The sequence below is a fragment of the Shewanella gaetbuli genome, assembly GCF_023284065.1.
Lineage (GTDB): Bacteria > Pseudomonadota > Gammaproteobacteria > Enterobacterales > Shewanellaceae > Shewanella > Shewanella gaetbuli.
This window is the reverse complement of sequence record NZ_JAKIKP010000008.1, coordinates 1-57,671: the sequence shown is the minus strand read 5'-3', so window position 1 is coordinate 57,671 and position 57,671 is coordinate 1. Positions and strand designations below refer to the sequence as shown.

Annotated in this window: 45 protein-coding genes and 1 tRNA gene (1 of these 46 running past the window's edge); 21 read left to right on the top strand and 25 right to left on the bottom strand. The window is 41.2% G+C overall.

Annotation, left to right across the window (positions count from 1 at the left end):
* Positions 1 to 658: the 5' portion of a 30S ribosomal protein S2 gene (gene rpsB, locus L2672_RS11575; protein ID WP_248996011.1), read on the bottom strand. 71 nt of this gene lie to the left of the window's left edge; 658 of the gene's 729 nt are visible here — the first part of the coding sequence; the start codon lies at positions 656 to 658; its stop codon lies beyond the left edge, outside the window.
* A 350-nt stretch (positions 659 to 1,008) separates the two neighbouring features.
* Here rpsB and map point away from each other — a divergent pair, with 350 nt between their 5' ends.
* From map to dapD, 3 genes are read left to right on the top strand one after another with little or no spacing between them, the layout of a single operon-like run.
* Positions 1,009 to 1,806: a type I methionyl aminopeptidase gene (map, locus tag L2672_RS11570; RefSeq protein ID WP_248996010.1), complete on the top strand. Its 798-nt coding sequence runs from the start codon at positions 1,009 to 1,011 to the stop codon at positions 1,804 to 1,806.
* A gap of 24 nt (positions 1,807 to 1,830) precedes the next feature.
* Entirely contained in the window at positions 1,831 to 4,404 is a 2,574-nt protein-coding gene (gene glnD, locus L2672_RS11565; RefSeq protein WP_248996009.1) for a bifunctional uridylyltransferase/uridylyl-removing protein GlnD, read from the top strand.
* Positions 4,405 to 4,433: 29 nt separating this feature from the next.
* Positions 4,434 to 5,258 (top strand): 2,3,4,5-tetrahydropyridine-2,6-dicarboxylate N-succinyltransferase, encoded by an 825-nt coding sequence (dapD, locus tag L2672_RS11560; RefSeq protein WP_248996008.1) that lies wholly within the window; start codon positions 4,434 to 4,436, stop codon positions 5,256 to 5,258.
* A gap of 82 nt (positions 5,259 to 5,340) precedes the next feature.
* Here the strand turns inward: dapD and L2672_RS11555 are convergent, their stop codons facing one another.
* The 6 genes from L2672_RS11555 to L2672_RS11530 form a co-directional block, all read right to left on the bottom strand.
* Positions 5,341 to 5,619 (bottom strand): CBS domain-containing protein, encoded by a 279-nt coding sequence (locus L2672_RS11555; RefSeq protein ID WP_248996007.1) that lies wholly within the window; start codon positions 5,617 to 5,619, stop codon positions 5,341 to 5,343.
* Positions 5,620 to 5,809: 190 nt separating this feature from the next.
* Positions 5,810 to 6,685, bottom strand: coding sequence for a formyltetrahydrofolate deformylase (gene purU, locus L2672_RS11550; RefSeq protein ID WP_248996006.1), 876 nt, complete (start codon positions 6,683 to 6,685; stop codon positions 5,810 to 5,812).
* Positions 6,686 to 6,833: 148 nt separating this feature from the next.
* Positions 6,834 to 8,282 (bottom strand): PTS transporter subunit EIIC, encoded by a 1,449-nt coding sequence (locus tag L2672_RS11545; RefSeq protein WP_248996005.1) that lies wholly within the window; start codon positions 8,280 to 8,282, stop codon positions 6,834 to 6,836.
* A 31-nt stretch (positions 8,283 to 8,313) separates the two neighbouring features.
* Positions 8,314 to 8,769: a flavodoxin gene (locus L2672_RS11540; RefSeq protein WP_248996004.1), complete on the bottom strand. Its 456-nt coding sequence runs from the start codon at positions 8,767 to 8,769 to the stop codon at positions 8,314 to 8,316.
* A 106-nt stretch (positions 8,770 to 8,875) separates the two neighbouring features.
* Entirely contained in the window at positions 8,876 to 9,703 is an 828-nt protein-coding gene (gene truC / locus L2672_RS11535; protein ID WP_248996110.1) for a tRNA pseudouridine(65) synthase TruC, read from the bottom strand.
* Positions 9,704 to 9,711: 8 nt separating this feature from the next.
* A complete protein-coding gene (locus tag L2672_RS11530) occupies positions 9,712 to 10,035 on the bottom strand; it encodes a YqcC family protein (RefSeq protein WP_248996003.1) in 324 nt (107 codons plus the stop codon).
* A gap of 157 nt (positions 10,036 to 10,192) precedes the next feature.
* On the opposite strand from L2672_RS11530, the gene L2672_RS11525 reads away from it, so the two are divergent.
* Together L2672_RS11525 and L2672_RS11520 are read left to right on the top strand one after the other, a co-directional pair.
* Positions 10,193 to 11,206, top strand: coding sequence for a DUF3549 family protein (locus L2672_RS11525; RefSeq protein WP_248996002.1), 1,014 nt, complete (start codon positions 10,193 to 10,195; stop codon positions 11,204 to 11,206).
* Positions 11,203 to 11,589: a DUF3301 domain-containing protein gene (locus tag L2672_RS11520; protein ID WP_248996001.1), complete on the top strand. Its 387-nt coding sequence runs from the start codon at positions 11,203 to 11,205 to the stop codon at positions 11,587 to 11,589. Before L2672_RS11525 ends, L2672_RS11520 begins: the two co-directional genes overlap by 4 nt.
* 1,399 nt (positions 11,590 to 12,988) lie before the next feature.
* Here the strand turns inward: L2672_RS11520 and hrpA are convergent.
* The 3 genes from hrpA to L2672_RS11505 all read right to left on the bottom strand — a co-directional run bounded on the left by hrpA (position 12,989) and on the right by L2672_RS11505 (position 18,995).
* Positions 12,989 to 16,888 carry an ATP-dependent RNA helicase HrpA gene (hrpA, locus tag L2672_RS11515; protein WP_248996000.1) on the bottom strand — a complete coding sequence of 1,300 codons (3,900 nt, stop codon included), beginning with the start codon at positions 16,886 to 16,888 and terminating at the stop codon, positions 12,989 to 12,991.
* A gap of 152 nt (positions 16,889 to 17,040) precedes the next feature.
* A complete protein-coding gene (locus tag L2672_RS11510; RefSeq protein WP_248995999.1) occupies positions 17,041 to 17,457 on the bottom strand; it encodes a CBS domain-containing protein in 417 nt (138 codons plus the stop codon).
* Positions 17,458 to 17,951: 494 nt separating this feature from the next.
* Entirely contained in the window at positions 17,952 to 18,995 is a 1,044-nt protein-coding gene (locus L2672_RS11505; RefSeq protein WP_248995998.1) for an isoaspartyl peptidase/L-asparaginase family protein, read from the bottom strand.
* Positions 18,996 to 19,172: 177 nt separating this feature from the next.
* Between L2672_RS11505 and L2672_RS11500 the strand changes: the two genes are divergently transcribed.
* Both L2672_RS11500 and tamB read left to right on the top strand, forming a co-directional pair.
* Positions 19,173 to 20,951 carry an autotransporter assembly complex protein TamA gene (locus L2672_RS11500; protein WP_248995997.1) on the top strand — a complete coding sequence of 593 codons (1,779 nt, stop codon included), beginning with the start codon at positions 19,173 to 19,175 and terminating at the stop codon, positions 20,949 to 20,951.
* The gene (gene tamB, locus L2672_RS11495; RefSeq protein ID WP_248995996.1) at positions 20,951 to 24,883 is read left to right on the top strand and encodes an autotransporter assembly complex protein TamB; all 3,933 of its coding nucleotides are present in this window, start codon (positions 20,951 to 20,953) and stop codon (positions 24,881 to 24,883) included. The genes L2672_RS11500 and tamB overlap by 1 nt, the downstream gene beginning before the upstream one ends.
* A 75-nt stretch (positions 24,884 to 24,958) precedes the next feature.
* Here the strand turns inward: tamB and rplY are convergent, their stop codons facing one another.
* From rplY to L2672_RS11480, 3 genes are all read right to left on the bottom strand, one after another.
* Positions 24,959 to 25,243: a 50S ribosomal protein L25 gene (gene rplY / locus L2672_RS11490; protein ID WP_248995995.1), complete on the bottom strand. Its 285-nt coding sequence runs from the start codon at positions 25,241 to 25,243 to the stop codon at positions 24,959 to 24,961.
* A gap of 177 nt (positions 25,244 to 25,420) precedes the next feature.
* Positions 25,421 to 25,972, bottom strand: coding sequence for a peptidoglycan L,D-endopeptidase MepK (gene mepK, locus L2672_RS11485; RefSeq protein ID WP_248995994.1), 552 nt, complete (start codon positions 25,970 to 25,972; stop codon positions 25,421 to 25,423).
* A gap of 294 nt (positions 25,973 to 26,266) precedes the next feature.
* Positions 26,267 to 27,892 (bottom strand): L,D-transpeptidase family protein, encoded by a 1,626-nt coding sequence (locus L2672_RS11480; protein ID WP_248995993.1) that lies wholly within the window; start codon positions 27,890 to 27,892, stop codon positions 26,267 to 26,269.
* 357 nt (positions 27,893 to 28,249) lie between these two features.
* On the opposite strand from L2672_RS11480, the gene L2672_RS11475 reads away from it, so the two are divergent.
* A complete protein-coding gene (locus tag L2672_RS11475; protein ID WP_248995992.1) occupies positions 28,250 to 28,525 on the top strand; it encodes an HU family DNA-binding protein in 276 nt (91 codons plus the stop codon).
* Positions 28,526 to 29,004: 479 nt separating this feature from the next.
* Here L2672_RS11475 and L2672_RS11470 read toward each other — a convergent pair.
* From L2672_RS11470 to rnm, 7 genes are all read right to left on the bottom strand, one after another.
* A tRNA-Leu gene (locus L2672_RS11470) sits at positions 29,005 to 29,090 on the bottom strand.
* A 418-nt stretch (positions 29,091 to 29,508) separates the two neighbouring features.
* On the bottom strand, positions 29,509 to 29,838 hold the full coding sequence (locus L2672_RS11465; protein ID WP_248995991.1) for a hypothetical protein: 330 nt from the start codon (positions 29,836 to 29,838) through the stop codon (positions 29,509 to 29,511).
* A 159-nt stretch (positions 29,839 to 29,997) separates the two neighbouring features.
* Entirely contained in the window at positions 29,998 to 30,870 is an 873-nt protein-coding gene (rluB, locus tag L2672_RS11460; RefSeq protein ID WP_248995990.1) for a 23S rRNA pseudouridine(2605) synthase RluB, read from the bottom strand.
* A 5-nt stretch (positions 30,871 to 30,875) separates the two neighbouring features.
* Positions 30,876 to 31,481 (bottom strand): SMC-Scp complex subunit ScpB, encoded by a 606-nt coding sequence (scpB, locus tag L2672_RS11455; RefSeq protein ID WP_248995989.1) that lies wholly within the window; start codon positions 31,479 to 31,481, stop codon positions 30,876 to 30,878.
* Positions 31,482 to 31,542: 61 nt separating this feature from the next.
* Positions 31,543 to 32,331, bottom strand: coding sequence for a segregation and condensation protein A (locus tag L2672_RS11450; RefSeq protein ID WP_248995988.1), 789 nt, complete (start codon positions 32,329 to 32,331; stop codon positions 31,543 to 31,545).
* Between the two features lie 180 nt (positions 32,332 to 32,511).
* Positions 32,512 to 33,132, bottom strand: coding sequence for an L-threonylcarbamoyladenylate synthase (locus L2672_RS11445; RefSeq protein WP_248995987.1), 621 nt, complete (start codon positions 33,130 to 33,132; stop codon positions 32,512 to 32,514).
* The gene (rnm, locus tag L2672_RS11440; RefSeq protein WP_248996109.1) at positions 33,129 to 33,989 is read right to left on the bottom strand and encodes an RNase RNM; all 861 of its coding nucleotides are present in this window, start codon (positions 33,987 to 33,989) and stop codon (positions 33,129 to 33,131) included. Before rnm ends, L2672_RS11445 begins: the two co-directional genes overlap by 4 nt.
* Before the next feature lie 578 nt (positions 33,990 to 34,567).
* On the opposite strand from rnm, the gene L2672_RS11435 reads away from it, so the two are divergent.
* The 10 genes from L2672_RS11435 (at position 34,568) to xthA (ending at position 44,225) form a co-directional block, all read left to right on the top strand.
* A complete protein-coding gene (locus tag L2672_RS11435) occupies positions 34,568 to 36,130 on the top strand; it encodes an anthranilate synthase component 1 (protein WP_248995986.1) in 1,563 nt (520 codons plus the stop codon).
* A 35-nt stretch (positions 36,131 to 36,165) separates the two neighbouring features.
* Positions 36,166 to 36,768, top strand: coding sequence for an aminodeoxychorismate/anthranilate synthase component II (locus L2672_RS11430; RefSeq protein WP_248996108.1), 603 nt, complete (start codon positions 36,166 to 36,168; stop codon positions 36,766 to 36,768).
* Entirely contained in the window at positions 36,768 to 37,808 is a 1,041-nt protein-coding gene (gene trpD / locus L2672_RS11425) for an anthranilate phosphoribosyltransferase (protein ID WP_248995985.1), read from the top strand. Before L2672_RS11430 ends, trpD begins: the two co-directional genes overlap by 1 nt.
* A gap of 12 nt (positions 37,809 to 37,820) precedes the next feature.
* The gene (gene trpCF / locus L2672_RS11420) at positions 37,821 to 39,236 is read left to right on the top strand and encodes a bifunctional indole-3-glycerol-phosphate synthase TrpC/phosphoribosylanthranilate isomerase TrpF (RefSeq protein WP_248995984.1); all 1,416 of its coding nucleotides are present in this window, start codon (positions 37,821 to 37,823) and stop codon (positions 39,234 to 39,236) included.
* Between the two features lie 111 nt (positions 39,237 to 39,347).
* Complete coding sequence (trpB, locus tag L2672_RS11415) at positions 39,348 to 40,553, top strand: tryptophan synthase subunit beta (RefSeq protein WP_248995983.1); 1,206 nt, start codon at positions 39,348 to 39,350, stop codon at positions 40,551 to 40,553.
* Positions 40,546 to 41,355 carry a tryptophan synthase subunit alpha gene (gene trpA, locus L2672_RS11410; protein ID WP_248995982.1) on the top strand — a complete coding sequence of 270 codons (810 nt, stop codon included), beginning with the start codon at positions 40,546 to 40,548 and terminating at the stop codon, positions 41,353 to 41,355. The genes trpB and trpA overlap by 8 nt, the downstream gene beginning before the upstream one ends.
* Before the next feature lie 122 nt (positions 41,356 to 41,477).
* Positions 41,478 to 42,380, top strand: a complete 903-nt coding sequence (locus tag L2672_RS11405; RefSeq protein ID WP_248995981.1) for a hypothetical protein — start codon at positions 41,478 to 41,480, stop codon at positions 42,378 to 42,380.
* 156 nt (positions 42,381 to 42,536) lie between these two features.
* A complete protein-coding gene (locus tag L2672_RS11400; protein WP_248995980.1) occupies positions 42,537 to 43,079 on the top strand; it encodes a septation protein A in 543 nt (180 codons plus the stop codon).
* Between the two features lie 43 nt (positions 43,080 to 43,122).
* Complete coding sequence (locus tag L2672_RS11395; protein ID WP_248995979.1) at positions 43,123 to 43,419, top strand: YciI family protein; 297 nt, start codon at positions 43,123 to 43,125, stop codon at positions 43,417 to 43,419.
* Positions 43,419 to 44,225, top strand: a complete 807-nt coding sequence (gene xthA / locus L2672_RS11390; protein WP_248995978.1) for an exodeoxyribonuclease III — start codon at positions 43,419 to 43,421, stop codon at positions 44,223 to 44,225. Before L2672_RS11395 ends, xthA begins: the two co-directional genes overlap by 1 nt.
* A gap of 540 nt (positions 44,226 to 44,765) precedes the next feature.
* Here the strand turns inward: xthA and bioD are convergent.
* The 4 genes from bioD to bioB are packed head-to-tail and all read right to left on the bottom strand — an operon-like array spanning position 44,766 to position 48,428.
* Positions 44,766 to 45,446, bottom strand: coding sequence for a dethiobiotin synthase (gene bioD, locus L2672_RS11385; RefSeq protein ID WP_248996107.1), 681 nt, complete (start codon positions 45,444 to 45,446; stop codon positions 44,766 to 44,768).
* 16 nt (positions 45,447 to 45,462) lie between these two features.
* Positions 45,463 to 46,227, bottom strand: coding sequence for a methyltransferase domain-containing protein (locus L2672_RS11380; protein ID WP_248995977.1), 765 nt, complete (start codon positions 46,225 to 46,227; stop codon positions 45,463 to 45,465).
* Positions 46,228 to 47,364 carry an aminotransferase class I/II-fold pyridoxal phosphate-dependent enzyme gene (locus tag L2672_RS11375; protein ID WP_420833156.1) on the bottom strand — a complete coding sequence of 379 codons (1,137 nt, stop codon included), beginning with the start codon at positions 47,362 to 47,364 and terminating at the stop codon, positions 46,228 to 46,230.
* Positions 47,365 to 47,375: 11 nt separating this feature from the next.
* Positions 47,376 to 48,428 (bottom strand): biotin synthase BioB, encoded by a 1,053-nt coding sequence (gene bioB, locus L2672_RS11370; RefSeq protein WP_248995975.1) that lies wholly within the window; start codon positions 48,426 to 48,428, stop codon positions 47,376 to 47,378.
* A gap of 98 nt (positions 48,429 to 48,526) precedes the next feature.
* Between bioB and bioA the strand changes: the two genes are divergently transcribed.
* Positions 48,527 to 49,951 carry an adenosylmethionine--8-amino-7-oxononanoate transaminase gene (gene bioA, locus L2672_RS11365; RefSeq protein ID WP_248995974.1) on the top strand — a complete coding sequence of 475 codons (1,425 nt, stop codon included), beginning with the start codon at positions 48,527 to 48,529 and terminating at the stop codon, positions 49,949 to 49,951.
* A gap of 1,267 nt (positions 49,952 to 51,218) precedes the next feature.
* Here bioA and L2672_RS11360 read toward each other — a convergent pair.
* Positions 51,219 to 51,593, bottom strand: a complete 375-nt coding sequence (locus tag L2672_RS11360) for a VOC family protein (RefSeq protein ID WP_248995973.1) — start codon at positions 51,591 to 51,593, stop codon at positions 51,219 to 51,221.
* Positions 51,594 to 51,966: 373 nt separating this feature from the next.
* On the opposite strand from L2672_RS11360, the gene L2672_RS11355 reads away from it, so the two are divergent.
* Together L2672_RS11355 and L2672_RS11350 are read left to right on the top strand one after the other, a co-directional pair.
* Positions 51,967 to 52,830: a transcriptional regulator gene (locus L2672_RS11355; protein WP_248995972.1), complete on the top strand. Its 864-nt coding sequence runs from the start codon at positions 51,967 to 51,969 to the stop codon at positions 52,828 to 52,830.
* Positions 52,827 to 57,671: type I polyketide synthase (locus tag L2672_RS11350; protein ID WP_248995971.1), on the top strand; the 4,845-nt coding region annotated here is incomplete at its 3' end. The genes L2672_RS11355 and L2672_RS11350, both read left to right, overlap by 4 nt.

Genomic DNA, 57,671 nt, shown 5'->3' with positions numbered 1-57,671 from the left:
CAGCAGCAACAGATGAAGTGTACAAACGGATAGCACGCATTGCATCATCGTTACCAGGAACGATATAGTTAACACCGTCTGGAGCAGAGTTGGTATCAACAACAGCAACAACTGGAATACCTAGGTTGTTTGCTTCTTTAATAGCAATATGCTCATGGTCAGCACCGATAACGAATAATACGTCTGGTAAACCGCCCATGTTTTTAATTCCGCCTAAAGACTTTTCTAACTTGTCTAATTCGCGTGAACGCATTAAAGCTTCTTTCTTAGTAAGCTTGTCGAAAGTACCGTCAACAGACTGACTTTCTAGCTCTTTAAGACGCTTGATTGACTGACGAACAGTTTTCCAGTTAGTTAACATGCCACCTAACCAACGGTGATCAACGTAGTACTGGTCACAAGAAATTGCAGCTTCTTTGATAGCTTCGCCAGCAGCGCGCTTAGTACCTACGAATAAGATTTTACCTTTCTTAGAAGCAACGTTGCTAATGAAAGCTAAAGCTTCGTTGAACATTGGTACAGTGTGCTCAAGGTTGATGATGTGTACACCATTACGAGCACCGAAGATGAAAGGCTTCATCTTAGGATTCCAGTAACGAGTTTGGTGACCGAAGTGAACACCAGCTTGAAGCATGTCGCGCATTGAAACAGTAGTCATTATTTATACCTTAATTGAGTAAAGGGGTTAGACCTCCACGCATCCCATGTTTTCGACCCTTTCACCATATTGGCTACAGAGCACCCCGAAAAATGTGTCGATACGTGTGTGATTTAGTATTTAAGTTAATTGCCATGTATAATAGCCGCAAATTTTGACACTTGATGTAAACTCAGGATAATTCAGCCACTAAAAGCGCTATTTCATACTGAAGATTTACCGTGTCGCAAAACACGAACTTATACATAACGGCGCGCTTTATACCATAAATAGCTATCAAACACAAATTTTTGCTTGTAATTGCCACGCTATTTCGCGCCCTTTTTGAACGCCTAAACAAGAGAAGTTACATGAGTATTGTTATTAAAAATGCCGATGAAATTGAAAAAATGCGTGCTGCAGGTAAATTAGCTGCGCAAGTCTTAGAAATGATTGCTCCTCATGTGGTCGCAGGTAAAACCACTGATGAGTTAAACAATATTTGTGCTCAGTACACTGAAGAACAAGGCGCTATTTCTGCTCCACTTAATTACCATGGTTTCCCTAAGTCAATCTGTACTTCGGTTAACAATGTTATTTGCCACGGCATCCCATCGGACTACGTATTAAAAGATGGTGACATTTTAAATATTGATATCACCGTTATTAAAGATGGTTATCACGGTGATACCTCAAAAATGTTTTTAATTGGTGATGTTAGCCCAAAAGACAAACGTCTATGTCGTATAGCCCAAGAAAGTTTGTATCTTGCCATTAAAAAAGTCCGTCCTGGTGCAAAATTAGGCGAAATTGGCACAAGTATCGAAAAATTCATCAAAGCAAGTAAATCAGGGCTTGATAAGTATTCAATCGTGCAGGATTATTGTGGCCATGGTATTGGCGCGGGTTTCCATGAAGAACCGCAAATTGTACACTACAAAAACAATGATAAAACAGTCATTAAACCTGGAATGTGTTTTACTATTGAGCCGATGATTAACGCAGGTCGTCATACCACAGTGTTAGACAAAAATGACAACTGGACGGTAACGACATCAGATGGTAAAAACTCTGCTCAGTGGGAACATACCCTACTCGTCACTGAAACCGGTGTTGAAATTTTGACATTACGTGAAGAAGAAGACTTTCCAAGAGTCATTAATTTTTAAATAAACAGCCTTATAAGGACATCGATGAATACCGCGCTGGCAGCAAAAACGACTTTACTTGAACTTAACCAGCGCTTAGTTGAGCAATATGAAGCGAAACATCCCATCGCTGATATTGTTAAGCAACGCAGTGCATTTATCGATGATCTGCTTCAACAAGCCTGGAAAAGATTCCAACTTTGTGAACACCCTATGGCACTGGTTGCCGTAGGGGGATATGGTCGCGGCGAATTACTGCCCTTTTCTGATATTGACCTGCTTATACTGACTCAGCAAAACGAGGTTTGCGATACCACAAAGGCTCGATTAAGTGATTTAATCACCTATTTATGGGATTCAGGACTAGAAATAGGCCATAGTGTTCGCACGGTTTCTGAAACGCTTATACAAGGCCAAGCAGATATCACCATTGCCACTAATCTAATTGAAGCACGCTTCTTGTGTGGCCAAAATGCGCTATTTGACGATTTATATCAACAAATTCGCCAAGAAGATTTTTGGCCTTCAGCTGAATTTTATAACGCTAAAAAAGATGAGCAAACTCAACGACACTCAAAAGCCAGTGCATTTGACTTAGAACCCAACATAAAAACCTGCCCGGGTGGTTTGCGTGATATACAAACTATCGCATGGGTTGCTATGCGTCATTTCAACGCCGCTAATTTAACCGAATTAGTTGAACATGAATTTTTAGAGCCATCAGAACTTGAAGAGTTGATCGAGTGCCAAAATTATCTTTGGGAAATTCGTTTTGCACTTCACACCATCGCGAATCGAAATGAAAACCGCTTACTATTTGACTTACAAAGACAAGTTGCCAGTCTGTTAGGTTATGAAGACGCTACCCAACTCGCTGTTGAGCAAATGATGAAACGCTATTATCGCACCGTGAGGCGAGTAATGGAGTTGAATCAAATGCTATTACAACTATTTAAACGGGCAACACTTGGCCATATTAAAGCCTTAGCGATACAACCAATCAATGAGCATTATCAACGCCGTGGTCATTATATTGAAGTATTAGACGACAATTTATTTTCTTCGCAACCAGAAGAAATATTACGACTGTTTTTACACGCAATAAAAAATTCAAATATTCAGAATATTTATGCACCCACTCTCAGGTTGCTGCGTAAAGCACGTCGGAGTTTAAAAGGCCCGTTACAAGACAACCCAGCTTGTAGAAAAGTCTTTTTAGAAATACTAAAACATCCTAGAGGCATTGTGGCTTTTTCGATGATGCACAAACACGGCATTCTATCGTCTTACCTGCCCGCTTGGCGGAAAATTGAAGGCCAAATGCAGTTTGACCTTTTCCATGCTTATACCGTTGATGAACACACCCATAGGTTATTGTTAAATATCGAGCGCTTTTCTCAAGCAGAACAGAAAGATGAATTCCCATTAGGTGCAGTATTAATAAACCAATTACCTAAAAAAGGCTTATTAGTATTGGGAGCCATTTTCCATGACATTGCTAAAGGTCGCGGCGGTGACCACAGTAAATTAGGGGCAACCGATGCTATCGAATTTTGTAAATTGCACGGCTTAAATGACCATGACGGCAGATTGGTGGCTTGGTTAGTAGAAAACCATTTAGTCATGTCTGTCACCGCTCAACGCCGCGATATTTCGGATCCTGAAGTGGTCGCCACCTTTGCCGATAAAGTTCATGACACAGTACATTTAAGCTATTTATACTGTTTAACCGTGGCTGATATATGTGCCACTAATGAGAAAACCTGGAATAACTGGAAAGGCTCATTACTACGCGACCTGTACTTTTCAACTCAAAGAGTGCTGGCTAGAGGCAAGGAAAAGCCCGTTGATGAGCAAGCCCGCGTTGAAGAAATACAAGCAAAAGCGCAAAAAGAATTAATTCGTCGCGGCATTAAGCCCAAAGATATGCAGGCATTATGGGCGCGCTTCAAACCTGAGTATTTTTTACGCCATCAACCCAATCAAGTGGCTTGGCATAGCGAAGCGATTATCAAACATAACAGCAATGAGCCACTAGTATTAATATCAAAACACACCACTCGTGGCGGCACCGAGTTATTTATTTATAGCCAAGATAGACCAAAATTGTTTGCAACTGTTATGACGGTGTTAGACAACAAGAATATCAATGTACATGATGCTAATATCATGACCTCTATTGATAATTATGCACTAGACACTTTCGTAATTTTAGAACAAGATGGCGAACCAATCGTACAATTATCTCGAATTCAGAGTGTACGAAAGGCCATAGAAAAAGCATTAGCGACAGAAAACCCTAAGTTGCCTAAATTTAGAAAACTTGCCCGAATTATGAAGCCATTTAATGTGCCGACTCAGGTAAGCTTTTTGCCAAGTATTAGGCAAGGGACAAGTATGATGGAGTTAATCGCACTGGACACGCCTGGCCTTTTGGCTAAAGTAGGCGATATTTTCTATCGGTGCGAAATAACCCTGCTAGCAGCAAAAATCACCACTATTGGTGAACGTGCGGAAGATTTTTTTATATTACAAACGCACGATGGTTTAGCGCTAAATGAAGCTCAAAAGCAGCATTTAGCCAATGCATTAAATATTGCATTAACACAATCAAGTTAAATTTTTATCTATTACATTGGGAGAGTTCCATGGAGGCATTACGCCAACGAATCGAGGCGGCATTTGAAGCACGTCAAACAATCACCCCTAGCACAGTAGAGCCAAGTATTCGTGCTGACGTAGAAACAGTGATTAGCATGCTTGATAAAGGTCAAGCACGTGTAGCTGAAAAAATCGATGGCGAGTGGCATGTTCACCAATGGCTGAAAAAGGCCGTACTGTTGTCATTCCGTATTTTCGATAATGGCGTAATCGACGGTGGTGATACTAAGTACTTTGACAAAGTGCCACAAAAGTTTGCGGATTACGATGAAGCACGCTTTAAAGAAGAAGCCATTCGTGTGGTACCACCAGCAACGGTTCGTAAAGGCTCTTTTATTGGTAAAAATACCGTATTAATGCCTTCTTACGTTAACTTAGGTGCCTATGTTGACGAAGGCTCAATGGTTGACACATGGGCGACTGTTGGCTCTTGTGCTCAAATTGGTAAAAATGTTCATTTATCAGGTGGTGTTGGTATTGGTGGCGTACTTGAGCCATTACAAGCTGGCCCAACCATTATTGAAGATAACTGTTTTATTGGCGCCCGCAGTGAAATTGTTGAAGGTGTTGTTGTTGAAGAAGGCAGCGTCATTTCAATGGGCGTTTATATTGGTCAAAGTACCCGTATTTTTGATCGTGAAACCGGTGAAGTTCATTACGGCCGTGTTCCAGCCGGCTCTGTCGTCGTTTCAGGTAATTTGCCATCTAAATGCGGAACTTACAGCCTTTATGCTGCAATTATTGTCAAAAAAGTAGACGCTAAAACCCGTGGAAAAGTGGGTATCAACGAGTTATTACGCATCGTAGATTAATCTACAGCTAAACACCTCTGATGCAGCGTTTGTGAATGAAAAAGGCTCAATTGAGCCTTTTTATTTAACTGTCTCTTAATGGTTAGCTATGCATCGAACGCTCGTCATCTAGCTCATTCATGAGTGCATTAGCTAATATTTTCCATGTCAACACACCCACAATATGATTATCAATATTCTCCACTAACAAGTAATCGGTTTTTAACTTCTCCATCATCTTTTTAGCATCTTTTAGAATGGTGTTTTCCATGATGAGCCTGAGGTTATGATCCATAATTTGATGCGCTCGTTTATTTAACAAACTCCTATCAGCAGCTCGTTCAGCTGCAGTATCAAGAAATGGGTTGCGCCAAAATGCCAATGTTTTTCTCCATGCTTTAAAAAAACGTTTGTTTCTGATGCATTGTTCATCATCCCCTGAAATTACACTATGTAATTGAATATTAGTTTATCTATAGAATTTTAATTAATATTGAGACAAATATTTTTTGAAATGAGCAAAAAGCCAGTCAAAAGACTGGCTTGTGGTATGACTTTAAAAAGGGCAGGTATTAAAATACGACGGTTTTATTTCCATAAACCACAACTTGTTCGTTGAGCACAAGTTGTAACGCTTTACTTAAGACACTTTTTTCAACATCACGTCCTTGATGTGCCAGATCCTCAGCACTATAACTATGATCAACTGAAATCACATCTTGTTTAATAATCGGGCCCTCATCTAAACAGTTATTTACAAAATGCGCAGTTGCCCCAATAATTTTAACCCCTCTGTCCCAAGCTTGCTTGTAGGGAGACGCGCCAATAAATGCCGGTAAAAATGAATGATGAATATTGATTATTCGGTTTGGAAATTGTGCGACAAATTCAGGAGTAAGTACCCGCATGTATTTTGCTAAAACGACATAATCAGCATCATAGGGTTTTATCACCTCTAGCATGGCTTTTTCATGATCTTCACGATTAAGCCCTTCATGACTGACAAAATGAAATGGAATATCAAACTTTTCGACCAAAGAGCGCAGAATATCGTAATTACCCACCACTGCGGCAATTTCAACATCTAAGCCACCGTAATAAGACTTCATTAACAAATCTCCTAAACAGTGGGCTTCTTTGGTCACCATAACAACGACACGTTTTGTGCCAGCATCGACCAGTTTTAAATGATTTTGTTCAGGTAACACTTCAGCCATCGCTTTTAAAAACTCAGCTTCATTAATGTCTCCCTCGAGAACCGTTCGCATAAAAAAGCGACCCTGTGCGTGATCAACAAACTCTTTATTGTTGACAATATTCAGTTGATGAGCAAAACAAACGCCGGTAATTTTAGCAATTAAACCTTGTGCATCAGCACAATCAATGATTAATATTTTTCGCGTAACATCCGTACTTACAGATATACCACTCATGCTTTTATATGACATAGACATCATTTTCCTACTTTATGTTTTTAATGAGTCTGCCATTAATTATCTTTAAATGGGTGGTTTTCAGTCAAAAAGGTAACAAATTTCAACCAATATGGTTACGACTTTATAGAATTATAAATTTTGGGCCGCAAAAATTGCATAATCAGCTTAATTGGCGTGAATCTAGGTATTTTTGCAGCAGTTTACGCAAGGTTTCAGCTTTGGTTCCATAGACCACTTGAACCCCTTTACCTACAATAACAACCCCTTTTGCCCCTAGGTCTTGTAAGCGATTCTTATCAATAATCGCCGCATCTTTTACACTCACCCTTAATCGGGTTAAGCAGGCTGACAGTTCTACAATATTATCCTGCCCACCTAAACCGGCAATCATACCTCTAAGACTCTCTTTCTGCTTTGGAAACGTGTTTGTTGATAATAGTCGACCAGGGGTTTTGAGATTAAAACTGATAATGGTAATTCGAAAAAGCACATAGTAAATTACGCTAGTAATAGGACCTAATAGCAAAAACCAAGCAGTATTTTTTGATTGGGAAAACAACAAGCTAAAATCTAATAAACCATGGGAAAACACGATGCTGTGGTGTATATCAAGTAATATACAGACACTGTACGCAATACCTGACAACAGTGCATGAACCAAAAACAACAAAGGTGCAACAAACATAAATGCAAACTCAATGGGTTCTGTCACACCTGTTAACCAGCTCGCCGCCCCAGCAGATAACATAATACCAGCCACACGGTTTTGCTCTTTAAAATCTGCACTACGCCATATGGCGATGGCCGCTGCAGGTAGCCCCCACATTTTAATTAAATACCCTCCCGCAAGATTGCCAGCTAATCCATCTCCAGCCAAATAACGGGCCACTTCACCTCGAATCAATTGGCCATCATCCCAAAAATGGCCAAACTCTAAATAAAAAGGCGCATTCCAAATATGGTGTAAACCTAGTGGAATAAGCAGCCGCTCTACAAATCCATAAACGCCAAATGCAATGGCAGGATCTTGATATACCGCCCAGCTTGATAACTGCTCGATGTGTTGAGCTAAAGGAGGCCAAATGAAGGCTAAGATGCCAGCAAGCATCATGCTTAAAGGCAACAGAATTAATGGTGCACTTCGTCGCCCTTCAAAAAACGATAATAAAGCGGGTAGCTTTACTTTTTCACTAAGTGAAACCGCAATACAGGTTAACGCACCAACAGCCATTCCGCCGGCAATACCCGTGTCGATGGTATCAATTCCCCATATCGGTCGAGAGGGGAGTAAGTAAAGTGTACTGATAGCCCCCATTGTGGAAATAAACACGCCATAACCTAATACCGCTGAAAAAGCGGCCAGACCTTGATCACGACAAAACCCAATCGCAATTGCCACAGCAAAGAGCAGCGGCATCATAGTAAAAATTAAATGACCAACAGAAGAAAAAGTGACATTTAGTGCTTCAGGCATAAATGGCAAAGCACTGTGACTAACCCCCAGCATAACCCCCGCTGCAGGCAAAATAGCGATTGGAATCAATAACGACTGGCTTAAACGTTGTGCAAATTTAAACCAGTGTTCACCAATCACATTTTTAGACAACAAAATGATTGCAGAAGCTCGTTTTGAAATATTATTAGTCCTTGTTAATTGCGTCTAGCCAAGTCGGTATCCATGTCACAACTTCAACTTCAGGCTCCATTGTTTCACTGGCATCAATTTCTAATAAAGGTGTTAATGCTTTGGCACCAAGCTCAGAAAGCAACTCATCAAACTGCTTACCCGCAGCACAAAATGTTTCGTAACTGGAGTCACCTAAGGCCACAATACTGTATTGTAATTTAGGTAAATAAGGCGCCTGTGACTTGAGTTTGGCAAACCAAGGAAAAATATCGTCAGGCAAATCCCCCTGCCCAGTGGTTGAACACACAATAATAAGATATTCACTCTCGCTAGGTACATAATCCTGCAACTCAGCGGTTTGCTTTAAACTAATGTGATGTCCTTTTTCCTGTAATTTTTTTGCTAAGGTTTCAGCGGTAAATTGTGCGCCACCATAAACAGTTCCAAATACAATGCTGACTTCTGCCACTACATAGTCCTTTAAATAATTAATATGAAAACGATTTAACTCAACATACTGTAAAAATTGACTTTATTGCAAGTCTTAAAGTAATGGTTTAATTAGCCCCATAACCTTAAATCAAATAACCTTCATCTTGTGCTAATTTATCCCAACCTAGCTTATCAAAAACATCTAACCACTCTGGCTCTAATTCCGTTTCAATATGCATAGGCTCTTGCGTCACTGGATGGGTAAACTGCAAGCTTTTTGCTATTAACCATAGTCTATTTACTTGAAAGTGTTCTCGAGCAAATTTATTTTGCTTACCATCACCATGGGTAGTATCACCAATAATGGGATGACGTAAGTGAGCCATATGGCGACGCAGTTGATGCTTGCGACCGGTTTTAGGGGTCAACTTTATTAAACAAAATCGGCTAGTTGGATAACGTCCAGAACTATAAGGGATTTCGCTGTTCAATAATGGGGCATACTGAGTCACCGCATCTTGATATACCGCTTTATCTGCGGTGGCAAACTTATCAGCCACATCATCTAACTCCACTTTTAATGCATAATCTAGTTCGGCAGATTCATGCATATTGCCCCTCACTAATGCTAAATATTGCTTTGTTACTGTGTGTTGCTCAAACTGTTCACACAACAGTCGAGCACATTCACTATTTTTTGCAAATAACAACACTCCAGAAGTGGGACGATCAAGACGGTGAACAGGAAAGACATGGCTACCCACTAAATCTCGGGTTAATTGCATCGCAAAAAAACGTTCTTTTCTCGCTAAATAGCTGCGATGAACTAATAACCCAGCGGGTTTATGAATTGCCACTAAATGTTCATCTTCAAATAATACTTCTAACTTGGGTGGCTGCTCTTGTTGCGCTAATTCATCTTCAACAAGCGATGGCTTAGTCTGGGGTGTGTCAATGTCAGTCATATGAATACAAACACTTATTGTTTTGAGGTTGAAAGGAGATGATCAAATTCATCAAGCAACATGATTAGTGGCTTTTTGTCAGGCATAGACTGCCAAACATGATGCCCCATTGGTGCAATAGCCATATTTGTGGGCAGCGGTTGTTTGTGCTCAATTAACTGGGTCATTTTAGGAATAAATATAAACTGCAACCAGTGTTCAAAAGGCATGCTATCGCAAGCAAAAGGGGCATTGCTAGCCATAGCTTTTGGGCTCGGCGGCGTATCTGACCATAGGTCAGCAGCTTGCAATTGTTGCTGTAGTTTTATCAACAGTGATTGGCTTTGTAGATGTGGCATAAAAAACGAATCCGATACCTATTATTTAGGTTGAATATGATAACATTAGCCACAATTAAACTCTAAATAACCTCAACTCTGGATAGTAAATATCGCCTATTCATCTCTTAACTCAGTTAAGGTTAAATAATGCCATGTTTTTGTAAAGCGAGTTCCAATGACAGAAATCACCACCTTAAGTCAATTTCTAGCCACGGCTAACACCCAGTTTCAAGTTTACGATCTGGGAAGAAAAGTTCAAAACATCGATATGATGGCATTTCATCAAATTGAGTCACTTGTTAGTCCTTATCCTTATCCCATTCAAGGTCATGCTCAATTTGCCATTGTATTTTGGCAACAAAGTGAACAGCCATACATTTGGTTTATTAAGCTGCCTTTAGATGAGCAAGGGTTGCTTTCACCCGCGCCTAGACAACAGTTTATTAAAATGATTTTGGAAGCGTTAGGGCGCGACCCCACACAAACGCTCACGGAAGAACAACAGCAGCAACTTGCTAACCACCCTTTTAGCTTTAAACCTAATCAACATAAACTTGCCATGTTTAACGCCTTGGTGAGAAAACAGTTAGGTCAACAAGCCTCAAGCCAATATGAATTTGCAGCGCAATATTTCTCGGGGCAAACGCCATCAGAAAACTGGCAACATCTTGGTTTACAAGGGCTAGCTGACTTATGTGTGCGAATGAAGCAGTTTGATCACCTTACGCAAATTGCTGAAACTCTGCCTAAAGCACCGATTGAAGTACAAGCAGCAACCTGTGAATGTTTAGAACACCTTGTTATTGAACAACCATTGGTTGATACCTTATATCAGTTATTTAGTCAGTCAGCCGCTGAGTTTAAAGGTATCTATTTGAAGGCATTATCTTCCCACCCTAGCGTTTGCCAACAGGCGATTGCCGAGTTACATCATCACAATCAACTTGATGACAATATGTTGATCACCATTGCAGCAAGAAACTGGACGGCATTAAAAGATGATGAAACTCGCAAATTCTATTTAGAAGCTTTAGCAAAACAGCCTCAACACTTCTTTAACCAAGTTTTTGCTGATATTGTGGCTATTCCAATCCTTCGAAATGCGTTACTAACAGACTTACGTAACCCAAACAGAAGTGAACAACTTTCTCACGCCATTGGCGGTTTATTTAAGGCAGCAAGCCTATGATGTCTGATTTTTTAATAATGGCAGCGCTAGTCGTTGTCGCGGCCTTTTTTTGGCAACTACGTACTATGGCAGAATTAAGTCGCGTTATGGCTGAACAAGCTTGTCGTAAACAAAATGTGCAATTGCTTGCCGTTGCAATGGAGTCTGCAAGTCCGAGTCTAGGTGGCCATACTGGATTATGCTGGAAAGCTAAATTTATGTTTGAGTTTAGCACTGATGGGATAAATCAATATCGAGCACATATTTTTATGCAGGGTAAAACCGTCAAAAAAATTGATTGGCCGATATTTCCAGAACCAGAGTGGATGGATGCACCCAAGTCACAAGGTAAGTTTGGTGGCTGCGGTAGCCGAAGTAGTTGTAGTTCTGGTAAATGCCGTTAATAACTCAGCTATTGACATCAAGATTTCGATGAGAAACGTTACCCCAAAAGAAAGGCCGCGACATTAAGTCACGGCCTTCTGTTCTCTTGTTAAGCTTTCCCGCTATAATATGCTCCCTGCACCATCCATGCGTATCATTGGCTCCAGCCCTTTCCATGCGCTATCCTTGATAATCCTTGTACCTATTTCAGTACTATCCTTCTTGCTCAGTTATCCTTTGACTAAGCATGCTCATCCTAAGCGTGTCCTTATATCGTCCGTGAAATCCTTTTATTCATACCATCCCAGTATGACTTAATCCTTTGAGCATTAATCCTAAATACTCATCTCGCCTTTTCCATAAAACGAGTTAAAACCTTGTTGCGTCCTGCAATCTTCCGTTAAAAATTAGTCCTTTAAAGCTGATCCTTCAAAGTGTTTGCGAGTTTCCTACTCTTAATCCATTTTCCGTTCACTTTGCTGCAATCCTTAGCGCCTAGTAATATTAATATATTTTCATAAAAGAAAAAGGCCGAAACATTACCTTAACAACAGGACTACTCAGTCACAACAACAAGAAACATCATAAACATCTGATACTAATGAGATTTGGTCTTGGCTTCAATTTTAAATCAGCTTATCGCAGTGTGTTTATCTTACAGCCTGTGTGAGATATATCTTACAAATGAAATGGCAAGCTAAAACATAAATTAAACATTTAACTTACAAAATGATGGTGTATTAGAGTTTTAAAACATAAACATATTTATTTTATGTATAAAAAACAATCAACACCATTCAAAAAAAAGACCTGTCAGCTCTCATTCTTTCAAAGAAGTGTTTTGAATAAATTCACCCATAAAAAAAGCAGCCTAGGCTGCTATTTTTATATGGGTTTGCATTGTCTATTGGAGCATTCAATCTAATCCTATAGATTGATATTTAGCGTTCGTTTTACTCTTCTTCAGAAGGTAAAGACTCTAACACGTCATCTTTTACTTGGTAGTAAGCATTTTCGTATTCATGAACTTCCATAATAACTCCAATCATTTCTAGGTCGTGTAGGGATAGGCATGTTTATTTTTAGACTTCGAGGTCACTAACATTTACCTATAAACAGAGAAAAAGTACCAATCACTTTCTTCTTGCGAGCGATTATAACAACCAAAAGAACCGATTTACTAGCCCAAAACAGCAAAAATTACAGAAAACTTTCAAAAAAGTAAGCTTAATATGACTACAAGTAGCTTTTTCGCTAAAATCCATGAAAGACTTTCACTTTTTAGATCAAAAATACAACGCCTATTAAGCCCATGTCTGGTTTATTCTGCTGACAAGATTTGAATAAATAAAAACCCCAACAGTAATACTGCTGGGGTTAATGGCAATGTAAAACTCGCTTATTTGTAAATTCGTAGCATCACACTTGATTGATATGATTAAGTACCCGCTTTTCAGAGATAGGGTAAGCCGTACCTAATACCTGTGCAAAACAAGAAACCCGATACTCTTCAATCATCCACCTAGCTTCAATTAGCGCCTCTGGAACCGGTTGTAGCTTAGGTATTTTGGCCAACTGTGCGGTTAATAGATCCTGCAATTTAGAAATGCTTTGCATATGAATCCTGTCACGATTAGGGTCGACTGGTAACTTATCTAAACGGTTTTCTATTGCTAACAAATACCTTGCAACATCAGTTAGCTTATCCCAACCACAATCTTGTACAAAACCTTTATAAACGAGTTTATCGAGTTGGCTTTGAATATCGCTCATGGCAAAAGCAATGTCTAAACTAATTTTGCCCTTAAGCCTTTTCTTGATTCTTTGATAAATCGTCAGAATTTTTTCAACCTTGAGCGAAATCTGTTCTGCAGCCGGGTTTAGCTCTTGTCTAACCCAATCTTTAGCTTGCTCAAATTGGTCTTCACTACGAATATCTAATTGTTTTTCATCCAATAACTGCTGTACAGATGCTTGAATAATATCATCAATCAGTAATTGAACCTGACCAAATGGATTAAAATACATTGCCAGTTTTGCTTTGTTAGGTAACGACTGTTGTAGATGCTTCACCGGAGATGGAATGTTAAGTAATAACAAACGCCTTATCCCTAAACGATGCTGTTTTGCTGCTTCATGCTCATCATCAAACAGCTTTATTTCAACATCCGATTTGTTATCAATCAGTGCCGGAAAAGCTTTAACTTCATAGTTGCCTTTACGTTGTTGATACTGTTTAGGTAAATCACCAAATGACCATTGAGTAATTTGAGCTTGTTCAATCCCTTTATCTGCTACTTTTCGTATTGCTTTGGCGACCACACCTTGAAGTTGCTCTTTAAGTGGCTCAATTTGTCTGCCCTCTGCAACTAAACGCCCTTTGTCATCTTCGACTTTAAAGTTAATTAATAGATGTGCGGCTAGCTGAGTAAAGTCAAAATCATCCGGAGTAACTTTAGTGCCGCTCATTCTTAATAATTGTTTACAAAGGCTGTCGACTAATGGCATGTCAAACGGTGTCATTGCTTGCACACACGCTCTAGCATAGTCTGGTGCTGGCACAAAATTACGTCGCAAGGTTTTAGGTAGCGACTTAATTAACGCGACCACTTTTTCTTCTCTTAATCCTGGTACCAGCCAGTCAAAATCTTGATCATCAATTTGATTTAACAACGCCACCGGAATATGGACTGAGACACCATCATCGATGTTTGCTGGCTCGAAGTTATAGCTTACTGTTAATGCTAAGTTGCCTTTATGCCATACCTCGGGAAAATCTAGCGCTGAAATATGTTCCGCGCTGCGCTGCATCAGCAGTTGTTCATTAAAATTAAGTAGTTCAGGTTGTTCAACTCGAGCTTTTTTCCACCACTTGAATAATAGTGGAGCATTGTAAATACCTTGGGGAATTCGCGGCTCGTAAAAGTCGACTAGCACATCATCATCTACCAGAATGTCCCGACGTCGTGATTTATGTTCTAACTCTTCAATGTCTTGTTTTAACTTCTGATTATTAACAAAAAAAGCTTCTTTAGTTTGTAACTGTCCTTCTGCTAGCGCACTGCGTATAAATATTTCTCGGGCTTCAACTGGGTTAATTGGCCCATATTGAACTCGACGACGATTTACCACTGTTAAGCCATAAAGCACTTGGTTTTCAAAGGCAACCACACTGCCAGCTTTCGCTTCAAAATGGGGCTCAACTTGGTTCTTTTTTATTAAATGCGCGGCAAGTGGCTCTAGCCACTCCGGTTGAATTTTTGCGCAGCAACGGGCAAACAGGCGGGACGTTTCAGTTAACTCTGCGGCCATAATCCATTTAGGCCCTTTTTTGGCTAATGGCGAGCCGGGAAAAACAAAAAACTTACGATTACGTGCCCCTAAATATTCATTATTGGCATCTTTAAAACCAATATGGCTCAGTAAACCGGACAATATAGCTTGATGTAAATTGTCATAACCTGCAGGGGTATCGTTCAAGCGCCATTTTAAGTCATGTACCGCCTGTTTTAGCTGAGTGTATAAATCTTGCCATTCTCGAACACGTAAATAAGCTAAGTATTCGTCACGACACTGCTTTCTAAACTGGCTAGCCGAAAGCTCATGTTTTTGGTCTTTTAAGTGGTCCCACAGTTTAATCCAACTGCTAAAGTCAGAGTCTTTATCTGCAAAGCGACGATGACATTCATCCGCAGCCTGCTTTTTATCTATAGGGCGTTCTCTAGGATCTTGTATCGATAATCCCGCGGTAATGACTAGCGCTTCATGTAAACACTGCTGCTTATTTGCCTCAATGACCATGCGAGCTAATCTTGGATCCAATGGAATTTTAGATAAATTACGCCCAAGTGGGGTCAATACCAACTGTCCTTTACGTTTCTCAACCGCTTGTAACTCTTCTAATAGCAAGAAACCATCACGAATGTGTTTCTGCTCTGGCGGTTGAATAAAGGGGAAACCTGCGATGTCGCCTAAGCCCACAGCTAGCATTTGCAAAATAACCGAGGCTAAATTGGTTCGTAAAATTTCAGGGTCGGTAAACTCGGGACGTTGAATAAAGTCAGTTTCATCAAATAAACGAATGCAGATACCCGGCCCCACACGACCACATCGCCCTTGACGTTGGTTGGCACTGGCTTGTGAAATAGGCTCGATAGGTAAACGCTGTACTTTAGTACGATAACTATAACGGCTGATTCTTGCTGTACCGGGGTCAATCACATAACGAATACCCGGCACCGTCAATGAAGTTTCAGCAACGTTGGTGGCAAGTACTATTCGACGACCAATATGGCTTTTAAATACCTTTGATTGTTCACCGTACGACAAGCGAGCATATAACGGCAAAATTTCGGTATCGCGATAATTTTGCTTACGCAGCATATCTGCAGTATCTCGAATTTCTCTTTCACCATTCATGAAAATCAGAATGTCACCTGGGCCTTCAGCCATTAACTCATCAACTGCCGCAAAAATGCCGTCGGTGACATCTCTGTCCGCATCATCTTGCTGAACTAAAGGTCGATATCGTGTTTCTACAGGATAGGTTCGTCCTGAAACTTCAATCACAGGAGCATTATCAAAATGCTGAGAAAAACGTTCTACATCAATGGTCGCAGAAGTGATAATCACTTTTAATTCTGGGCGTTTTTTCAATACTTGTTTTAAGTAACCCAAAATAAAATCAATGTTTAAACTACGTTCATGCGCTTCATCAATAATAATAGTGTCGTACTGATTTAAGTATTTATCTGAGGTCAATTCGGCCAGCAAAATACCGTCAGTCATTAATTTAACGTAACTATTTTCGTTAATGGCATCAGCAAATCTAACTTTAAAACCGACCACATCGCCTAATGGACTGTTAATTTCATCCGCTATTCGAGTAGCAACACTTCTGGCAGCTAAACGACGAGGCTGAGTGTGGCCGATTAATCCGCGGCACCCTAAACCTAAATCTAAGCAAATTTTGGGTAATTGCGTTGTTTTACCAGAGCCGGTTTCACCAGCAACAATAACGACTTGGTTATTGGCAATCGCTGAAGCAATTTCATCGCGTTTTTGTGAAACAGGAAGATCATCTGGATATTGAATGGTGGGACGATTAGCCAGGCGCTGCTGAACTTTTGCAACAGATTGAATCGCTAAATCTTCTAGCTCTTTTATGATCTGTTCTTTTGCTTTGGCATCGATTGGCTTGGCATTTTTTCCATTAGCGGGTTTATTTAAACGAAACAATCGTCGACGAATGTAGGCCGCGTCTGTTTGTACACAACGCTGTAAAAATGCTTTCGATAATGGCTTTATATCCGCGTTCAAAATGTTTCCTTGGCTAGCATCGCAATTCAAAAACTCGATCCTAGCAAGGAAGCACACATATTGGTATGTTTAAGCGCGTTACTTTGCTGGCTTTTTAGGCATCCACTGTTATTGTTATCTTTCAGATTAAAGCTTCAATGGTGTCATTTAATTTATGCGGGTGACAAATAACATTGTTGCATATAAGTGTTCATGGCTTTTAACACATCTTGGCGTGTTATGGCGCCAATGACTTTACCGTGTTCAACCACTGGGTAAATTTTAGGTTTTGCTCCCGTCATTTGCTCAGCTAAATGCAGCATACTCTCATCAGGGCGAACACTCAGTACTTCAGTCTTCATACAGTCTTTCACTTTACTGGTTAAGTCACAGTGATAACTACTTTTAAGCATAACAGCTAGACAATCTTGTTGAGATAAAAAACCCACAAGCTCGCCCTGCTCACCCACTACGGGCGCACCTGGGCGTTGACTTTCTAACAGCTTTTCCACGGCAACGGCTAATGACATATTGGCATTTAACAACACCGGGCGGCGATCCATATAATCGATAATTTTTATTGAATCCATACTATTCCCCTTAATAAACAATGCTACACAAATTATTGTGAGACTTGGTCAGCACCAATCATCTTAATTAAGTAATAGCTTTACCGCCTACACACAAGCTACATACTTGTTATTGGTCATTCTATTAGTGCATCTCATTATAAGTTTAGTCAATAAAAATACATATTTGAAAATAAACTGATTAATTTACTATCAAACAACGTGGGTAAAAATTGAGTCAAGCGGACTCCAGCCCAAAAGCATTGCTGGAATGACGTGATGGCGCAGTCCATAAGCACATTCATCCTCGAAACGAAACCCCAACGTCATCTTCGAAACGAAACCCCAACGTCATCTTCGAAACAAAACCAAAACGTCATCCTCGAGATCTTTTATCGAGGATCTGCTTTTGGCTTGCTTTGCCTAGGCAATAACAATAATCGCTAAATCGATAGTTAAAAAATTAACCCCAAAAAAAGTGCTTATGACGTCAACCATAAGCACTAAAATAAGGATTATTTATCACGCCAAATCATCACACTTTCTTTTTCATCACCCACTTTTGTAGCGCGGTACATCCCTTTAGTATTAAATGGAGTGGCAATATTACCTTTGGCATCAATGGCTACAACACCACCTGTGCCACCAGCAGACACTAATCGTTGATTAATCACTTCATCCGCAGCTTGTATAATTGATTTTTGCTGGTATTTCACTCTTGCACATATGTCAGCGGCCACATTATAACGAATAAAGAATTCGCCATGTCCTGTTGCTGATACGGCACAAGTCCCATTCTCAGCATAATTACCAGCACCAATAACCGGTGAATCACCAATACGACCAAAGCGTTTTGCGGTCATTCCACCGGTAGAAGTCCCTGCGGCTAAATTGCCATTTTTATCTAGCGCCACCGCGCCAACAGTGCCAAATTTATAATTATCATCCAACTTCATCACAGAGGCTTGGTAGTCTTTGACGCTTGATTCAGCTTGAGTAATTTTTTTACGGGCATCAATTAACTGGTTATAGCGATGCGTGGTATCAAAATGTTGGTTGGGAACAAAAGGAATCCCCTGTGTAATGGCAAACTCTTCTGCACCTTGGCCATAAAGCATGACATGAGGTGATTTGTTCATCACCGCTATGGCTAAATCAATTGGGTTTTTAATATGTGTAACACCGGCTACTGCTCCAGCCCGCATATCTTTGCCATCCATAATTGAGGCATCTAACTCGTGCTTACCGTCAAAGGTATACACAGCCCCAACACCGGCATTAAATAAAGGGCTATTTTCCAATACATTAATAGCCATTTGCACCGCGGTTAAACTATCGCCTCCTTTAGCTAATACAGCATGACCCGCGTTAATCGCTTCAGTTAATTTATCGCGATAAGCTTGTTGCTGTACCTCACTCAAGTCCGCTTCATTAATTGTCCCCGCCCCACCATGAATAGCAATTGAATAAGGTTGAGCATAAGCAGAGCTTGCCCCCGCCAGCAGTGCAACACTGAGACAGAGTTTGATGCTAAATCGGCTTAATAGATTATTTTTCATTATTATTACGTCCTTTGGATTAAATTCAGCCTTGGTTTACCTTGCGACTTTAGCGCTTTCTAGCGACAATATACACAAAACTAAGATTAATAGATAAGTACCTTAATTTTGTTCAAAAATAACCACACAATTGCCTTTTTTATATTACTGACACTCGCTGTTTTTTGCAGCAAAGGAGTGCAGGCGGCTGATGATTGGTTATCTATCTCTATTTCTGGCGTCACCCCAGCCTTAGAACAAAATATTCGAGCTCACCTAGGTGCATTACCCGCAAACGAAATACAACGCCGGGCATTTTTATTTGGTGTTGAAGAAAGTACCTATGAAGCATTAAAAAGTATGGGCTTTTATCAAGCCACTGTTGATACTAATGTACTTGAATCTGAGTCAAAGCCTTGGCAACTCAATATCAGCGTAAAACCGGGCGACCCTGTTACATTACAATGGGTAGATATCAACTTCGATGGAGAGATGCTGGAAGATGCCGCATTTAGAAATTGGCTGGACAGTTTAACCATTAAACCCGGTGACGTGCTCCATCATGGCGTTTATGAAAGCATAAAATCTCAATTATTGACCTTAGCCTTAGCAAGAGGCTACTTTGATGGCCAGTTTTCTCGCTCAGAAATTGTCATTAATCGCGACAAAAATACCGCTCAAATTAATTTACACTTCCAATCTGGGCAACGATACCGTCTCGGTGATGTTAATTTTGAAGGTCATACGTTAAATGAAAATATCGTCCAAGCGTTAGTTCCATTTGAAAAGCAAACCCCTTATTCAACGTCGCAATTAGGTCGATTAAACCGCAACCTGATTGATACTGGCTACTTTAGTAATATTAAGGTGCTTCCTCAAACAGACGAGTTAACAGAATCGATGGTACCGGTTAAAGTTGAGCTGTCATCCAAGCCTAGTCACTCTTTAGAGGTGGGTGCCGGTATTGATATGGGCAATAGTAGCGAAAATGCCATTGACCCAAGAATTAGAGTCACTTGGCGAACACCACAAATTAACCGCTTTGGTCACAAACAAGAAACCACTGCAGAGTGGGCCCCTGACCGCCCGAAATTGTTAACCACTTATACGATTCCAATGAGTCACCCTCTTGATGATCAACTGAAACTTCGGGTTGGTTTATTAAGGGATAAATACGGTGTGACCCAAGATTATAATGCTGAAGATAAGAAGTTTGAAAACACCGGGCAATTAGAATCTGAAAAATACCTCATTGGGTTGCTAAGACAAAAACGCACCCAAAACAATTGGTTATTTGGTTACTCTTTAGAAGTAATGAAAGAAAACTATAATCAGTTAGATGTTGACTACTCGCCTGATTTCTTATTATTTGGCGTGGGTTTATCTAAAACGATTCGAGGTGATAACACCCTTGATCCAAAGTCTGGTTTTAGACAAACCTATACGGTCGAATATGCCGACCCTTATTTAGGTTCAACCATTCGATTGGCAAGGTTGCAGGCTAAGTTAAAGTGGATTGATACCTTCTTTGATAAGCACCGTTTTGTCACACGCTTAGACTTAGGCGCGAATATTGCCAAAAACGAAAATATTCCGTACATCGCCCCATCATTGCGCTATTTTGCCGGTGGCGATCAATCGATAAGAGGTTACCGTTATCAAGAGCTCGGCCCCTATATTGATTATGAAAACAGTGAAGGCGGAGTTTCTCGTCAAGTGATTGGTGGCCGTTATCTATTAGTCGGTAGTATTGAATATCAATATTACCTAACGCCTTCTTGGCGCCTAGGGACTTTTGTTGATGCTGGTAATGCATTCGACACAGACCAATTTGAACCATTAGTGTCTGTGGGCGGCGGCGTACACTGGATTTCACCGATTGGGCCAATAAAATTAGATGTCGGTTTTGGTTTAAAAGAAACCGAAACCGTTAACCGTTCATTCCGTTTCCATTTAACTATGGGGACAGATTTATAATGCCGACTCACACGCCCGATACTAAAGCCACTGAGCCACAAATAACAGACACGCCTAACAAGGATACGCAAGATACCGCGCAAGCTAAACCTAAACCTAAGCCGCCCTCGCTTATTCGTGGACTATTAACCCAGTTATGGCGTACCTTCAAATTCTACACGCGGCTAGTGATATACATCCCACTTATTCTATTGGTATTGATTGCGCTAGCATTAGGTACTCCCATTGGCACCAAAGTGGCGGTAACGATTGCCAGTCAACTATTACCCAACGTTGAATTAGACTATCAATCAGGGACATTGAATAATGACCTTGCGCTGACTTATGCATTTTGGCAAATGGACGGGATTAAAGTTGAATTAAATGATTTACAACTCCGTTGGACACCACGGTGCTTTATTAACAAGCAATTGTGCGTTGAAACCCTACATGCCTCTAAAGTTGCAGTTGATATTCAAACCAGTCAGTTTGCCTCTAATTCAGACAAAGAGCCTAATACAATTGATGCATCAGATTCTGCTGAAATAACTAATGATGCAGCAACGACAGATGAATATCTAAGACTGCCTTTCGACATCAGTTTACATGATGCAAACCTATCAAAAGTTACTGTCACGGTTAATGACATGGCCTATAACGCCGAAAATTTGAAAGCAAGCGCAATATGGAATGAAAGCGGATTAGAGGTTGAACATATTAGCAGCCTTGGTTTAGAAGTGATTATTCCATTAGCCGATAAACCTGATGACGCTTCCAAAGATAATCTACAAGCTGAACAATGGGCGATGGCCGAGCTGCCTGCTGTGAGAATGCCCTTTAAACTATTTATTAAAGAATTAGTTTCGCAAGACAGCCTATTACAATTAGGTAATAGACAAGACAAATTTAGCCATATTGCTATTTCAGGTAGTTATATTGACTATCACATCAGCCTTAGCCAATTATTAGTCAATCACACCTATGGTGAAGTCGACCTTATTGGCGATATTCAATTAATCGATCATTACCCGATGAACATCAAAGCGCATGCAGACATTGATCATATTAGCGAATTAGCCGGCTTTACACAGCAAATCCTTAAATTAGAAATTAATGACGACTTTAGTAAATTAGCGGTTAATGCCAACCTAAGTGGTAAATCAATACTTAACCTGCAAGGAATTATTGACCTCACCAAAGCCACAATGCCATTTGAAGCCGAAGTTAAAGAGAGCCTATTACAATGGCCATTGACTAAACCGCTATATCTTGCCGAAATCAAACAACTGAAAGCCAAAGGCAATATTGATGATCTACAAGCCACTGTCGCTGGTCACTTTACCAGCCCATACCACCCCAAATTAGCGCTTGCGTCATCGTTAGGTTACACCGATAAGGCGTTATCTTTTTATCAGTTATCGTTAATTTCTCAAGCAGGTAATATCCAGCTTTCTGGTGATGTGAGTTTTAACAATACAATCTCTTGGCTAGCACAGGTGAATGTTGAAGATATTCGATTACAAAATATTGACTGGCTCAACGAGTACACACCACTTAAAAGTAAAATCAATGGCAATTTTTCAACCTCTGGAGTAGCGACAGGAAAAACCTGGCAAGCTGGTATTAGTGACGCTCAACTGAAAGGCAGAATGAACGGATATCCATTAACGGTTTCTGGCCAAGTGCATATTAATCAAGACTTAGCGGTAAATGCACAAAACTTAAATGCAGAAGCTTTAGGTGCCAGTTTATTTATCAATGGCAGAGCGGATGAAATATGGGACATTGATGCTAAATTAGATGTGCCTGACTTAAGCCAGTGGGTGACCGGCGCACGAGGAAGTATTCATGCTAAAGTCGATGTGACCGGCAATAGTAAAAACCCCATTGTTGATATAGATGCCTCAATAGAACAAGCCAGTTACAGTGGGGGCAAGTTAGACATAACAACCTTAAAAGCTCACTATTTACCGTTAAACCAACATCAATACACCGCTGAATTAAATAGTGAAAATATGTATTTTAAAGGCTATAAGCTTGATAGCCTAAAATTAACCAGTCAGGGTAACGAAAGTAGCCAAAAAACCGCATTCAAAACGGCTGGAGACATCAGTATTTCAACAGACTTAAATAGCCAAACAGATACCAACAAACAAACTGTTTTTGCACAATTCAGCACTTTTAATATTGATAATGTTTTAGGCCATTGGCAATTAGATGACCCTATTGATATCACTTGGGACCAATTAAACAACAAAGGCAGTATTGATGCTTTTTGTTTAACTCACCCACAAAACAAATTATGCCTCACTAATACGGTATCTTTGGGTAATAAAGGCCAAGCAGACATTAATTTTAGTGGCAACCCTGGCCAGTTATTAGCCCCCATTTTATCTAAAAATATTCAATGGGATGGTGAAGCAGCATTAACGTCGCAAATTAGGTGGCAGCCAAAAAGCAAACCCACTGCAACGCTTAATTTCACATTATTACCGGGGAATATAAAGTTAGTTAGAAACGTTAATAACATCGTCGATATTGATTACCAACAACTTATTTTGGCCTCAACCCTAGACGAAAAACAATTTAAAACACGTATCAGCGCAGACTCTACTGGGATAGCTAGTTTAGACACTCAAATAAACATCAATGTCACACCTGATAGAGCTATCGAGGGGTTCCTCAATATTAACTCACTTAATCTAGAGCCTTTTGGTGAGTTTTTCCCGCGCCTCGAAACGCTTCAAGGTAATTTGTCGAGCAAAATAGACTTGGCAGGAAGCTTAATGACTCCCGAGCTCACAGGCCAACTTAAACTGGCCCAAGGGGCATTTGCATTATCATCAAACCCCACCTTAATTGAGCAAACCGATCTCACATTACAATTATACGGCCAGCAAGCAACCATAGACGGAAAATGGTATATGGGCGAAGGCTTAGCCACAACTAATGGCAAACTATATTGGCCTGACGGAAAAATTTCAGGTGATATTAATGTAAAAGGTGAAAAATTGGCTGTCATTCAGCCACCGTTAGCTATTTTAGATGTATCACCGGATCTGAATATTCAATTTGATATGCAACAAATCGCTTTGAAAGGTGCCGTTTCTGTACCTTCAGGACAAATCAAAATTATGCAACTTTCTGAAGGGGGCGTTGCTTTGTCGGATGACGTGGTATTTAACGACTCCATTTCAGAACTAGAGGTCAAAACCAACCCTTATGCCATTGTCGCAGATATAAATATTGATGTAGGTGATAACTTAACGGTAGATGGAATGGGGCTAACGGGTAAGTTATTAGGAAGCTTAAGATTACAACAACAAGCATTTAAACCCCCATTGTTATTTGGTGACATTAAGGTCATGAATGGCAACTACAAATTTATGGGGCAAACCCTAAAAATTAATGCTGGTGAAGTGCAGTTTGTCGGGCCAGTTGAGGTCCCTAACCTCAACATTGAAGCAACAAAAGAGATTAAAGAAGAAGATATTATTGCGGGTGTAAGGGTAACAGGCACACCTGCAAGCCCTGTAGTCAGTGTATTTTCGAATCCCTCAAAAGAACAAGCTGAGGTACTATCTTATATTCTGACAGGCAAAGGATTTAATAACACCAGTAACGAACAAAATAACTCATTGATGATGGGAGCCGCACTTAGCTTAGGCGCACAAGTTGATGGAGGCGCAATCAATAATATAGGTTCTACAGCACGCGGAGTGATTGAAAAATTTGGCTTCTCAAATGTGCAATTGAATGCAAACGATGATGGGCGTGTCGCTATTAGTGGGTTTATTGGTGAAGATCTGATGATTAAATACGGTATTGGAGTATTTAACCCTGGTTATGAAATGACAGTCAGATATTACTTATTCTCACAACTTTATTTAGAATCTGTTTCTGGCACCATTAGTCAATCACTAGATATCTATTACAGTTATGACTTTGATTAATTTACCTATCTGATAATCCATCAAAATTCAGTCACAAAAAAAGCGCCAAATTGGCGCTTTTTGTCAAATTAGCAATTAAGCAAATTTGAAGTCAACATGTTCGATAAGAGGCTTATACGCGTGACGCTGCATAGCTTGTGGGATCACTTTGATTTCTTTACCGTCTAAAACGATAGTGATACCATCATAAAAATCTTTGTTTTCTTGAATGTTGATGATCGCTTTGTGTAAGAACTTGATAGAAATAGGCTCTTTACCTGGACCATAGATTACAGCTGGAACCATATCTGCATGACGTAGGCGGCGGCTCGAACCTTTCCCGATTTCAGTGCGGATTTCGGCGTGGATAGTATAAGACATGTTAATACTCACTTAATAAATAATATAATAGGTGTCATTGCTTTCGACCAACAATGACGCAATTAAAGCGCGCGGATATTACCATACTAACTAGCCCACCAACAAGCTAATTATGCTATTAACTCATTTTACAGCGGCTTGAGAGCTTAAAATAGCCACGCATTTTGAATGAAAAGTTTATCCCCAGCGTCTTACTGGCCCACAATCAATATGCACAAAACCCGATGAAGGGTAATAACCAACACCACCTAACTGTAATGAAATAGCTGCATCACGAAGCTCTTTTAAATTAACACTTGGAATAGCGATATCCATTGCCATCCCTTTCATGTGATAACTCTTCTTGGCAACACCGTTGCTTTTAGCCGCTAGCATTTGATTCGTCTTAGGCGAGCGATATCCCGAAATAACATGAATTTCATCTTTATTATTCAGCACGTTTTGCAACTGGAATAAGTATTCGTATAAACGCTTGTCCATAGGTGCGGCAATATTTTGGCGATGATCTCGCAATACTTGGCTAAAAGTATTCAACGTTTCTTTTTGGTATTGACCATCAATCCAAAAGTGTCCTTCACCTCTTTCACCAGTATGAAGATTATAGAAACTTAAATCTTTAAACCCTTTAGTCGATCGACTCGCTTGAGCGGTTTTAGGCAACATTGCAGCCAAGGCCGTTCCACTCAGACCTAACAAAACCTGCCGACGGGCAGGACATACTTCAGACATTTGCGCACCAATTAATACATACCATTAAAATGCAATACCATCTGGGCAACATCACTGTTTAGCGCTCTGGGTATTGTCGTTTTTTTACTCAATTGGAGTGAAAAATAAACTGAAGTGATGATAAATGCAAGTATTCAATGATGAGAAAAATCAGGGAATATCAAGATTTGATGAAAGACTACTGTTAGCTCAATTAGTTAATACAAACGTAAATATTTATTCAAAATTCTGCTGAGTTGCAAAATTACAACAGTCTAGCAACAGAGAACAAAAAAATTATACAAACATGATGGGTTATTTGGCGCTAAGAAAGGTTTCATTTACCTCTAAACTGAGTGCAGAATTAGAATCAAAGTTAGTTTCAGAAGAATGACCAACCTCAATAGATTGTGGCTTATAGGCGCTATTTTTCTGGTAAATATCTCCTCTAAATTGAGCCAAATGATGCGAATCAACCCATGCAGTCCAATACACAAAATGTACAGGTAATGTATCGTGAAAAGCAAACCATTGAGTGGAGTGATAATCAGACTGCAATCTTTTCCATGTTCGTTTATCAATAATCAAGTTATCTGCAAACCAACGGGCTAAATCTTGTACTTTTTCAACTCTAATACAGCCAGAAGACAATGCCCTTTCAGATTCTGCAAACAGGGCTTTATTAGGGGTATCATGTAAATAAATGTTGGAATCATTCTTAAAGTGAAATTTATAGCGCCCTAAGGCGTTAATGTTACCTGGCTTTTGTACCAAACGATACGGAAACGGCTTACCAGCAAGAGACTGCCATTCTTCAGCAGACTTAGACACCGCACTGCCACTGTAATCAAATACATCAAATTGACCATCAGTAAGATAATGACCATTTTCACGTATCTTAGGCAGAATATCTGCACGCATTAAGTTTTTAGGCACCGTCCAAGTTGGGTTAATCACCACGTTGGAAATTTCCCCTGTCATTATTGGAGTTTGGCGATACGCCCTACCCACAATAACCCGAGAATGAAGCACTGGTTGATAATCATCTACCAAGAACATTTCATAAGATGGAATATTGACCAATAAATATCGTTCAGGCAATGAGGCTAAATAAATCGTTTTCTTGATAAAATTCTTAGCTAACATTCGTGCTCGTTGTTTGGGGGTTAAATTCAACCAATACACCGTTTTGGGGCCTATCACCGCATCAGCAGTTAATCCGTGACGCTGTTGAAACCGTTTAACCGCAAAGGCTAAATCATTACCATAAGTGTATTCGTTTTCATCAAACTCAACTAAATCTCCTAACAACCATAATCGCTGACTAATCTGTTTGATTGCTCGATGCCCATCCCCCAACCTAAGTAAGCCATTTAACGCTATTTTGTTCCATTGTGTTTGCTTATCTAGCCACATAAGGCGACGAATGTGATTCGTCACATATAAGAAATCATCGGCAGAGGGCTCTAAGGAAAAAAACTGCCCTGATGAGCCTTGAGGTTGAATATTTTCATTAATGTCATTGCCTATATAAGGAAGATTGACACCATGACCATGCCAAAACTGAATAATAGCCTCTGTTGCTTGCTGATTATATTGAGAATTCTTATCCGTTTGATATTGCTTACGACTTAATAACTCATCAAAAAAATGCTCATTGGTCCCCAAAGCTAAAAGCTGTATATGCTCATCTATAGCTTGCTGATTAAAAGACGAGTTAATTTGAATAGGAACATTATTTAATGAGGAGGACTGTGAAACAGAACTCAAAGCACGAGAATTAAGGCTAAAAGATGATTCAGATTCATCGAAATCTTGCCCATTTACACGATTCTGAAATATAAATACCAAACAAACACAAGCCACAAAGCTAATACCTAGCCTGATAAAACCTAAGCTAATAACGTCGCGCCTGAAATTGTTGGTATTAAATCTAACCACAAAACCACCTGTGTAATGACATTAAACCTTAAATAATCAACTGACAATAAGTCTAGAGCTAACATGGGGACTTGTAACCGAGCTAACGATGACTCAAAAAAGACTCAAAAAACGATCGGTATTGACTCTACAGATCATAAAGTATGGCAAAAAATCATCACGCTTGTATGACAGTTTTTTATCCTGTTTTAATGTCAGTCTTTAGTTTTAACGGAGAAACCTTTGTTCAGTTTGATAATGAATTGTTATCTATTGCCGAAAAAGCAAGCTATCAGAAACACTTAAACAAGAGTTAACTGGGCGTAGCAATCAATAGTTGTTATAAAACCCGCAAATTGAATTTAGATTGGTTTTTTGATGAATAAGAAACAACTTGTCTCTAAAATGTCACAAGATTTAGGTATACCACAAACGCAATGTAAGCTTCAGCTAGAACAGATTATTGCCACGATTCACCAAGCGTTATGTGAAGGTGAGAAAGTTTATATCCCTCAGTTTGGCACCTTCGAACTGCGTTTTCATTTACCTAAAAATGGCCGTAACCCTCAAACAGGTGAAGTAATTGAAATTGATGGTTTTAACCAACCTAGCTTTAAAGTATCAAATCACTTAAAAATGCAGTTGAATCCATAAAAATTTGTAATTAGTTTATTGCCTATAAAATCCATCCAGAATGGCCCAACACTTGTATTACCAAGTGTTTCAACCCTGTCATTCTGGAGGCCAACACCTCGTCATTAAGTCAATGGTCAACCAAGCCCAATACGGCAACGCCTTATAACGTTATTCCGATTACAAACAATAACGTCTTTCAGGTAACGCTTTTAAGCCAAAACCTAATTTAAATGTTCCCCTCAAAATACTAAATTTCAGGTAATAAAAAAGCCCCAACTTAACGTTGAGGCTTGTTTATCCATCATCCGACTTTAAAAAGTGCGAACTTAATAATGGTACCCGAGGCCCTGCTCTTCAATTAAAAGCTGAACTGGCACGCTTATTCAGCGAGGGATTTTGATTTCAAAAAATAACCTTGAAGCAATAAAAAAGCCCCAACTTAACGTTGAGGCTTGTTTATCCATCATCTTAATCATTGAAGATTAAAGACTTAATAATGGTACCCGAGGCCAGACTTGAACTGGCACGCTTATTCAGCGAGGGATTTTAAATCCCTTGTGTCTACCGATTCCACCACTCGGGCAAAACTGTGACGAATTGAATTTCAACTCGTAGAATCTGTTTGCAACTTAACAAGTTACCTTGCGCCGTTGAACTTGGTGCATACTTTACTGATTTTTTAAAACCACGCAACCGTTAATTTCGTTCAACCGACTCAAATGATTTAAAAACCATCAATGCGGAGTTTTTTCATCCATTTACTGTAAATATATTAAACAGATACACATTCTTTTTTAATTCGAGTCTACAGACTTTTTGCTTTGTTCAGTGCCCACAACTGAAGACCAACCAATAAACAATAATAAATTTCGTAACCAATTGACTCGCTTTTAAAGTCCAACTCACCACAACAGTATATTTTAAATAGCAAAATAAAAAGCTTTACCGAAGTAAAGCTTCCAACAAATATTGCTATAGCAATTAACTAAGATACTTCTAAGTTATTTGGCTTTTACAGGTGTAAGCCCTTTACTGCGTTCTTCAACGGCATCATCCAAATCAAAACCAGATTGCTTCCAACTTTTTGCATCTTCAACACTAAATTTCTCTTTTGACCAATCTTTTGCTGATTCAACATCAAATTTAGCGGTCATCCACTCCTTAGACTCTTCAGCATTAAAACCGCCTTTGCGCCATACTTGGGCAGATTTTGCGTCAAAGCCATTTTCTTTCCATTGTGAAATTTCTTCTTCAGACATCCCCTTCCATGATGGTGCTGATGCACAAGCAAATAACATAAAACTGACCAAAATGCCGATTATCGTCTTCATATTGACAAGCTCCTTAAGTTATGACAAAGCAAACCTTATTAATGGATAAAATTGTGTTAAACCGAAGTGGCACAATGCATTAAACGTAGACCTAAAAATCCATTAATTCAAGAAATGAAAAAGGCCGCATAAGCGGCCTTTAATAAACAATTACAACGATTAACTGCGTTGTCTTGGGGTTTTGGTTTTCCCACCACTAACTTTAGTTTTACGTACAGCACGTCTAATTTTAGCGCTTTTCACTTTTGCTCGAGCAACACTGTGTTTGTCGTGACCAAGCAAAGAGCGTGTTTCTGGCTCAAGTCCTGCTAACTGACGTAAGTAGTTTACTTGATCAAGCGGTAATTCTAACCAACCACCACGAGGTAATGATTTAGGTAACTCAACCATGCCATAACGAATACGGATCAAACGGCTCACTTGAACCTCTTGAGACTCCCATAAACGTCTAACTTCACGGTTACGGCCTTCACGTAAGGTGACATGCCACCATTGGTTAATACCTTCACCACCGGCAGGTTTGATGCTATCAAATTTTGCAGGGCCATCTTCTAAAGTGACACCATTGCGTAAGCGGTGCACAGCAGCTTCTGGTACTTCACCAAAAGTACGCACCGCGTATTCACGGTCAACTTCATTTGAAGGGTGCATTAAGCGATTGGCTAATTCACCGTCAGAGGTAAATAGTAACAAGCCTGAAGTGTTAATATCTAAACGGCCTACAGCAACCCAACGAGAGTCACGCATATTAGGTAATCGTTGGAATACCGTTGGGCGACCTTCAGGATCTTTACGAGAACAAATCTCGCCTTCGGGTTTGTGGTAAGCCAGTACACGACAAATCACTTCATCGGCGGCTTTTAATGAAATAGCTCGACCATCAATTCGAACTTTAACGTCTGCTTCAACGCGATCGCCAAGATTAGCGATTTCGCCATCAATACTAACTCGACCTGCAGCAATCCATGCCTCCATCTCACGACGGGAGCCATGGCCTGCACGGGCCAAGACTTTCTGCAATTTTTCACTCATTAGTATTACTCTTTAGTTTGTTGTGGCGATGTTTGCTCTGACTCTTCAGGCCCTTGCTGGGCTTTTTCAAACATCGCTTGTAATGACTCAACATCATTTAGCTCAGGTAAATCAGCTAATTTGTTTAAGCCAAAATAAGATAAAAACTCAGTAGTGGTCGCGTAAAGTGCGGGTCTTCCAGGCACTTCTTTATGTCCCACGGCTTTTATCCAATGTCTATCAGCTAAGGTTTTTATAATGTGGCTGCTGATTGCCACACCTCTTATTTGTTCAATATCGCCACGGGTCACCGGTTGACGATAGGCAATCACGGCTAAGGTTTCCATGGTTGCTCGAGAATACTTAGGCGATTTTTCTTGCCACAATGGCTGTAAAAAAGGGCTGAGTACTTCTTGGGTTTGAAAGCGATATCCACCAGCCACTTTGACTAGTTGAACCCCGCGATCTTGGTATTCTTGCTGTAACTCTTCAACAGCCGCTTTAATCTTCACCCTCGAAACACTAAAGTCTGCCAAGACAGTTTCTTTTAATGCTTTTATCGTCATAGGTTTAGCTAGCACAAACAAACTGGCTTCGATTAATTGTTTTAATTGAGTCGGGTTTATTTGCATCAGCTTATAACTTATTCAAACTCTTAGTTTAGACATACTCTTAATTTAGATAGAGTAGCGACTATTTTGCTTTAACATAAATGGTTTCAAATGGCTTATTTTGAATCACATCAACCAGTAATTCTTTAATCAGTTCCATGAGAGCTAAAAAACTCACCACTACTCCAGCGCGACCTTCTTGATAATCAAATAATTGCTCAAAGTGCAAATACTCGTTACCTGACAGTTTAGCCAATATTTGGCTCATTCGCTCTCTTGTTGAAAGCTGTTCACGCTTAACATGGTGATCTTCATTTGCGTCAATTCGCTTCAGTACCTCTCCAAATGCTCTTGCTAGTTCAAGCAATGTCACATCAGGAGGAACAACAACAGGTTTGATACTTGGTGCTCTCGCAGCACTGACTTGAAACACATCCCGCTCTAAACGGGGTAATTCATCTAAATCTTGAGCCGCTTGTTTTATTACTTCATAGGCTTTTAATTGCCTGATCAGCACGACTCTAGGATCTTCTTCTTCGCCTTCATCTACCGCCATTTTAGGCAGAAGTAAACGCGATTTAATTTCTGCTAGCGTTGCCGCCATCACTAAATAATCTGCGGCTAATTCAATTCGGGCTTCAGTCAACACTTCGATATAAGTTAAATATTGAGTGGTAATCTGCTGAATGGGTAAATCAACTACATCCAATTTTTGCTTACGAATTAAATACAACAGTAAATCTAATGGCCCTTCAAATGACTCTAAAAAAACTTCTAGGGCTTCGGGCGGAATAAATAAATCATTGGGCATTGCATCAAGCTTTTGCCCACGAACAATGGCTAATGGAAGGCTTTGTTGTTGACCCTGCATAAAGCTCCGTTTGAATTTATTTATCACTGCCGATAGTTCCAATAACTGATTGGACTATACGTTAATTGGCCAAACCACTAAGGTTAGCGCCAAGCAAGCGCGCGATTATACTGATTAATGTGTAAGGATTAAACAATTATCTGCTGATAATGCCAGCTAGATTATATTATCAACGCCATATTATTCAAAAGCCGCGGTATCACCTGCACCATGGCGCAAAATATTAATATCACCTTCAGACATATCAATGACTGTCGTTTGCTTTTCAGGCAAGTAACCACCATGCACAATTGCGTCCACTTGATGCTCTAAAATATCGCGTATATGTTCTGGGTCAGACTCTGCAAACTCTTCATTTGGCATCACTAAACTAGTCGACATTAGCGGTTCATTTAACGCTTCAAGCAAAGCCAAAGTAATCACATTGTCTGGAACACGTATACCTATAGTGCGCTTTTTTTCACATTGTAAGCGACGCGGCACTTCTTTACTGGCCTTAAAAATAAAAGTGTAAGGCCCTGGAGTACAACTTTTTAATAAACGGTACGCTTGATTATCTACCTTGGCGAAATTAGCCAGCTCAGATAAATCTCGACACATTAACGAAAAGTTTTGGTCGTTATCAATTTGTCGAATTCGGGCCATTTTGGTCATGGCATTTTTATTACCAATCATACAACCCAATGCATAACCTGAGTCGGTAGGGTAAACTATTACTCCGCCCTGCTTTAATACCTCGACAGCTTGATTAATCAATCGTGCTTGAGGGTTTTCTTCATGTATATAATAAAACTGACTCATCTTCGTTCCACCCATAATTCTGACTGCCAAACCCAAGTAACACCTTGGGGTTGATATAAATTTTTACCTAATTCAATCCAATTACTAATAAAATGAAAATCACTTCCTAAAGAACCGAGTAATTGATGTTGATGACACAACGCAATCAGGTTGTTTCTGTCATCAATAGTTTGTTGTCCTAACACCACTTCCATCGCATCGCCACCGGCTTGGGCAAAATCTCTTACTAATTTTTTTAGCCATTTAGCTGATAATTTATAACCACTAGGGTGAGCTAATACTGCAAGGCCACCCGCTTGATGAATAATATTAATCGCATTGGCCATATCGCCCCAGTTATTAGGAACATAGCCCGTTTTGCCACGGGCTAAATAATGTTTGAAAACACTGGGCATATCATTAGCATAACCATTGTCTGCCAACCACCGGGCATAGTGGCCTCGGCTTAAAGCTGCGCCATTGGCAATTTCCTTCGCCCCTTCATAGGCACCTTCAATACCCGCTTTAGCCAGTCTATTACCTATCTCTATAGCTCGCTCTTCGCGCAGCTGCCGCTGTGATGATAAAAATGCAATTAACTCGGGATGATTAATATCTAGATTCAACCCCACAATATGAATGTCAAAGTTATTCCAACGAGTGGATATTTCAGTGCCATCTATCAGCTTAAGTGGTTGCGACTGCTGCGAGTTGTATAAATGAGCTTCGGCTAAACCTTCAGTGGTGTCGTGATCGGTTATCGACAACATTTGCACGCCTTTATCTAACGCGCGCGCCACTAAATCTGTGGGTGACAATACTCCATCAGATGCTGTTGTGTGGCTATGTAAATCAGCCAATATTGATTCTGTATTCATCATATTATTGTACTTGATACTTGTCACAAAAGCTTTGTGATTATTGAAAAAACCACTAAATAACCAATAATTAGCGCCAACAGAAAGCCATTTATATCGAACAAAATCGCTTATTGAGCTGAGAGTAAAAAATAGATTTTACCCTAAATAGCCTTAGTGATTTAACTAATAGCGCGCATAACCGCTGACTTTTAAGTAACGCTATACCAACAAGGTCGCAACAGGGGTCAATAAATTCATCAACCGCTGAGAATTTTTATAAAAGTGAGCAATATTCAATTGACTTTCAAAGCAAGCTGGGTTTTCCTATAGGCATTAACTAACAACTTGAAATGAACAAGCATGAACAACCTAATCGCTTCTCAAAACATTACTTGGTGGTGGCACTTCCCAAATTAACGGGTTGTGTGAAGCGTTGCGCTCATTTTAAGAGACAAGATTTTACAAAAAAGCCCGCAGATATGTGGGCTTTTTTGTTATTAGCTATTTGCAATTGGCAAGTTAATAACATCAGAACAAACAATTAATAAATATGGCTCAAAGCAGTCAAACCCTATTAAAGAAAGCGAAGACATCAAATGGCACTAAATAACATTGCACAAGTTCGGACTCAAAAGCAGTCGCTCACGTATCATGCAGATCCATTAAGCTTATATGAGCACGTAACCCAAAATGCGCCGCATACTATGTTGCTTGAGTCCGCTGAAATAGACAGCAAAGACCATTTAAAAAGCATCATATTAACTCATGCGGCATTGATGATTCGGTGTGACGGTTATCAACTCACCTTTTCAGCCATCAGTGCCAATGGCCAAAGCTTACTTTCTCCTATTAGTCATTTTTTTGAGCATCAATTTGCTAGTGCCAACACATTAGATAATCAACAACTCATCGTCACTTTAACCAAACCCACCAGTTTGCAAGATGAAGATGCCAGGCTTAAATCGCTTTCCCCTTTAGATGGCCTTCGAGCTTTAGTTAAACACATCAAAACTGACCAACAGCCTCAGTTTGAAGACCTGTTTTTAGGCGGTGTATTAGCTTACGATTTAATCGACACTGTAGAGCCTCTACCCGCTGTACCGAACGCGGCAAATGAGTGCCCAGATTATCTATTCTACTTAGCAGAAACTCTGGTGTTAATTGATCACAAACAGCAACAAGCCGATGTGATCAGCCAACAATTTAATCAAGATTCACACATCACCACGCAACTAGACGCACAGCTCAAAAAAGTGACCCTGCAATGTGAAACTGTTGATAATGCAAAGCCTTTAGTTGCGATAAATGCCACTGAAACCGTTAACATCAGTGATGAAGACTTTAAGCAAACCGTGGTCGACTTAAAAGAGCACATTGTCGCCGGTGATATATTTCAGGTAGTACCATCGCGTAGCTTTAGCCTACCTTGCCCAAATACATTAGGGGCTTACCGCGCATTACGTAAAACCAACCCTAGCCCATATATGTTTTACTTTAGAGGCAGCGACTTTACTTTATTTGGCGCATCACCAGAATCAGCACTGAAATACGAAGCGGCTAATAATCAAGTTGAGGTTTACCCTATTGCGGGTACGAGAAAACGCGGTAAAACAGCCGATGGGCAAATTGATTTTGATTTAGATAGCCGAATTGAGCTTGAGCTTCGACTGGATAAAAAAGAATTATCAGAACACTTAATGTTAGTAGACCTAGCCCGAAACGATATTGCCCGTATTAGTCAAAGTGGCAGCCGTAAAGTGGCCGAATTATTAAAGGTCGACAGATACTCACATGTTATGCATTTAGTTAGCCGAGTCACGGGCCAGTTACGTCAAGATTTAGATGCTCTACACGCCTATCAAGCCTGTATGAACATGGGCACGCTCGTCGGCGCACCCAAAGTAAGAGCATCACAATTAGTACGTGAAGCCGAGCAAGCCAGACGAGGCAGTTATGGCGGCGCAGTGGGATATTTAAATGGTTTAGGGGATATGGATACCTGTATTGTTATTCGTTCCGCCTTTGTTAAAAATGATGTGGCACACATTCAAGCCGGAGCCGGTGTAGTGTTTGACTCAGACCCTCAAGCTGAGGCCGATGAAACCCGTCAAAAAGCCCAAGCCGTTATCTCAGCTATAAAATTAGGAGGCGGACTATGAGCACCTCACCCAAAACCGCAGCGAATACCCAAACCATGAAACTGTATTTATTAGATAACTTTGACTCGTTCACCTACAACCTAGTTGATCAATTTAGAAGTCTTGGGTTTGAAGTATTGATTTATCGTAACGATGTCAGTGCCGATTATTTAGCCGACAAACTATTGAATGAGCTTGGTCGCGCAGCATTAGTTTTATCTCCCGGCCCAGGTGCACCACATGAAGCCGGTTGTATGATGGATTTAATTGCCAAAGTTGCCGGAAAAGTCCCTATGCTAGGCATTTGTTTAGGCCACCAAGCCATGGTTGAATACTATGGCGGGAAAGTAGAGCGTGCACCGTTCGTGGTACATGGCAAAGCAAGCCCGACAATCCATAGTGGTGACGGAGTATTTGCTAACTTACCCTCACCGCTACCCGTCGCCAGATACCACAGCCTAGTGGCAACAAAAGTTCCAGACTGTCTTGATGTCATTGCAACCACTGAGAATATGCCGATGGCGGTGTTACATGAACAAGATAAAGCGGTGGGTTTTCAATTCCACCCTGAGTCAATATTAACGACCACTGGAAGCCAGTTATTAACCCAAACACTTAGCTATCTTTGTCATAACCCAACCTTGTCTGGAGGCCAATAGTGTCCGTGAATCAATCTCAACAATTATTAGATAGCCTCTACCAAGGTAACGCATTAACCCGCGAACAAAGTGCACAGTTATTTGCGCAAGTTGTCGCCGGAGAAATGGATCCAATAGCCTTAGCGGGTATGTTGGTGGCATTAAAAGTACGTGGTGAAACCATAGAAGAAATTACCGGAGCTGCAGATGCGTTACGCCACGCCGCTAAATCATTCCCACGCAGTGAGCAATCATTAAAAACCGGCGTGGTCGATATTGTCGGCACAGGCGGAGATGGGTTTAACACCATTAATATTTCCACTACAGCCGCATTTGTTGCCGCAGCGTCTGGGGCGAAAGTGGCCAAACATGGGAATCGAGGTGTATCCAGTAAATCAGGTTCGTCTGATTTATTAAGCCATTGTGGAATAGGCTTGACCATGAGCCCAGAAGACGCCAGTCAATGCATAGATACTTTAGGCTTATGCTTTTTGTTCGCGCCTCATTACCATGCAGGAGTACGTCATGCGGTTCCTGTTCGACAAGCATTAAAAACGCGCACCATATTTAATATCCTTGGCCCGCTAATCAACCCCGCCAAGCCAGAATTTATGTTACTTGGTGTCTACACACCTGAGTTACTTGAACCCATTGTCAATGTGCTTAATGCCTTAGGCGTGAAAAGAGCCATGGTAGTTCACGGCAGCGGTTTAGATGAAGTCGCACTTCACGGTGAAACCCAAGTAGCTGAATTAAATAATGGTAATATCCAATTTTATACCTTATCCCCAGAAGACTTTGGCTGTGAGCGTACCGATATCAGTCTGCTTTCTGGCGGAGAACCAAGCGACAATGCCTTAGTCACTAAAGCCATTTTACAAGGCCAAGGTGAACCCGCTCATCGAGATGCCGTTGCCATCAATGCTGGCTGTGCTTTATATATCAGTGGAATAGTCGATTCTGTTAAGGCAGGCACTCAATTAGCGTTAACAACTTTAGCTAGCGGCAAAGCGATAGCAATACTCGATCAATTAGCCAAAGCAAGTGAACCATCAGTTTAAGGGCAAAATGTAATGAATCAGCAACAACCCACAAAAGAGTCCAACGTATTAACCCGCATTGTTGATACAAAAGTGGCACATATTGCCGCACTTAAAACACGTTTTCCAGAAACGACATTAGCCCCAAAAATATCAGATAGAAGCTTGTTTGACGCACTTAAACAACCTAATGCGCAATATATTTTTGAATGCAAAAAAGCCAGCCCATCTAAAGGATTAATTCGTCCAGTTTTTGATGTAGAAGCCATAGCAGACATTTATACTCGTTACGCAGCAGGTATTTCAGTATTAACTGACGAAGAGTTTTTTCAAGGCGATATGGATTACATCCCTAAAGTTCGCGCTCGCGTTAGCCAGCCTATTCTTTGTAAAGATTTTTTTGTTGACCCATATCAAGTCAAACTCGCAGCCCACCAAGGCGCAGATGCGGTATTATTGATGTTGTCGGTTTTAGATGACACTCAATACCAACTACTCGCTGAAGAAGCCGCTAAGTACCAATTAGACACCTTAACCGAGGTCAGCAATGAAGCTGAGCTTCACCGTGCAATTGCGTTAAATGCGCCCATTATTGGTATTAATAATCGTAACTTAAGAGACTTATCAACCGATCTGGCAACGACAGAAGAGCTTGCTCCGCATATTCCATCAGACAGAGTGGTGATCAGCGAGTCAGGCATTTACACCAATGACCAAGTTAAACGTCTTAATCCTTTGGTCGACGGTTATTTAGTGGGCAGCTCTATTATGGCGCAAGAGGATATCGACCTTGCTTGCAGACAACTTATTTATGGCCCAAATAAAGTATGCGGCTTAACTCGCATTGATGACATAAAAGCGGTAGCTGAATGTGGCGGCGTATATGGAGGACTGATTTTCCACCCATCATCACCTCGAGCTGTTAGTCTTGAACAAGCCAATGAACTCGTTTCACAAATGCATCAGCAAGGTATTGGTTTAAAACTAGTCGGCGTGTTTGTTAACGCCAACGTCAATGACATTATGACGGCAGTAAGTCAATTACAACTGGCAGCAGTACAATTGCACGGCAATGAAACTGAGCTTGAAATAGCTGAGTTATCTGAAAAAATATCGGCCACCAAAGCCACATGTGAAATATGGAAAGCCGTTGCTGTTAACACCCAAGACAACAGCATTGCCCCTCAACCTAAGGGCGTACATCGTTACCTATACGACAGCAAAACTGCCGCTCAGTTTGGTGGAACCGGCAATAGCTTTGATTGGCAATTGGCCGTAACAGATAAAGAAAGTGCCATGCTTGCCGGTGGATTAAATGCCGACAATGCTCTGCAGGCCAATCAACAAGGCTACTTTGGATTAGATTTCAATTCAGGTGTCGAATCAGCGGCGGGGATAAAAGATCATCAATTGCTAAAACGAGTTTTTAGCACTTTAAGACAAAACTAATGACATAACATTTTAGCCACTCAACATTGTTAACCCATAACAACTGAGTCAATAAAACCAATATTAAAGCCACTTTGCCAATGCAAAATGGTTTACCAACAGGACAATATTATGGACAAGCTAGAGCTTAACCCTTACTTCGGAGAATATGGTGGAATGTATGTTCCGCAAATTCTTGTACCTGCCTTAAAGCAGTTAGAAAAAGCCTTTGTTGACGCGCAGCAAGACCCAGAGTTTCAAGCAGAGTTTACTGATTTATTGAAAAACTATGCTGGTCGCCCTACCGCCCTTACCCTAACTCGTAATTTAAGTCCTAACCCACTGGTCAAAATTTACCTAAAACGTGAAGACTTATTACACGGTGGTGCGCACAAAACTAACCAAGTATTAGGCCAAGCATTGCTAGCCAAACGCATGGGGAAAAAAGAAATTATTGCAGAAACCGGCGCAGGGCAACATGGTGTTGCCACCGCCCTAGCCTGTGCCTTATTAGATTTAAAGTGCAAAGTGTACATGGGTGCCAAAGACGTTGAGCGCCAATCGCCAAACGTATTTAGAATGCGATTAATGGGCGCAGAAGTGATTCCGGTCACCTCTGGCTCATCAACCTTAAAAGATGCCTGTAACGAAGCCATGCGCGACTGGTCTGCCAGCTATGACAAAGCGCACTATTTACTGGGTACGGCCGCGGGGCCACATCCTTTCCCAACCATTGTGCGTGAATTTCAACGTATGATTGGTGAAGAAACCAAAAAGCAAATTCTTGAAAAAGAAGGCCGCCTACCAGATGCCGTTATTGCCTGTGTTGGCGGCGGCTCAAACGCCATTGGTATGTTTGCCGACTTTATTGATGAAGAATCAGTTGAGTTAATTGGCGTCGAGCCAGCGGGTAAAGGTATCGACACCCCTATGCATGGCGCTCCACTAAAACATGGTAAAACCGGTATTTTCTTTGGGATGAAAGCGCCATTAATGCAAGATACCCACGGCCAAATTGAAGAGTCATATTCGGTTTCAGCTGGGTTAGACTTTCCATCAGTTGGACCACAACATGCGCACCTTAACGCCATTGGCCGCGCGCGTTATGAATCAGCAACCGATGACGAAGCATTAGAAACTTTCCAATTGCTAGCCAGAACAGAAGGCATTATTCCGGCACTAGAATCAGCACATGCCATCGCCTATGCGGTGCGTCTTGCTAAAGAGGCGACTAAAGAAACCCTATTAGTGGTCAACTTATCAGGACGGGGCGATAAAGACATTTTCACAGTATCTGACATTTTAACGGCCAAACAACAGGAGAGCGGCAATGAGTAATCGATATCAGGCAGCGTTTGCCGCCCTAAAGCAAAAACAACAAGGTGCTTTTGTACCATTTGTAACCTTAGGTGACCCTAGTGTTGAAGTGTCATTTGAAATTATTAAAACTTTAGTTGATAACGGAGCCGATGCATTAGAGCTAGGATTTCCGTTTTCAGATCCATTAGCTGATGGCCCAGTGATTCAAGGGGCAAACTTACGTTCATTAGACGCAGGCACGACCCCTGAAGATTGCTTTGAACTCATTGCTAAAATTCGTGCTTTATACCCAGAGTTACCCATAGGTTTACTGCTATACGCCAACTTGGTTTTTGCTAATGGCATTGATGAATTTTATGCCAAAGCTCAAGCCGTTGGGGTCGACTCGGTATTAATTGCTGACGTGCCTGTTGAAGAAGCTGCGCCATTTATTGAAGCCGCTAAAAAGCATCAAGTTGCACCTATATTTATTGCGCCACCCAATGGTGACAGCCAAACCCTTAAGCAAGTTAGTGAATCTAGCCAAGGGTATACTTACTTATTGTCGCGTGCAGGCGTAACAGGCACAGAATCAAAAGCGGGTACTCCAGTGGAAGAAATTTTAGCAAAATTAGCTGAATTTAACGCCCCGCCTCCGCTACTCGGTTTTGGTATCGCCGAACCCGCTCAAGTTAGCGCAGCATTAAAAGCGGGCGCAGCAGGCGCAATTTCTGGATCGGCAGTGGTTAAAATTATTGAAAAAAACCAGCATGACCAAACAGCATTACTCGCTGAATTAGCTGAGTTTACCCGTAACATGAAAGCGGCGACCGCATTGTAACCCTATCAGTTAAAAGTTGTAGATTGTAAACTCAATGTTTTGAAATTAGAAAGGAGCCAATCATGCTCCTTTTTTTTTGCCTGCTATACTCGGTATAAGTCTCTTAGATACATAGGAAGTTGATGCTACGACGCTTGTTTTTACACAGCTTACTTATTTACTTGTTGCTCTATTCTGGCACCCAGTATGTATTGGCTAATAGCTCAAACAATTCCCCTACTTTGTATGAGGTTAAATATAATATTTCCACACAGTTTGTTGACCCTAAACAAGCTTATTATATTTCCCTACTTGAATTAGCATTACAAAAAACCACCGCAGATTTTGGTCCCTATAAAATGACCCCTGTTGAATTAGAAATGCCACAAGGTCGAACGGTCAAACTGGTACAAGCGAATCAACACATAGATATAGTTTGGACCATGACTTCAATAGAAAGGGAGAGTCAACTACAAGCGGTTTATATACCATTACTAAAAGGCTTAATGGGATATCGAATTGGGATTATTCGAAAAGAGGGGCAAGCCCAATTTGATCAAATTAATACCCTAGCAGAATTTAAACGGGTGTTAATTGGCCAAGGTTCTGACTGGCCTGACACCACCATACTGCAACAAAATGGCTTTAGTGTTATTTCAGGCTCTGCAAGTAAACTTTTAGCCATGCTAGTAAAACAGCGATTTGATTATTTTCCCCGCGCCATACATGAACCATGGGATGAATTAGCCAGAAGAGATGATTTAGCATTAGAGTCACGTTTATTATTACGATACGCAGCACCAATCTACTTTTTTGTTAATAAAGACAACGTCAAACTTGCTGCCAGAATAGAAAAAGGTTTACGCATTGCCATCAGTGATGGCAGCTTTGACCAACTGTTTTATAACCATCCCATTACTGAAGGAATTATTGAAAAAGCCCAATTAGATAAACGTATTGAGTTTGAAATTGCTAACCCGTTACTCTCCCCCAAAAGTGCAGAATTATTAAATGAAAAGCACTTATGGCTCACGGCTATTGAATAACCGCTAAAGGCCAAACAAAAACCTTGCTCATATGAAGTTAATTTAACTCGAATTGAATAGAATTGGGTTCTCCAAAACCTTGCTAACATGCTACACTCAGCCATTATTTTATTCAGTGCAGACGGACATTGCAGCCAACAATTAAGTTAACTAATAATGAAACAATTGCTTGATTTTTTACCCCTAGTTATATTTTTTGCCGTTTATAAATTTGTTGATATTTACACTGCAACCGGCGCGCTTATTGCCGCGACCGCACTGCAACTTATTCTGACTTACCTCATTTACAAACAAATTGAAAAAATGCACTTAATCACCTTTGCTGTGGTGACCGTATTTGGTGCGTTAACGCTTTTCTTCCATGACGACGCTTTCATAAAATGGAAAGTCACCATCGTTTATGGCCTGTTTGCCATAGCGCTTGCAGCCAGCCAAATAATGGGGAAACCTATTCTAAAAGCAATGCTTGGTAAAGAAATGCAGGTAAAAGACCGTATTTGGCAACAAGTCACTTGGTATTGGGTCAGTTTCTTTGTGCTATGCGGAATTGCCAATATCTATGTTGCCTTTAGTCTTCCGCTTGAAACTTGGGTTAATTTCAAAGTGTTTGGTTTAACCGCCTTAACCTTAATTAATACCGTTCTCACCGTGGTTTATTTATTTAAACATATGGAAAATACACCCGACGAAAGTCAATAAAAGTGTCCCTTTTTTACAACATACTAGCAATGGAGCCAGTAATATGTGGTATATGATCTCTTCTCAAGATGTTGAAAACAGTTTAGAAAAACGTTTATCTGTTCGTGCAGAACACTTAGCAAGATTACAAGCTTTAGCCGATGAAGGCCGTTTGTTGACCGCAGGCCCACATCCTGCCATCGACAATGAAAATCCAGGCGAAGCAGGCTTTACCGGATCACTAGTTGTCGCTGATTTTGAATCACTAGAAGCTGCGCAAGCATGGGCAGATGTTGACCCATACATAGGTGCCGGTGTGTATAAAAACGTCATCGTTAAGCCATTTAAAAAGGTATTTTAATGAAGATTGTTTCATTTAACATCAACGGACTGAGAGCACGGTTACACCAGCTTCAAGCACTGATTGACAGTCATCAGCCCGATATTATTGGCTTACAAGAAACAAAAGTACACGATGAAGCCTTTCCATTGGCCGACGTCGAAGCCATGGGTTACAAGGTTCATTATCATGGTGGTAAAGCGCACTATGGTGTTGCAATGTTGTCTAAAGCTGAGCCGTTGAAAGTCATTAAAGGGTTTGACACTGACGCAGATGATGCCCAACGCCGACTGATTATAGGCCAATTTTCCCAAGAAAATGGTCGAGTACTTACCGTAATGAATGGTTACTTCCCACAAGGTGAAAGTATTCATCACGAAACCAAGTTTCCGGCAAAGCGAAAGTTTTACCAAGATCTAATGACCCACCTCAATACTTATCATTCTCCGGATGAAGATATAGCGGTGATCGGTGATATTAATATTTCACCTATTGATTTAGACATTGGTATTGGCGAAGTAAATGCAAAACGTTGGCTAAAAACCGGTAAATGTAGTTTTCAACCCGAAGAACGTGAATGGCTTCAAACCTTAAAAGATTGGGGGTTTGTTGACAGTTTCAGGCAGTTGCACCCAACTCGTACTGACCGCTACTCATGGTTTGATTACCGCAGCAAAGGCTTCAACGACAACCGAGGATTACGCATCGACGTCATTTTAGCCACGCGCTCTTTACTCGAACGAGCCGTAGAGTCTGACGTGGACTATGATTTACGTGGTATAGAAAAGCCTTCTGATCACGCGCCAATTTGGACGACGTTTAAATAACTTAAACGCCTTAGCTACATTGGGATGAGTACCTTCAGAACAGTGGTATTCATCCCCTTAATTAACTTCATTTTTTATGAATAGAAATCCAAAGCAGACCCTCGATAAAAGATCTCGAGGGTGACGTATAGGACTTTTATCAACATCAGAGACGAGACTTAACGTACATCATTCTTATGATGCTCAACGAACATCATTCCGACGTACATCATTCCGACGATGCTCAACGAACATCATTCCGACGAACATCATTCCGACGATACTCAACGAACGTCATTCCGGTGATGCTTTTGGGCCGGAATCTGCTTTTTCAACTAAAATATTGAGCGGCTTTCTATGCTGACAAAACTAAAGCAGACCCTCGATAAAAGATCTCGAGGGCGACGTATAGGACTTTTATCAACATCAGCGACGATACTCAACGTACATCATTCTTATGATACTCAACGAACGTCATTCTGACGATGCTCAACAAACATCATTCCGACGATACTCAACGAACGTCATTCCGGTGATGTTTTTGGGCCGGAATCTGCTTCCTCAACTCAAATATTGAGCGGCATTTTGTACTGACGGTTGTGGTAAAAAAGGGACATAACCCAAAAACTTACCTGGCATTAATGCTTTTAAACTAGATAAATTTGCCTCAACTTCACTCATGTTGGCATCAACCTGATTAGCAACCCAACCACCAATAGTAAGCCCATCAGCTTGGACGGCTTCAACTGTTAGTAACGCATGGTTTAAACAACCTAATTTCATACCAACAACAATAATAACTTGAAGTTCTTGTTGAGGCTGAAGCTTATTTAACTGCTTATTTAATAACTGAACAGTATCTGATAAATACTCGCCATTGCCCAATGGTAAGCGCCAACCTCCAGCACCTTCTATTAAAGCAAAATCCGCTCGTTGTAATAGGTCAATATCTAATAATGCCAGTGTTTGCTGGGCGCTTAACTGCATGCCTACTTGCTGTGCGGCAATATGTGGCGCAATAGCAGGTTTAAAGGTTATCGGGTTAATTTTTTCGTAATTCAAGCCCATATTAGATTGTGCCATTAAGGCTAAAGCATCACTATTTCGCAATCCTTCATGGGTCTCGTCACAACCTGAAGCGATAGGTTTAAAGCCGCATTTTTTGCCTGCTGCCTTAAACAGTAAACTAGCCGAAACCAAGGTTTTTCCACTATCGGTATCAGTACCTGTGACAAAATAGATCATTTAAATGGCTCCTTTATGTAGCTTTCTTCGCATGAATAAATACCACTTGATAACTGAGTGGTATACCTTGGTGAGTGGATAATTGCTTGGCTAATTCAAGGCGTTTAGCCCACTGTGATTTAGTTAAAACACCTTGAACACCTGCATCATTTCCACCAGCCGTAGCGCCAACGCCTTTAATGGAATACAACAGGCTACGTAAATCGTCAAAGTAAACCGTTACAGTTTGCTCGGCAGAGCTGATTAGTTGCCAATGAGAAGTATCATTGTCATTATTTTGGCTAGAAATAAACGGGCTTAACAATGCCGTCTGATGATTAAAGTGATTAATTCTAAAGCCTAACTGTTTTAGCTGTGGCAAACTGCCTGCGCTAACAATGGCTAAATGACATTCCCCTTTATCCACCAAAACTCGATGAATTTCAGCAATAGCTTGCGGATAATCTTGGCACCATTGCAAGGCTAAATTTGAATAAACATGATCAACACTGTTGGCATTAATGCCCATATTTTGTGCGTCGCTACACAGGGTTTGATAGTGCGGAAAATGTTGGGCAACTTGCTCTAACATACCTGGGGCAATATCAACTGCGGTCACCTTTGTGAGTGGTTTAAATGCACTAAAGTCTGTTCCAGGACCGCAGCCTATATCTAACAAATGACCTGACAACCTTGATTGACTCATTAAGATATCAGCGGTCAACCGTTGTACTACATCATGTTGTTTATAATGAGATGCCGCTTGTGAAAAGGTATTGGCGACTGATTTTGCTAACATTTATACTTTCTCACCACTGCAATCAATCATCAGCTTTTTTAATGCCGATACTAATTGGTGAATTTGTTGAGGTTGATGTGATGCACTAAGCGTGATTCTTAGCCTTTCAGAGCCTTTAGGTACCGTAGGAGAACGAATTGCACCTACTTTGAACCCTAGTTTAGCCAACATATTAGCAAGTGAAAGCGTTTGCTCATTGCCGCCCACTATCACAGGTTGAATAGCTGATAATGACGCGATTAATGGCAATTGTGATTGTTGAGCTAACTCTTTAAACAAGTGAATATTGTCATGTAAGCGAGTGATACGTTCAGGCTGTTGCTGTACTAGCTTAATGGCGCTGTGAGCTACGTAGGCATTTGCCGGTGATAATGCGGTGCTGTAAATATAATGTCGGGCATTCGCCACTAAGTAATTAATCACAGATTGTTTGGCTAAAACAGCAGCCCCCTGACACCCCAGTGCTTTACCAAAAGTAACCACTTGCACATCTGCCACTCGGGAAGTCGCCTCAAAGTCTCTTGAAGTTGCAAAACCGTGGGCATCATCAACAATCATTAACGCATTATGTTGTTTACAAAGCAGGCTTAATTCTGCCAATGGCGCTTTGTCTCCGTCCATGCTAAATACACTTTCGGTAACTAAAACACTATTGGGGTGTTTAGCTAATAATCTTTCAGCACTGGATAAATCATTGTGCAAAAAACGCACTAGCTTGGCACCGCTATGCTGAATGCCGTCAATAATGGAAGCGTGTACTAACTTATCGGCAATTACCGTGTCGGCCTGAGTAAACAAGGTGCTCATTAATGCGCTATTGGCACTATAACCCGAGCAAAAAAGCATGGCCGCTTGGTGCCCTGTTAAACGACAAAGTTGTTGTTCAAGATCAACATGCGCAGCAGAGTAACCACTGACTAAAGGAGACGCTTTACTGCCAACACCATAGGTTGTAGCACCGTCGAATAATGCTTGAGTTAATTCAATCGAGTTAGCAAGGCCAAGATAATCATTATGGCTAAAATCAATTAATGACGAATTTTCAGCGCGATGACAAACATCACGCTGACGCAGTAAGCCTTGGCTTTGCTGCATCTGAAGCGCGTGATTGATTTTCTGATATAACGGGTGCGTCATAAAATACCGTTTTATAACGCAGCAGCGTCGTAAAACTGTTTAGAGGCTTTATCTTTTTGTGCATTTGCCTTAGCAAGTACGTTCGAATCCTGTTCAATATTGGCTGCTGGACCTTGCTCAGGGTGTAACCCTAAGCGCTTAAACAAGGTCATATCATCATTTTCTTCTGGGTTAGGTGTGGTCAGTAATTTACAGCCATAAAAAATTGAATTCGCACCAGCAAAAAAGCACATAGATTGTAGTTCATCGGTCATGTTTTCACGCCCAGCTGATAATCTAACCCGAGATTTAGGCATAATAATTCGCGCTACTGCAATGGTTTTAACAAACTCTAATGGGTCTAAATCATCTAACTTTTCAAACGGAGTACCCGCCACTTTTACTAGCATATTAATGGGGACTGAATCTGGATGTTGTTCAAGATTAGCCAGTTGTTGTAACAACCCCGCACGATCAGTGGCTTTTTCACCCATACCAACAATACCACCCGAACACACTTTCATGCCTGAAGCACGCACATTGCTAAGGGTATCAATACGGTTTTGATAAGTACGAGTGGTAATTACATCACCGTAGTATTCCGGTGACGTATCTAAATTATGGTTGTAATAATCTAGCCCTGCTTCAGCTAATTCATCTGACTGCTGTTTTGACAACATGCCTAATGTCATACAGGTTTCCATGCCTAACGCTTTCACGTCTTTTACCATCTGAGTTAAGTATGGCATATCACGGTCGCGTGGGTTACGCCATGCCGCTCCCATACAAAAACGAGAAGCTCCAGCAGCTTTGGCGCTTTTGGCCTCGGTTAACACTTTCTCTATTTCAAGTAGGCGCTCTTTTTCAAGGCCGGTATCATAACGGGCACTTTGCGGGCAGTATTTACAATCTTCAGGACATGCGCCAGTTTTAATCGACAATAAACGACTAATTTGCACTTCGTTAGGGTCAAAGGTTTCGCGATGAATACTGTGGGCTTTGAACAATAAATCATTCATTGGCAACGCAAATAACGCTTCAATTTCAGACTTTTGCCAATCATGGCGAATTTCGGCTAACGACATGGAACATTCCTTTATTTTGATTTTATGTTGGCTAGGATACCCTTAGCCCGTAAACTGTCAACGCAGGTATCACCACCAACTTTACTAATGGTTATTTTATGAGCAAAGCAACTTCTTCACAATCTGTCAACTCAAGCAGCCATTCTCAGGCCGATAATCAAATAGACTTTGCCTTCGACAAGCAACATATTTGGCATCCTTACACGTCAATGACTAATGCATTGCCAACCTATGGTGTTCAATCTGCTACGGGCTGCGAACTGACCTTAGCTGACGGCAAAAAAGTGATAGACGGTACCAGCTCGTGGTGGGCTTGTGTTCATGGCTACGGCCATACAGATATTATTAGTGCCATGCAGCAGCAGTTACAGTGTTTAAGCCATGTGATGTTTGGTGGTATAACCCATAAGCCCGCTATTGATGTCAGCAAACTATTAGTGGAAATGACCTGCCCTAACCTAACCAAAGTATTTTTAGCCGATTCAGGCTCTATTGCGGTTGAGGTGGCATTAAAAATGGCGCTGCAATATTGGCAAGGGCAAAACCAACCTAACAAACAAAAAATTATGACCGTGAAGCGCGGCTATCATGGTGATACTTTCGCAGCAATGAGCGTATGTGACCCAGATGGCGGTATGCATACCATGTTTGGCGATAACGTCACCAAACAAAAGTTTATTGCCGCGCCGCAAACCCCCTTTGGATTCAGTGCCAAACAAAACTCATCCCAGCAGGCTACAAACTCGAATAACTTAAGCCTGTTACCACAAGATGAACAGACGCTAAAACAAGCTTTTGAACAACACCACCAGCACATTGCTGCGGTGATTATTGAACCCATATTACAAGGCGCTGGCGGGATGCGTTTTTATTCGCCGGCGTATTTACGTTTATTACGTCAACTGTGTGACCAATATGATGTGTTATTGATTTTAGATGAAATTGCCACCGGCTTTGGCCGTACCGGAAAACTATTTGCTTATGAACACGCCAACATTGAGCCCGACTTATTATGCTTAGGCAAAGCACTTACCGGCGGCTACATTAGCCTAGCAGCTACCTTATGTAGCGACAAAGTGGCTCAAGGAATAAGTGACTCCCCTGCAGGCGTATTTATGCATGGCCCGACTTTTATGGGAAACCCACTAGCCTGTGCCGCAGCTACTGCCAGTTTAACCCTGATTAAGCAAAACAAATGGCCTGAGCAAATTAAGCAAATGGAAGCTCAAATGGTTAATGAATTAGCCCAAGCTATTGAGTTTGATGAAGTCGTTGATGTGCGAGTATTAGGGGGTATTGGGGTAATAGAAATGAAACACACCGTCAATACCAGTGCGTTACAGCAACGTTTTATTGAACAAGGGGTATGGGTGCGTCCATTTAGTAATTTAATTTACATCATGCCGCCCTACACCATCAGTAGCGAGCAATTAAGCCAACTCACCAGTGCCATGAAAAAAGTTGCAGCGAGTATCACTACACCGCAAATGACACCAGACGCTGCCTTTATTAGCCATGGATAAAGCAAATACTTTAAAGGATAAATGTTGCTTAGGTTTAAATATGCGCTAGTCTGAACAAGGTGTTGATGCTCAGTAAAACCCAGCTGTGTATCCCCTTAACTTACGTGTTACGTCATTTCAATGGCACTTTAAAAACGTCATTCCGCTTGCTGCTTAAAAACGTCACTCCGTTGGCACCTTAAAAACGTCATTCTGACAACCCTCCCCCTCGTCATTCCGGTAACGCCCCCCTCGTCATTCCGGCAACGTTTTTGAGCCGGAATCACCTTACGATTATTATCAGGGAAAAAGCCAAAAATCAGATCCTCGATAAAAGATCTCGAGGATGACGACGTGTTTCTCGAAACGCCTATCAAGTTCATTCTAGCAGCGCACATAACCTCATTTAGCATCGAGCATGCATAAAGCGGCAGCGCACACTCTCGTCATTCCGGCAACGCTTTTGAGCCGGAATCTGCCTTACGGTTATTATCAAGGAAAAAGCCAAAAATCAGATCCTCGATAGAAGATCTCGAGGATGACGACGTGTTTCTCGAAACGCCTATCAAGTTCATTCTAGCAGCGCACATAACCTCATTTAACATCGAGCATGCACAAAGCGGCAGCGCACACTCTCGTCACTCCACTAACTTCATAGAAACGTCATTCCACTTGCTGCTTAAAAACATCATTCTGACAACCTTCCCCCCCTCGTCATTCCGGCAACGTTTTTGAGCCGGAATCTACCTTACGGTTATTATCAGGGAAAAAGTCAAAAAATCAGATCCTCGATAGAAGATCCCGAGGATGACGACGTGTTTCTCGAAACGCCTATCAAGTTCATTCTAGCAACGCTCCCTCGTCATTCCGCTTGCTGCTTAAAAACATCATTCTGACAACCTTCCCCCCCTCGTCATTCCGGCAACGTTTTTGAGCCGGAATCTACCTTACGGTTATTATCAGGGAAAAAGTCAAAAAAATTAGATCCTCGATAGAAGATCTCGAGGATGACGGCGTACACTAATTGGATCAGAGTTAATTTTGTAGAAAAGTGAGTAAGCATATGGTTTAGTCTGGCTTTTCTTCCTTAAATCACCTGCTAGATTATTAAATTCGAGTATACAAAACATTATACCGAATCATCCGAATTTACATTATTTGTAACATTAATTCAAATACTTAGTAAAGCCACCAAGGTTATACCGCTAGAGCAGTGTTTTGCGTGATAAAAGCATTTTCAACACGTCACGCCCCCCTACACGCCATCTTGAAAGGTATACTCCAATACTCAGGATTTAACTTTCCACGGTGGGTTCAAGCGGTTTTCACCAGCCCAATAAAGCTTTATTTTATTACCGGAAGGATCTTTAATAATGGCTTCTTTCCAAAGATAGCGTTGTTCTGTGGGGTACTGCTCAAACTGAATACCTTTCAAAGAAAGATGCTGACAAAGCTCATCAAGATTTTCATTCTCAAAATATATAACCGCATTATTTGAAAAATCATCATTTTCTAATGATAACGAAAATGTTGAATCCCCCTTAGGGCACGCAAATCTAGCATAATGTGGTGTATCCACAATTTGAGTAAAACCAAGAGTTAAATAAAATGCTACGGCATCCTCCATGTTTTTAACGGGTAAAGTAACCTGATTAAGCTCCATTTAAGCTCCTCGTGTTTAAGATATTTTTAGTATGACGCTAGAAAAAACACCCCAAGGTATCTTTAGGCTGGTCGTTATTTGGCAACGATGTCACCGAACAAATTAAATTGGCAGTTGATAACTCATCATACAATGATTAAAACCCATTAACATGTCCCTGTTTATACAACACTAAACCATCCCACATCACGATACATTTATTAAACTATTTACTGCTTTTAGTAACTTTTAGCTATTTTTAGTCTCGGGTGATTGTATCGAGGTGAAACCTCAGGTAATCTGCGTAATCTTAATTAAATAGAATGGTTTCTGCGTTAGTCATCATAGTTTATGGCTTATGAGTCCCAACAGATTATTCGGATATGTTGTCTAGATGGCGAAAACAAACACATCGTTGAACAAAGCGCGACAGCAAGGGTTGCAACAAACTGCCGCCCACCGAAACGCAACAACCACTCCTGAAATGCGCCAGTTCATTCAAGAATCTGAGCTTAGCGTTAGCCAGTTAGCTAAAATTCTCAATATCAGCGAAGCCACAGTACGTAAATGGCGCAAGCGCGACAGCGTTAACAACTGCCCTAATACACCTCATAAACTCAATACCACCTTATCGCCAATGGAAGAATATGTGGTATTAGGTTTACGTTACCAGTTGAAAATGCCATTAGATCGCTTATTAAAGGTCACTCAAGAATTCATCAATCCTAATGTATCTCGTTCAGGGCTGGCCCGTTGTTTGAAGCGATATGGGGTATCAAAACTTGATCAGTTTGACAGCCCAAACGTACCCGAAAAGTTTTTTAATCAATTGCCTGTCACTCAAGGCTCTGAAATTCAAACCTATACTGTAAACCCACAAACCTTGGCCGACACACTGGCATTACCAAGCCCAGACCCAGATAACGTTGTGCAGGTGGTTTCGTTAACCTTACCGCCACAGCTAACTGATGATCAGCCATATTCGGTATTACTTGGGGTCGATTTTGCCACCGACTGGGTTTACCTCGACATATATCAAGACAGCCACACCCAAGCCAGTAGTCGCTACATGGCTTTTGTTCTAAAAAATGGTCCTTTCCATTTACGTAAATTACTCGTTCGAAATTACCACAGTTTTCTTGCTCGTTTTCCTGGAGCAAGTTTAGCCGTCACACCACCTAATGCAGGTCAACGGACGGCAACTGAATCCCTACATAAGATGACACCATCAACGTCATCAAACGGAGACTCACAATGAGCCAATCCAAGAAAAACACCGACAAACGCTTGAATAAGCGTTTAAAAGATATGCCTGTTGCTATTGTCGGCATGGCCAGCATCTTTGCAAATTCGCGCTACCTAAATAAATTTTGGGATCTTATTAGCGAAAAAATTGATGCCATTACCGAAGTGCCAGAAACCCATTGGAAAGTCGAAGACTATTACGATGCCGACAAAACCGCGGCAGATAAAAGCTACTGTAAACGCGGTGGTTTTTTACCTGAGGTTGACTTTAACCCAATGGAGTTTGGCTTACCGCCCAACATTTTAGAGTTAACCGATTCTTCACAGCTATTATCACTGATTGTGGCAAAAGAAGTATTGGCCGATGCAGGTGTTGACGCCGACTATGATACCGACCGTATTGGTATCACTTTAGGTGTGGGTGGTGGTCAAAAACTTAACCATAGCTTAAGCGGCCGCTTACAATACCCTGTATTGAAAAAAGTATTCAAAAGTAGCGGTTTAAGTGATGAAGACACTGAAATGCTGATCAAAAAATTCCAAGATCAGTATATTCATTGGGAAGAAAATTCATTCCCCGGCTCTTTAGGCAACGTCATTGCTGGACGTATTGCCAACCGTTTTGACTTAGGTGGCATGAACTGTGTGGTTGACGCGGCTTGCGCTGGCTCGCTAGCGGCATTAAGAATGGCTTTAACCGAGCTTACTGAATGTCGTAGTGACATGATGATCACTGGCGGTGTATGTACCGACAACTCACCGTCAATGTACATGAGTTTCTCCAAAACGCCTGCGTTTACCACCAACGAAACCATTCAACCTTTCGATATCGACTCAAAAGGCATGATGATTGGTGAAGGTATTGGCATGGTAGCCTTAAAACGTTTAGAAGATGCTGAACGTGACGGTGACCGTATTTATGCGGTTATTAAAGGTGTGGGCGCTTCATCTGACGGTAAATTTAAAAGTATTTATGCACCACGCCCTGAAGGTCAAGCTAAAGCATTAAAACGTGCTTATGATGATGCTGGTTTCCCACCGCATACTGTAGGCTTAATTGAAGCTCACGGAACAGGCACTGCCGCGGGCGATGTAGCTGAATTTAACGGCTTAAAATCTGTTTTTGCTGAGGGTGATGACACCAAACAACACATTGCTTTAGGCTCAGTTAAATCGCAAATTGGTCACACTAAATCTACCGCGGGTACTGCTGGGGTGATTAAAGCAGCCTTAGCGTTACACCATAAAATGTTACCGCCAACCATTAATGTTTCTAAGCCGAGCCCGAAACTTAACATTCAAGACTCGCCATTTTATTTAAATACTCAAACCAGACCTTGGTTGCCTCGTACAGATAATACCCCGCGCCGCGCAGGTATTAGCTCGTTTGGTTTTGGTGGTACTAACTTCCACTTAGTTTTAGAAGAATATAATCAAGAACATGCCCGTGATGCTAAATATCGCCAACGTGCAGTATCACAAAGCTTGTTATTCAGTGCTGCAGATAAGTCTGCGCTAACGAATACACTGACACAACTGCTTGCCCAAGTTAACGATATTGATACTACCGTCCCTAATGTGGACGAAGTTGAATTAGCCAAGTTAGCGCAACAGTTTGCTGTTACTAAAGTTGACCATAACCATGCTCGTCTCGCCATGGTGGTGAGCTCATTAACTGAATTAACCACTCAGTTAACTCAGGCATTATCGCAATTAAACAGCAATAGTAATGACGCATGGCAATTACCATCAGGTACTAGCTATCGTTCACAAGCCTTATTTGCTAAAAATCCCCAAGCTAAAGTGGCGGCATTGTTTGCTGGCCAAGGTTCACAATATCTGAACATGGGTATCGATTTAGCCACTCACTATCCTGAAATGCGTCAGCAAGTGATGATGGCCGATCAAGTATTCGCCAAAAATAAAGCTACACCATTGTCAAAAGTGCTCTACCCTATTCCGGCATTTGAGGCAGAAGATATTGCAGCGCAGCAAGCCGCACTAACCAATACGGCCAATGCACAAAGTGCTATTGGTGCATTAAGTATGGGACAGTATGAATTACTGACTCAAGCTGGCTTTAAAGCCGATATGGTTGCAGGCCACAGTTTTGGTGAGTTATCAGCACTTCGCGCAGCAGGGGTTATTAGCCCGCAAGACTACTACCAATTGGCTTTTGCCCGTGGTCAAGCCATGGCGGCAACCCCGAAAGACCAAGACGCTGGTAGTATGTATGCGGTAATTTTACCGGCCGGCACAGATAGCGTTGAAAAACTAGAACAGTGCATTAGTGCATTTGAAGGCGTTAAAGTGGCCAACTATAACTCGCCTACTCAGTTAGTTATTGCAGGCCCAACTGACACCACTGCTCAAGCTGCTAAAGCCATTGCCGAGCTGGGTGGATTTAAAGCGATTGCTTTACCGGTATCAGGTGCATTCCACACCCCGTTAGTGGCCCATGCACAAGTGCCGTTTGCCAAGGCGATTAATAAAGCCAAATTTAGTAAACCTAAAGTACCGCTATTTGCTAACGGTACTGGCGAATTACACCCTAATGATGCTAAAGCGATTCAAAGCGCATTTTGTGATCATATGCTGCAATCTGTCAGATTCAGTGATCAACTATTAGCTATGTATCAAACTGGAGCACGTGTTTTTGTTGAGTTTGGCCCTAAAAACATTCTGCAAAAATTAGTCGAAGCCACATTAGCGGCACAAGATGAGCCTGTTACTGTGGTCAGTTTAAATCCAAACCCTAAAGGCAATACTGACCTTCAATTACGTCAAGCAGCAGCGCAACTTGCCGTGCTTGGTGTGTCTATTGAGCAGGTCGATCCTTATCAGTCGCCTATTGCGCCGATAGCTAAATCATCGCCAATGAATGTCAAACTAACGGCAACAAACTTTATTAGCCCAAGCACCAAAGCAAAAATGGCTAAATCGCTTGAAACAGGCCAAGTCAAACCGCAACAGCTTAAAGTTGAAGTGCCGGTAGAAAAAATAGTTGAGAAAATTGTGGAAAAAGAAGTGATCAAAACAGAATACGTTGAAGTGCCTCAAAACAACGGTGCAGCTTCAACAAACGTAAACTCTAATAGCGCAAGCGGGTTAACCCAAGCACCTAATGCAATGGCTAATACGATGGCTAATGTTAGTACTAATACTAACACTGCAACAGGCGCTATCGCCCCTGCCACCAATGACAGTGTTCAAGCGTTTTTTGCTGCTCAGCAACAAACTGCCGCTTTGCATCAACAATTCTTAGCTATTCCTCAGCAATACGGTGACACCTTTGCCAACTTAATGAGTGCACAAACTCAAATGGCAGCATCAGGTGTGGCAATTCCAGCAAGCTTGCAAGAGTCAATGGCACAATTCCACCAGCATCAAGCGCAAACATTACAAAGCCATACACTATTTTTAGAGCAACAAGCGCTGGCCAATCAGCAAGCATTAGCCATGTTAACGGGTCAAGCACAAGTTACTACGACACAGCCTAGTGCTACAGCATATCAGCCACAAGCTATGCCAACCGCAACGGCTCCAGTCGCTCAACCTACTATTCAACCTGTTGCTCAACCAGCTGCAGCACCGGTTCAACCAAGTGTTACACCATCAGTGCAAGCGGCTAAACCCGTTGCGCCAGTCGCACCAGTTGTTGAAGCGAAAGTGGTTGAAGCAAAAGCTGCTCCTGCTGAAGAAGTAGCAACAGGCTTAAATGCCGACCAAGTATTAAATACTATGCTGAGTGTTGTGGCAGACAAAACCGGCTACCCAACCGAAATGCTTGAACTTAGTATGGATATGGAAGCCGATTTAGGTATCGACTCTATCAAGCGTGTTGAAATTTTAGGCACAGTACAAGATGAGTTACCAGACTTACCAGAGCTTAGCCCAGAAGATTTAGCCGAGTGTCGCACTCTAGGCGAAATTGTTGACTACATGAACAGCAAATTACCTGCGGGCGGCGCTCAAGCGGTTGCTGCTTCAACGGCTCAAGCAACTAATACAACTCAAGCCAGCGCATCAGGCTTAAACGCTGAGCAAGTATTAAATACCATGCTAAGCGTTGTGGCAGACAAAACCGGCTACCCAACCGAAATGCTAGAACTGAGCATGGATATGGAAGCCGATTTAGGTATCGACTCTATCAAGCGTGTTGAAATTTTAGGCACGGTACAAGATGAGTTACCAGAGCTACCAGAGCTTAGCCCAGAAGATTTAGCCGAGTGTCGCACTCTAGGCGAAATTGTTGACTACATGAACAGCAAGCTACCTGCGGGCGGTGCTCAAGCGGTTGCAGCTTCAACGGCTCAAGCAGCTCACACAACTCAAGCCAGCACATCTAGCTTAAACGCTGAGCAAGTATTAAACACCATGATGAGCGTTGTTGCCGACAAAACGGGTTACCCAAGTGAAATGCTAGAGCTCAGCATGGATATGGAAGCCGATTTAGGTATCGACTCTATCAAGCGTGTTGAAATTTTAGGGACCGTACAAGATGAGTTACCAGACTTACCTGAGCTAAACCCTGAAGATTTAGCCGAGTGCCGCACTCTAGGTGAAATTGTTGACTACATGAACAGCAAATTAGCTGTTGTACCTGCTGCAACTCAAGCAGTAACTTCTGCAACGCCAACCACTCAAGCCAGTGCTTCAGGTTTAAACGCTGAAACAGTACAAAGCACCATGATGAGCGTTGTTGCTGACAAAACCGGCTACCCAAGTGAAATGCTAGAACTGAGCATGGATATGGAAGCCGATTTAGGTATCGACTCTATCAAGCGTGTTGAAATTTTAGGGACCGTACAAGATGAGTTACCAGACTTACCTGAGCTAAACCCTGAAGATTTA

Coding starts and splice junctions, on each gene's coding strand:
- map (WP_248996010.1), top strand. CDS start 1,009: ATGAGTATTGTTATTAAAAATGCCGATGAAATTGAAAAAATGCGTGCT.
- glnD (WP_248996009.1), top strand. CDS start 1,831: ATGAATACCGCGCTGGCAGCAAAAACGACTTTACTTGAACTTAACCAG.
- dapD (WP_248996008.1), top strand. CDS start 4,434: ATGGAGGCATTACGCCAACGAATCGAGGCGGCATTTGAAGCACGTCAA.
- purU (WP_248996006.1), bottom strand. CDS start 6,685: ATGTCATATAAAAGCATGAGTGGTATATCTGTAAGTACGGATGTTACG.
- L2672_RS11530 (WP_248996003.1), bottom strand. CDS start 10,035: ATGCCACATCTACAAAGCCAATCACTGTTGATAAAACTACAGCAACAA.
- L2672_RS11525 (WP_248996002.1), top strand. CDS start 10,193: ATGACAGAAATCACCACCTTAAGTCAATTTCTAGCCACGGCTAACACC.
- L2672_RS11520 (WP_248996001.1), top strand. CDS start 11,203: ATGATGTCTGATTTTTTAATAATGGCAGCGCTAGTCGTTGTCGCGGCC.
- L2672_RS11510 (WP_248995999.1), bottom strand. CDS start 17,457: ATGGATTCAATAAAAATTATCGATTATATGGATCGCCGCCCGGTGTTG.
- L2672_RS11505 (WP_248995998.1), bottom strand. CDS start 18,995: ATGAAAAATAATCTATTAAGCCGATTTAGCATCAAACTCTGTCTCAGT.
- tamB (WP_248995996.1), top strand. CDS start 20,951: ATGCCGACTCACACGCCCGATACTAAAGCCACTGAGCCACAAATAACA.
- rplY (WP_248995995.1), bottom strand. CDS start 25,243: ATGTCTTATACTATCCACGCCGAAATCCGCACTGAAATCGGGAAAGGT.
- mepK (WP_248995994.1), bottom strand. CDS start 25,972: ATGTCTGAAGTATGTCCTGCCCGTCGGCAGGTTTTGTTAGGTCTGAGT.
- L2672_RS11475 (WP_248995992.1), top strand. CDS start 28,250: ATGAATAAGAAACAACTTGTCTCTAAAATGTCACAAGATTTAGGTATA.
- L2672_RS11465 (WP_248995991.1), bottom strand. CDS start 29,838: ATGAAGACGATAATCGGCATTTTGGTCAGTTTTATGTTATTTGCTTGT.
- rluB (WP_248995990.1), bottom strand. CDS start 30,870: ATGAGTGAAAAATTGCAGAAAGTCTTGGCCCGTGCAGGCCATGGCTCC.
- scpB (WP_248995989.1), bottom strand. CDS start 31,481: ATGCAAATAAACCCGACTCAATTAAAACAATTAATCGAAGCCAGTTTG.
- L2672_RS11450 (WP_248995988.1), bottom strand. CDS start 32,331: ATGCAGGGTCAACAACAAAGCCTTCCATTAGCCATTGTTCGTGGGCAA.
- L2672_RS11445 (WP_248995987.1), bottom strand. CDS start 33,132: ATGAGTCAGTTTTATTATATACATGAAGAAAACCCTCAAGCACGATTG.
- rnm (WP_248996109.1), bottom strand. CDS start 33,989: ATGAATACAGAATCAATATTGGCTGATTTACATAGCCACACAACAGCA.
- L2672_RS11435 (WP_248995986.1), top strand. CDS start 34,568: ATGGCACTAAATAACATTGCACAAGTTCGGACTCAAAAGCAGTCGCTC.
- L2672_RS11430 (WP_248996108.1), top strand. CDS start 36,166: ATGAAACTGTATTTATTAGATAACTTTGACTCGTTCACCTACAACCTA.
- trpCF (WP_248995984.1), top strand. CDS start 37,821: ATGAATCAGCAACAACCCACAAAAGAGTCCAACGTATTAACCCGCATT.
- trpB (WP_248995983.1), top strand. CDS start 39,348: ATGGACAAGCTAGAGCTTAACCCTTACTTCGGAGAATATGGTGGAATG.
- trpA (WP_248995982.1), top strand. CDS start 40,546: ATGAGTAATCGATATCAGGCAGCGTTTGCCGCCCTAAAGCAAAAACAA.
- L2672_RS11405 (WP_248995981.1), top strand. CDS start 41,478: ATGCTACGACGCTTGTTTTTACACAGCTTACTTATTTACTTGTTGCTC.
- L2672_RS11400 (WP_248995980.1), top strand. CDS start 42,537: ATGAAACAATTGCTTGATTTTTTACCCCTAGTTATATTTTTTGCCGTT.
- L2672_RS11395 (WP_248995979.1), top strand. CDS start 43,123: ATGTGGTATATGATCTCTTCTCAAGATGTTGAAAACAGTTTAGAAAAA.
- xthA (WP_248995978.1), top strand. CDS start 43,419: ATGAAGATTGTTTCATTTAACATCAACGGACTGAGAGCACGGTTACAC.
- L2672_RS11380 (WP_248995977.1), bottom strand. CDS start 46,227: ATGTTAGCAAAATCAGTCGCCAATACCTTTTCACAAGCGGCATCTCAT.
- L2672_RS11375 (WP_420833156.1), bottom strand. CDS start 47,364: ATGACGCACCCGTTATATCAGAAAATCAATCACGCGCTTCAGATGCAG.
- bioB (WP_248995975.1), bottom strand. CDS start 48,428: ATGTCGTTAGCCGAAATTCGCCATGATTGGCAAAAGTCTGAAATTGAA.
- bioA (WP_248995974.1), top strand. CDS start 48,527: ATGAGCAAAGCAACTTCTTCACAATCTGTCAACTCAAGCAGCCATTCT.
- L2672_RS11360 (WP_248995973.1), bottom strand. CDS start 51,593: ATGGAGCTTAATCAGGTTACTTTACCCGTTAAAAACATGGAGGATGCC.
- L2672_RS11355 (WP_248995972.1), top strand. CDS start 51,967: ATGGCGAAAACAAACACATCGTTGAACAAAGCGCGACAGCAAGGGTTG.